Below are 55330 nucleotides of genomic sequence, written 5' to 3' on the forward strand. Positions count from 1 at the left end.
GCGGCGCAGCTCCCAAGGCGCAGGCAGACGACTGGGAGGAATTCTGACAACGAAGGGGATGGTCCGCGCCGCCCCGTCCCGGACGCCCAAGAACAAAGGCCGGCAGCACTTGCCGGCCTTTCCGTTTCCGCCACTTTGCCGCTTTCCACCGGCGATCCATTGCGGTTTCGCCCGAGCCCGGGAGGCGGCATGCGCGAACTGGCGGGAAGCGTCGCACTCGTCACCGGCGGCGGGTCCGGCATCGGTCGCGCCATCGCGCAGGCCCTCGCCCAGAGCGGCGCGCGTGTCGCGGTCTGCGACATCAACGGCGCGGCTGCGGCGGACACCGCCTCCGGCATCCGCGATGCCGGGGGCGAAGCGCTCGCGGTCCCGATGGACGTCGCCGACGAGACGGCAGTGAACGAAGGGGTCGACGAGACCGTCCGCCGCTTCGGCCGCCTCGACACGATCGTGTCCAATGCCGGCATCCAGATCGTCCATCCGATCGAGGATTTTCCGTACGACGAGTTCCGGCGGATGCTCGACATCCATCTCGGCGGCGCGTTCCTGCTGACCAAGGCGGCGGTCCGGCACATGTACCCGCAAGGGTCCGGCTCGCTGATCTACATGGGCTCGGTGCACAGCCACCGCGCCTCGCCGTTGAAGAGCGCCTATGTCGCCGCCAAGCACGGCATCCTCGGCCTCGCCCGCGTCATGGCGATCGAGGGGGCGAAGCACGGCGTGCGCTCCAACGTCATCTGCCCCGGCTTCGTCAGGACGCCCCTCGTCGACAAGCAGATTCCCGAGCAGGCGGCGACGCTCGGGATCAGCGAGGCGGACGTCGTCTCGAAGGTCATGCTGAAGGACACCGTGGACGGCGAGTTCACCACGCTGGACGACGTCGCCGAGACGGCCGTCTTCCTCGCCGGCTTCCGCTCCAACGCCTTCACCGGGCAATCCATCACCGTCAGCCACGGCTGGCACATGGCGTGAAAGGACACCATGGAAATCACCATCCAGCCGCTGGTCGCGCTCGTCGCGGGCATCCTGATCCTGATCGCGCCGCGCCTTCTGAACTACATCGTCGCGATCTACCTGATCGTGGTCGGCGTCGTCGGCCTGTTCGGCCGGCAGCTCGGCGTCTGAGCCGCCGCTCGCCGGCGGAGCTAGGCGAATGACGGACAGGCAGCGGGTGTTGATCCTCGGCGGCGGCTCCGGCGGGCTCGAACTCGCCTGCGGCCTCGCTTCCGGCGGCAGGCTGGACGTGACGCTGGTCGACCGGGTCGGCGCGCATGTCTGGAAGCCGCGCCTGCACGAATTCGCCGCAGGTACGGTCGACACCTCGCTGAGCGAGATCAGCTTCTACACGCTGGCGGCCCTGCGCGGCTTTCGCTTCGAGCAGGGCGACGTCGCCCGCATCGACCGCGCCGGCCGACGCGTGGTGCTCCGCGCCTTCTCGGACGTGAAGCACGAGGCGGTCGCGCCGGAGCGGGCCCTCCCCTTTGAGCGCTGCGTCGTCGCGCTCGGCGGCGTCACCGCCGATTTCGGCACGCCGGGCGTGAAGGAACACGCCTACAGCCTCGACGGCCGCGCCGACGCCGACGCCTTCCGCCAGAGCTTCGTCGCGATGATGCTGAAGGCGCGCGCCACGGGCGAGCCGGCGCGGATTGTGATCGTCGGCTCCGGCGCGACCGGCACCGAGCTCGCCGCGAACCTGCGGGAGGCCGAGCACGCCTTCTTCGAGCGCAAGGGCCACGACGACCGCGACCGGCTGCTGCGGATCACCATCCTCGAGGCCGCGCCGGAAATCATGCCGGGCGGGGACGCCAAGCTCCGGACGCAGGTGCTGCAGCGGCTCGACGCGCTCGGCATCGACGTCGTGACCAACGCCAAGGTCTCCGCCGTGGAGGCGGGCCTCGTCCGGACGGCGTCCGGCGCAACCTATCCGGCCGACGCCGTGATGTGGGCGGCGGGACTGACCGGCGCGCCGGTTCTGAAGGACCTCGCCGACTTCGAGATGGACAGGAAGGGCCGGATCGTGGTGGACGACCGGCTTCGCACCACCGTCGACCCGCTGGTCTACGCGATCGGCGACGCAGCGAGCCTGACGCCCGCCGATGCGAAGGCGCCGCTGCCGCCGACCGCTCAGATCGCCAGCCAGGAGGCGCGCTACCTCGCGAAGGCGCTGTCCGAAGCGGTGCATGGCGGCGAGCCGGCGGCCTTCGCCTACCGCAACAAGGGCCAGTTGATCTCGCTGGCCGGTGCCGGCACCGTCGGCATCCTCGGCAGCCGCGATTTCATCGTCAACGGCCGGTTCGCCAAGGCGGCCTATTCGGCGCTGGAGCGCGAGCACCAGTGGACCGTGCTCGGACCCGTCCGCGGCACTGTCGCGATCCTCGCCGATCTCGCGATGCCGACGCGCGGGCCCGCGCTGAAGCTGCACGGCTGAGAGGATGATCGGCCTTGCCGCCTCCCGCGCGCTCCGCGACCTCTTCTCGCCGCCCTTTCGCGCGGCGTTCTGGAAATCGCTCGGCTTGACGGCGCTGGTGCTGGTCGGCCTCTGGTTCGCGGTCGAAGCGCTGTTCGAGCGGGTCGCCGCGCCGTGGGCGGCGGGCTGGCTGCCCGCGCTGCCGGCCTGGGCGAGCGATGCCGAACGGGCCGCCGGCTGGCTCGCCGGGCTGCTGTTGGCCATCGCCCTCGCCTTCCTGATCGGACCGGTCAGCGCCGCGATCGCCGGCCTCTTCCTCGACGATGTCGCGGAAGTGGTGGAGCGCGAGTGCTACCCGGAGGCTCCGCCCGGCCGTGAACTGCCGCTTGCCGCTTCGCTCAGGCTTTCGGCGAAGTTCCTCGGCGTCATCGTCCTCGGCAACCTCCTCGCCTTCGCGCTGCTCCTCGTGCCGGTGGTGAACCTCGTCGCCTTCTTCGCGGTGAACAGCTACCTGCTCGGCCGCGAGTATTTCGAGTTCGCGGCGATGCGCTACCGCACCGAGCACGACGCGAAGGCGCTGCGCCGCCGCCACCGCGGCACCGTTCTCGCGGGCGGCGCGGTGGTCGCGTGTTTTCTCGCCGTGCCGGTCGTCAACCTCCTGACGCCGCTCGTCGCCGCCGCGCTGATGGTGAACCTCCACCAGCTCGTCTCCAGGCGCGAAGGCGGCCTTCCCGCGCCACCCGTCGAGCGGCGCATCGCGGCGGCCGGTCCACGCTCAGACTGAAGCTTCGGCCTCGCCGTCGGTCCTCGGCAGTTCGCCCTTCGCCTGCGGCGTTCCCTGCAGGCCGGGTGGGTGGTCGGGCAGCCGGATCAGCGGCGCCGGCTCGCTGTTCCACTTCTCGTCGGCCCGGCAGAGATCGGCGATGACGCAGGCCGGGCAGTCGGGTTTCCTCGCCTTGCAGACGTAGCGCCCGTGGAGAAGCAGCAGGTGATGGGCCGGCGCGAGGTACGGCTTCGGGATGATGGCGAGAAAATTGCGCTCCACCTCGTCCGGCGTCCTGCCCGGCGCGATCTTCAAGCGGTTGCCGATCCGGAAGATGTGCGTGTCGACACCGAGATATTTCTCGCCGAAGCAGGTGTTGAGCACGACGCGCGCCGTCTTCGGCCCGACGCCCGGCAGCGCGATCAGGGCTTCGATCGAGCGCGGCACCACGCCGCCGTGCTCCTCCACCAGCCGCCGCGACAGCTTCACGAGGTTGCCGGACTTGGTCCGGGCGAAGGAAACGTTCCCGATGAGCTCGAAGATCCGCTCCGGCTCCAGCGCCGCCATCGCCGCGGGCGTGTCGGCCAGCGGAAACAGCCGGCGCGTCGCGCGGTTGACGCCGACATCGGTCATCTGCGCCGACAGGACCACCGCGACGAGGAAGGTGAACGGGTCGTAGTGCTCGAGTTCGGAGGTCGGGTTCGGCCGCTGGACGTGGAGGCGGCGGAAGATCTCCTCGACGTCCGCCGGTGAATAGGGGATCGCGGGCGGCGCCTTCGCGGGCTTCGGGGCGCGGGACGATTTGCCGCCGGAGCTTTTCGCGCTGGAGGCACGCCCGGGGGCGGACTTTTCTGCCATGATCGGGCTATATCGAGAGCATCCGTCCGGTGCCAAGGCCGCCCTTGCGATGACGATGCCCGCTCCCGCCGATGCCGACGCGCCGATCTTCCAGGCGCTCCTGACCCCGTACCGCTCGCTGAACCGGCGCGGCTTCAACGCGCTGATGCTGGTGCTCGGGGGCATCAGCGTCCTCACCGGCATCGGCTTCGTCGCGAACGGCGCGTGGCCGGTGGTCGGCTTCTTCGGCCTCGACGTCCTGCTCGTCTGGGTCGCCTTCCGGGCGAGCTACCGTTCGGGCAAAGCGCGCGAGGAGGTCGCCCTGTCGCGCACCGACCTCTCGATCCGGCAGGTCTCGCCGGCGGGGGCCGTCAACGAGACGCACTACAACCCGTTCTGGGCGCGCTTCAACGTCGCCCGGCACGATGAGTTCGGCATCGTCGGCATGCGCGTCGTCGGCGAGGGCCGGCAGACCGAGATCGGCCGGTTACTCAACCCGGACGACCGCGAGAGTTTCGCGACCGCCTTCAACCGCGCCCTGCTGACCGCCCGGGGGCGCTGAAGGACCATCCGGAAATCGGGTGGTTCCACGCTGCGGACGGGTCTATCTCCCAAGCTCAGGACAAGGAGGTAGCCATGTCTCTCGCGCTCGACGAACGAACCATTTCCATGCCGGCACCCACGCCCGTCCGCTCCCGCGCGGATGCCGACGACTACGCCAGCGTGCGCGCCGCGATCGAGTTCATCTCGACCGACTACCGCGACCAGCCCTCGCTGGAGGAGGTCGCGGCGGCGGTCGGGCGCGAGCCCGCCGAACTGGAGGCGCTGTTCCGCCGCTGGGCGGGGCTGACGCCGAAGGCTTTCCTGCAGGCGGTGACGATCAACCATGCGCGCCGGCTGCTCGCCGAGGGCGCGCCGCTGCTCGACGCTTCCTTCGAGGTCGGGCTGTCCGGCCCGTCGCGGCTGCACGACCTTTTCGTCAAGCACGAGGCCATGTCACCGGGCCACTTCAAGGCGAAGGGGGAAGGGCTGGAGCTGACCTACGGCTACGCGCCCTCGCCCTTCGGCCGCGCGATTCTGGTCGCGACCGCGAAGGGCCTCGCCGGCATCGGCTTCTCGGACGGAACGGCGGACGGCGACGAGGCGGCGCTTGCCGACATGGTGCGGCGCTGGCCGCGCGCCCGCTTCGCCCGCGACGACGGGGCGGTCGCGCCGCTGGCCGCGCGGAGCTTCGAGCCGGCGGAATGGAGCGACAGCCGCCCGTTGCGCGTCGTGCTGATCGGCTCCGACTTCGAGGTGCGCGTCTGGCAGGCGCTCTTGGAAATCCCGGTCGGCAAGGCGACGACCTATTCCGGCATCGCCTCGCAGCTCGGCGTGCCGCAGGCGGCGCGCGCGGTCGGCGCGGCGGTCGGGCGCAACCCGATCTCCTTCGTCGTGCCCTGCCACCGCGTGCTCGGCAAGGGCGGCGCGCTCACCGGCTACCACTGGGGCCTGTCGCGCAAGCGCGCCATGCTCGGCTGGGAGGCCGGCGTCCTCGCGAGGGCCTGACGCCGCGACCGGCGGGCGGCCGATCGCCGCGCGCCGGAACCACCACACCTTCTCCCGCTTTGCCGGCTGTCGGAACGGCGGGAGCGCGGCATGGCGAAACACCAGCGGGGGCAGCGGTTGCTGCCCGAGAGCGAGGTCGAGGAGGCCTTCCGGCGGCTGAAAAGCCACATGCCGGGCCGCACCGCCACCGCTAAGGGTCCGAAGGACCAGCCGGACCCGTTCCGCTCGGTCGTCTCCTGCATCCTCTCCGCGCAGAGCCTCGACCGCAACACCGCCGCCGCGACGAACGCGCTTTTCGCGCTGGTCAAGACGCCGGACGAGTTGCTGGCGCTGCCGGACGAGGCGGTGGCGCAGGCGATCCGCCCCTGCGGCCTCTACAACATGAAGACGCGCAACCTCAAAGCGCTCTGCCGCACCCTGATCGACGAGCACGAACGCGTCGTGCCGCAGACGCGCGAAGAGCTGATGCGGCTGCCCGGCGTCGGGCGCAAGTGCGCCGACATCGTCATGAGCTTCACCTTCGACGCCGACGTGATCGCGGTGGACACGCACGTGAACCGCGTCGCGAACCGCATCGGCATCACCGACGAGGCCACCGCCGACCGGACCGCGCAGGCGCTGGAAACCCGCGCGCCGGCCTGGGCGCAGCGCGACGGGCATTTCTGGCTGATCCAGTTCGGCAAGGCGGTGTGCAAATCGCAGCGCCCGCGCTGCGAGACCTGCTTCCTGAACGATCTCTGCCTGTTCTTCTCGGCCTCGAAGGTCGTGGTCACCGAAGCGGTGTCATGACCCGCCCGGACGTCGCGCCGTGGGCCGTGCTTCCGCCGCCAGCTTCTCCAACATCCGCACCCAGGCCTTGAGGCCGGTGCGGAAGCTTGCGAGGCGGAAGAACTCGTTCGGGGCGTGGTAGTCCTCGTCGGCCGTCGAGAAGGAGAAGAACACCGCGTCCGTGCCGAGATGCCGCTTGAACACCGCACCGATCGGGATCGTCGCGCCCATCGCGACGCGGAGCGGCTTCGCGCCGAGCACGTCCGTCAGTACCTCTTCGGCGATCGCGAGGCCGCGCGAAGCCGGATCGAGCGCGAAGGCGACGCTTCCCGGCCCGTGCCGCTCTACTGCCAAGTGATAGCCAGGCGGCGTCGCGCCTTCCAGATGCCGGCGGATCGCGGCGAAGACGGCGTCCGGTTCCTGGCCCGCGACGAGCCGGCAGGTGATCTTGGCGGACGCTTCCGCCGGAATCACGGTCTTCGAGCCCGCGCCCGCATAGCCGCCGGACACGCCGTTGAACTCCAGCGTCGGATGCAGCCATTGCCGCTCGAGCAACGCCTCGCCGGTCGGAAGCGGCTCCGGCACCGGCGCGCCGATCTCGGCGAGATACGCGGCGGGATCGAAGCGCGCGGCCCGGATCGCCGCGAGGATCGCCGGATCGGGCGGCGTCGCCCCGTCGGCGAAGCCCTCGACCAGAACGTTGCCGTCCGCATCGTGGAGGCTCGCCAGCATCGCGACGAGGGCGCGGACGGGGTTCGGGGCGGAGCCGCCGTGCCGGCCGGAATGGAGATCCTTCGCCGCACCCGTGAGGCGCACGTCGAGCCCGAGGAGCCCCCGGCTCGCGACCGTGACTGAGGGCAGGTCCGCCCGCCACATCGCGCCGTCGGCGGACAGGACGAGGTCGGCGGCGAGGCGGTCCTTCAGCCGCGCGACGGTCGGCTCGAAGTTCGGGCTGCCGGACTCCTCCTCGCCCTCCACGAGGAATTTGAGGTTCACCGGCGGCCGTTCGCCGGTTTCCCGATAAGCCTTCGCGACGAGGATCGGGATCAGGAGCGGCCCCTTGTCGTCGGATACGCCCCGCGCATAGAGACGGTCGTCGCGGACGGTCGGCTCGAAGGGCGGCGAGGTCCAGGCCCCGAGCGGATCCGGCGGCTGCACGTCGTAGTGCCCGTAGACGAGGACGGTCGGTGCATCCGGAAGGCCGCCCCATTCCGCCAGAACTGCGGGCGAACCGCCCGTCTCCTCGATCGAGACCTCCGGAAAGCCGGCGTCGTAGAGGAGGCTCGCGACGAAGCCGGCCGCCTCCCGCACCGAAGCCGCATAGGCCGGATCGGCGCTGATGCTCGGGATGCGGCAGAAGCGCTTCAGGGTTTTGAGCGCCTGCGGCTCATGGCCTGTCAGCCAGGTCTCAGCCGCTCCGCTCATTTGCCGCCGTCCACGGACAGGACCTGACCGGTGATCCAGCCGGCCGCATCGGAAGCGAAGAACAGGACGGCGTTCGCGATATCGTCGACCGTTCCCAGCCGCCGCAGCGCGATCGAGCCGACGAGCCGTTCCTGGCCCGCTTCGCCCATCGCCTCCCATTGCCGCTCGGTGGTCGGGTTGGAGCGCACGAAGCCCGGCGCGACGTTGTTCACCGTGATGCCGAAGCGGCCGAGCTCGTGCGCGAGCTGGCGGGTCAGGCCGATCTGTCCGGCCTTGGCGCTGGCATAGGCCTGGATGCCGGTGAGGCTGACGCCGAGCCCGGCGCCGCTGGAGATGTTGACGATCCGACCGAACCCTTTGGCCTTCATCCCGGGCGCGAGGGCCTGCGCCAGGAAGAACGCGCCTGTCAGGTTGGCGTCGAAGATCGCCTGCCAGTCGGCGGCCGACACGTCCTCCAGCGGCCGGCCGACCTGGCCGCGCACCCCGCCGGCATTGTTGACGAGGATGTCGACGCCCGTCCCCTTGCCGCCCAGCCGCCGGGCGGCGGCCTGCACGGCTTCCCGGTCGCCGACGTCGAGCGGGAAGACGCTTACCCGGCCTTCGCCAAGCCGTTCGGTCTCGGCCAACCCTTCCGCATTCACGTCGCAGGCGTGGACGCGCGCACCCTCGGCGGCAAAGGCGAGCGCGATGGCACGGCCGAAGCCGTGCGCGGCGCCGGTGACGAGGACGCTCCGCCCTTCGAACCGGCTGCTCATGCCGCGCTCCGCTCCGTCGCGCCGCCGAGCTCCGCGAGGTTGGCGCGCGACAGCGGCCGGCGGCCGCTCTCGATCTCGCCGATCATGGCGACGAGGCGTTCCGTCAGCGGCGTCGCGACGCCGTGCCGGCGGCCGGTCGCGGCGATCGGCCCGAGCTGGTGCTCGGCCTCGGTCTTGCGCTTCCGGACGGCAAGATCGCGCCAGATGCCGGAATGGGTCTTCAGCGAGCGGCGGTTGTGCGCCACCATGTCGTCGAACGATTGCGCCGTCTCGTCGGGCGCGGCCTCGGCCGAGAAGGCGTCGGGCCGGAAGCCGTCGAAGGCCTCCATCCGGACGCCCTCGGCCGCCGCGACGCGCGCGACCTCCTGCCCGAGCGCCGTCAGGACGGGGCGGAACTGCCGATCGTCGAGCACGTCCGCGATCGAATCGTCGGTGAGGGCCGTGCCGAAGAGCAGCGCGCCGTAGACGAGCTTGCCCCAGAGGAAGCCCCAGATGTTGTCGGTCAACACCGCGGCCGGGTCGAAGCCGGCCATCAGCCGGTGGATCGCCTCGATCCGCTCCGTCCGTCTTCCGTCGATCTCGCCGACCACCACCGCGCCGCGACCGCTCAAATGCACGACGCCCGGCTCCAGATAGTCCGCGCCGAAGTTGACGAAGCAGCCGACCGTGCGCGCCGCGCCGACGACTTCGGCGATCGCGTGCTCGTTGAGGCCGTTCTGCGCGGAGACGACGAAGCCGTCCGCCGCCAGATGGGAGCTGAGCTGCCGGATCGCGGCTTCGGTATGGAGCGCCTTCACGCAAAGGAAGGCGCGGGAGAACGTGCCCTCCAGCTCGTCGGGCGAACAAGCGCGCGCGCCGACGGTCGCCTCGAAGATCGGCCCCTCGATCCGCAGGCCCTCGCGCTCGATCGCCGCGACGTGTTCTGCCGCCGCGTCGACGAACACGACCGTTTCGCCCTGCTGAATGAAGCTCGCCCCGAGCGAGCCGCCGATCGCGCCCGCGCCCCAGACGAGGATCGGCCCTTCATTGGCCGTGGCGGCGCTCACGCCCAGGGCCCTTCCATCAGCGCGCGGGTCTCGGCGACGGCGACCTCCCAGATCGCCAGCATGTCCGCGTCGGGGCGCTGGAACAGGCCGCCGAAATTGCCCTCGCCGAGATAGTCGCGCACCGCCTTCGGGCTCATCACCCGCATCCGATCGAAGTCGATCATGGCTTTCTGCGCGGCCGGCTGCTCGACGCCGGGGAGCCGCGTCCAGGGAAAGTTCTCCATCCAGGAGGCGTGCGAGGCGACCGGGTCGATCGCCTTCACCTTCTCGAACGTCTTCGGCGCGTTCCACCAGTTGTGGAACTTCACCGCCGTGCCCGGATGGTCGGCCATCCATTCGATCGCCAGCGAGCCGGCCGGCTGGTTGCCGCCGTGGCCGTTGACGAGGAGGATGCGCCTGAACCCTTGCGCATAAAGGCAGTCGAGCACGTCGCGCACGATCCGCACATAGGTCTCGACGCGGAGCGAGATCGAGCCCGGATAGGCGAGGAAGTAGGGCGTGACGCCGTAGGCGAGCACCGGGAAGACCGGGAGCCCGAGCGGTTCGGCGGCCTCCACGGCGACGCGTTCCGACAGGATCGAATCCACCGACAGGGACAGGCCGGCATGCTGCTCGGTGGAGCCGAGCGGCACCACGGCGCGGTCGTCGTGCGCCAGATACGCTTCCACTTGGGCCCAGTTCATCTCGGCGATCTTCATGAGGCTTTCCTGTCCGGCTGGAACTTGGCTTCGATGGCGCGGATGAGCGGCATCACCACGCGCTCGACGTCGGCTGGGTCCGGCGCATGGCGGTATTCGAGGCGCGCGACATGGCGTTCGACCGCCTCCGCCGCCGCTTCCGCCCCGGTGGAGAAGACGAGGACGTCCCTCTCCTTCAGCTTCTCGGCGAGTTCGGGATCGTCGAGGTGGAAGCCGGCGATCTGCGGCACGTGCGGCGCGAACCGGGCGACGCCCGCCTTCATGATCGGCAGGAAGTCCGGAAAGCGCGACACCGCGGCGACCCGGTCGCGCCCGTTCAGCGACACCAGCGCGCGCCGCGTCTCCTCGGACGGGATGAAGCTGAGCGACACGACCTTGGTGTTGGGGAGGAGGCTCGCCACCTCGCGCTGGCGGTTGGCGAAGGTGACGGCGAGATCGGCGGAGGCCGCCCGGGCGCGAAGGGCGGGATCGCGCTGCAGCGCCTCGATCGTCATCGGGTCGACGGTCGCGCTCCGCCCGACCTGGGCAGCGAGCGCCCGCGCGTAAGCCGCGGTCGCGGCCGGGAACAGGCCGATCATCGCGATGCCGACGCGCGGGCCGACGCTGTTGCGGTAGATGAGGCGGGCACTGATCAGCGCCGCGAGATCGCCCGAGCGCACCCCCATCGCGCCGGCCGCGTCGATCAGCCGGTCGATCTGGTCGTGCAGCGCGACGACGTCCGGCTGCCCGGCCATGCGGGCCCGAGTCGAATCGGCGACGAAGGTGCCGGAGCCGGTGCGCGTCTCGATCAGGCCGTCGGCCTTTAGCTCGGCATAGACCTGGCTGACGGTCATCGGCGCGACGCCGACCCGCTCGGCGAGATCGCGCACCGAAGGCAGCGCGTCGCCGGCCTTCAGCTCGCCGCAGGCGATGCCGTACTCGATCGTTCCCCGCAACTGCAGGCGGATCGGCACCGCGATGTCTCGATCGACGTTGAAGTCCATGCGGACGACCGGAACTGTCCCAATCAACTAGAACATTGCGGCCGGGGCGAACCGCGGCTGCCGCCATCATGCACGTCGGACGCCGTCATTCCAGCGAAAAAGATGCGTTGACAGCATCGGTCCGTCATGGAACGTTCTAACCACATAGAACGCTTTCGGGAAGGCACGACGATGAGGCTCTTCGTTCGCGCGGCGCTCGCCGCCTCTCTCCTTCTCGGCTCCACGGCGCTTTCCAGCGCAGTCGAGCGCGGCGGCGTCATGACCTACGGCCGCTACGCCGACAGCCTGTTCCTCGACCCGGTGCTGAACGACGCGAACGTCGACATCTGGATCCTGTCGAACCTCTACGACACGCTGCTGCTCCCGACCGACGACGGCAAGGGCGTGCAGCCCGGCCTCGCCTCCGAATGGAAGCTCTCGGACGACGGTATGTCGCTGGCGCTGACGCTGCGAGACGGCATCATGTTCTCGGACGGCTCGCCGATCACCCCGGCCGACGTCGTCTGGTCGCTGAAGCGCGCCGCGAACCCGAAGAACGGCATCTGGAATTCGCTCGTCTCCTCGATCGACGACGTCGTGGCGGACGGCGACAAAGGCGTGACGGTGAAGCTGAAGCACGCCGACCCGTCGATCCTCGCGGCGCTCACCGTGTTCAACACCGGCATCCTGCCCGAAAAGGCGTTCGAGGCGGCGAGCGGCGCGACGGACGCCGACAAGGCGAAGAGCTTCGCCGAGCATCCGGTCGGCTCCGGCCCCTTCGTGCTCCAGTCCTGGGAGCGCGGCTCGACGATGAAGCTCGTGCGCAACGAGCACTACTGGGCGAAGGGCGAGGACGGGAAGCCGCTGCCCTATCTCGACGGCGTCACCTTCCAGCTCCTGCCCGACGATGCGACGCGCATCTTGCGCCTCCAGTCGGGCGAGCTCGACGGCGCCGAGTTCATCCCCTACTCGCGGGTCGAGGAGCTGAAGGGCGTCGACGGCCTGAAGATGGAGCTCTATCCCTCGACGCGCGTCGAATACGCCACGATGAACGTCCGGCCGGAGCTCGACGGGCAGAAGAACCCACTCGCCGACCCGAAGGTGCGGCAGGCGATGAACTACGCCGTCAACAAGGACGCGATCATCCAGATCGTGACGCGCGGCGTCGGCACGCCGATGACCTCGTTCATGTCGGCCGCGACGCCGCTCCACACCGGCGACAAGCCGCTCTTCCCCTACGACATCGAGAAGGCGAAGAGCCTGATGCAGGAAGCCGGCTACGCCGACGGCTTCCCGGTGAAGATCCTGATCCTCGCCGGCAGCCAGGACGAGATCGGCATCGCGACGGCGCTGCAGCAGATGTGGAGCCAGATCGGCGTCAAGCTGGAACTGCAGCAGGTCGACAACGCCACCCGCACGCAGCAGTACCGCGACGGTACGTTCCAGATGCGGCTGGCCGGCTGGACCAACGACATCTCGGACCCGAGCCAGATCACCTCGTATTTCGCATATTCGAAGACCATCGACGCGCTCCACAGCGGCTGGAAGAACGAGGAGGTCGACAAGCTGTTCGAGGCCTCGCAGCGCGAGATCGATCCGGGCAAGCGCGCCGAGCAGTACGCGCGGATCCAGGCGGTCTACAACGAATCCGGCCCGATCGTGCCGATCTACGAGACGCCTTATCCGGTGGCGCTCTCTGCCAAGGTGAACGGCTTCATCCAGATCCCGCTCGGCAACAATATCTTCACCAAGACCTGGCTCGCCAAATGACGGTAGCCCTGGCCCGACCGCCCCTGAAGGCCTGACAAGTGCCGCTCGGAAGCTTCGTCGCTCGCCGCCTGCTGCAGGTGATCCCGACCTTCGCGTTCATCCTCGTCGTGGTGTTCGTGCTGGTGCGGCTGCTTCCGGGCGATCCGGCGAGCGCGATCCTCGGCGACCGGGCGCTCGACGCGGACGTCGCGCGGATCAACGCCGATCTCGGCCTCGACCGGTCGCTGCCCGTGCAGTTCCTGCGCTTCCTCGAGGCGACGGCGACCGGCGATCTCGGCCAGTCGATCCACCTCCACGTGCCGGTGCTGGACCTCGTCCTCCAGCGCCTGCCGGTGACGATCCTCCTCACCGTCATGGCCGCGCTCATCGCGCTCGCGATCGCGATTCCGCTCGCCTTCGTCTCGGCGCTCCGGCGCGGCGGGGCGGCGGACGCCGCGATCCGGGGCGTCTTCCAGGTCGGGCTGTCGACGCCGGTCTTCTATCTCGGCCTCGTGCTCCTCATCGTCTTCGCGGCGAAGCTCCGTTGGTTCCCGGTCGGCGGCTACGGCGAGACGTTCCTCGACCACGTCTACCACCTGTTCCTCCCAGCCCTGACGCTGGCGCTGAGCCTCGCCGCCGTCCTGATGCGGAACCTGCGCGCCGCGATCATCGGCGTCCTCGGCGCGGACTATGTCGAGTTCGCGCGGGCGAAGGGGCTGGCGACGCGCCTGGTGCTCGTCCGCCACGTGCTCCGAAACGCCCTGATCTCGACGGTCGCGCTGTTCGGCCTTTCCATCGGCACGCTGCTCGGCGGCGCGGTGATCACCGAGACGGTGTTCGCCATACCCGGCGCCGGCCGGCTGATGATCGATTCGATCTACGGCCGCGACTATCCGGTCGTGCAGGGCATGACGATGGCGCTTGCGATCCTCGTCTCGCTGACGTTCCTCGCGACCGACATCCTGCAGGCCTGGCTCGACCCGAGGATCGCGCGATGAGCGAGGTCCTCGCCACCGCCGCGACGCGCCCCGACGCACGCCCCGCCCCGCGCCGCAAATCCCGGCGGCTGCCCGGCACGCTCGTCGCCGGCGGCCTGATCGTCGCCGCAAGCTTCCTCGTCGCCGTCGCGCCCTCGCTCTTCGCGCCCTACGACCCGCTCGCCTTCGACTACATGGCGATCACGCAGGGGCCGACTCTCGCGCATCCGTTCGGCACCGACAATTTCGGCCGGGACGTCCTGTCGCGCGTCATCCACGCCTACCGGATTGACATGCAGATCGCGGTCTTCGCGACGCTCGGGCCCTTCGTCATCGGCACGCTGATCGGGGCGCTGGTCGGCTATGCCGGCGGGTTGACGGAAGCGCTGTTCGGCCGGCTGGTCGACGCCGCCGTGACCTTCCCGTTCCTCGTACTCGTCATCGCGATCGTCGCGGTGCTCGGCCCCGGGCTCGGCAACATGTATGTCGCGATCGGCGTCGTCGGCTGGGTGTTCTACGCCAAGCTGGTCGCGGCGGAGGTCAGCGTCCAGAAGCGCCTCGACTACGCCGATGCGGGCCGCGTCATGGGCTACACGCCGGCGCGGATCGTCTTCCGCCACCTCCTGCCGAACGCAATCACGCCGGCGGTGGTCTACTGGATGACGGACATGGCGCTGGCGATCCTGCTCGGCTCCTCGCTCGGCTATCTCGGGCTCGGCGCGCAGCCGCCCGCCGCCGAATGGGGCGTCCAGATCGCCGACGGCAAGAACTACCTGTCGACCGCCTGGTGGATCTCCGTGTTCCCCGGCTTCGCCATCGTCCTCACCGGGCTCGGCTTCAGCCTCGTCGGCGACGGCCTTGCCGAACTCCTGAGGGCGAAGCAATGAGTGGAAGCCGAGCGAATGCGCTGGAGGTCCGCGGGCTTTCCGTCGGCTTCGACACGCCGGCCGGACGGCTCACCGCGGTCGACGCGATCGACCTCGACGTCGCGGCCGGCGAGACGCTCGGCCTCGTCGGCGAGTCGGGCTCCGGCAAGAGCCTGACGCTGCGCGGCATCCTCCGCCTCATCCGCGCCCCGGGCCGGGTCGAGGGTTCGGTGCGCTGGAACGGCATCGATCTCGCGAGCCTTCCGGAGCGGCGGATGCGCGACGTGCGGGGCGGCGAGATCGCGATGATCTTCCAGGAGCCGATGACGGCGCTGAACCCGGTGCTGTCCGTCGGCATCCAGATCGACGAGGTGCTGAAGAGCCATTCGACGCTTCGCCGCGCCGAGCGGCGGGCACGGGCGGCGGAACTGCTCGCGCTCGTCGGCATCCCGGACGCGGAGCGCCGCCTCGGCGACTATCCGCACCAGTTCTCCGGCGGCCAACGGCAACGCGCGATGATCGCGATCGCGCTGGCCGGCGAGCCGAAGCTGCTTCTCGCCGACGAGCCGACGACGGCGCTCGACGTCACCATCCAGGACCAGATCCTCCGCCTCCTCGTCGACCTGAAGGAGCGGCTCGGCATGGGCGTCGTGCTGGTGACGCACGACCTCGGCGTCGTCGCCGCTTCCTGCGAGCGCGTCGCGGTGATGTATGCCGGCCGCATCGTCGAGGTCGGCCGGGTGGCAGATGTCTTCGCCGCCCCGCGCCACGCCTATACGCTCGGCCTCATCGGCTCGGTGCCGCAGGCCGGCGCCGAGCGCTCGGCCCTCGCCTCGATCGAGGGAACGCCGCCAGGGCTGGCCAGCATTCCGGACGGTTGCGCCTTCCATCCGCGCTGCCGCTTCGCTTCCACCCAGTGCCGCGCCGAGCGTCCCCGTCTGGCGGAGGCCGTTCCAAGTCATTCGGTCGCCTGCTTCCATCAGGACGAGGTGCTGGCCGCCCGGAGGCTCGCCGCGTGAGTGCCGTCACGCAACCTCTGATCGGCGTCGACGGCGTTGCCAAGCGCTTCCCGGTGCGCCACAGCCTTTTCGACCGGCTCGCCGGGCGGCCGCGACGCGCCGTCCACGCGCTGAACGGCGTTTCCCTGAGCGTCAGGCGCGGCGAGACGCTCGGCATCGTCGGCGAGTCCGGCTGCGGGAAGTCGACGCTGGCGCGCTGCCTCGTCCGTCTGCTCGAACCGGACGACGGCCGGGTCAGCTTCGACGCGCGCGACGTGGCGCAGCTCGCCGGGGCGGAGCGGCGGCGGTTCAACCGCCGCGTCCAGATGATCTTTCAGGACCCCTATTCGTCGCTGAACCCGCGCATGACGGTGCGCCAGACGCTCGCCGAGGCGCTCGCCGTCCACCGCATGCGGCCGAAAGCGGAGATTCCCGCGCGCATCGCCGAACTCCTCGACCTCGTGCGCCTTCCCGCCGATGCCGCCGACCGCTACCCGCACGAATTCTCCGGCGGCCAGCGCCAGCGCATCGGCATCGCCCGGGCGCTCAGCGTCGAGCCGGAGGTGATCGTCGCCGACGAGCTCGTGTCCGCGCTCGACGTTTCCGTGCAGGCGCAGGTGGTGAACCTGCTGCTGGCTCTGCAGGAAGAGCTGCATCTCACCGTCGTCTTCGTCGCGCACGACCTGCGCCTCGTCCGGCACATCTCGCACCGCGTCGCGGTGATGTATCTCGGCCGGATCATGGAGATCGCACCGGCCGCCGCCTTGTTCGAGCGGCCGCGCCATCCCTATACCCGCGCCCTCCTCGACGCCGCGCCGGAGATGGACCCCGCGCATCGCCGCCCTGAAGCGGCCGCCCGCGGCGAGATCCCGAGCCCGATCGATCCGCCGGCCGGCTGCCCCTACAACACCCGCTGCCCGCACGCCTTCGACCGCTGCTTCACCGAGCGGCCGGAGCCGACGGGGCGCGGCCCCGACCACGTCGCCGCCTGCCACCTCATGGAATTCGGCGCCGTCTAGCATCCGATTGGAGACCGCCACTTGTCGTTCGAAGCTTTCCGCGCCGAGATCGGCCGGCTCGCCGACGTGCTTTGCGCCGTCAACCTCCTGCAATGGGACACCCGCACGATGATGCCGCCGGGCGGCGTCGAGGGACGCGCTCACCAGCTCGCGACCCTGACCTCGCTCGCCCGCGAGATCGCGACGGGGCCGGCGCTGAAAAGCGCGATCGAGCGGGCCCGCGATACGCTGGCCGGCGGCGGTTCGGACGCGGAGCGCGACGAGGTCGAGTTCGCCGCCGGTGCGATCGCGACGCTGGAGCGTATCTCGTCCCGCCTCGTGTCCGAGGCGGCGGAGCTGAAGACGCGCGCCAACGCCGCATGGATCGAGGCCCGGCGCGAGGACGATTTCGCCGGCTTCGCGCCGTTCCTGCAGCGTACGGTGGAGTTGCAGCGCGACATCGCCGCCGCCATCGGCTCCGAGGGCCACCCCTACGACGCGCTCATCGGCACCTACGAGCCGTGCATGACGCTCTCCCGCCTGCGGCCCCTCCTCGACGAACTGCGCACCGAACTCGCGCCGCTTCTCGCGAAGGCGCGCGACCTGAACTCCGGCGTCGACCTCGCGATGAAGCGCTTCCCGGTCGAGCGGCAGAAGCTTTTCGCGAAGGAGCTGGCGGGCCGGCTCGGCTACGACTTCGCGCGCGGCCGGCTCGACGACACGGTGCATCCGTTCGAGATCTCGATGACGCGCGGCGACGTGCGCATCACCGGCCGCTTCCGCGAGGAGTGGCTGCCGGCCGGCATGTTCGGCGTCTGGCACGAGGTCGGCCATGGCCTCTACGAGCAGGGCATCGCGCCGGAACTGACCCGCTCGGCCTTCGCGATCGACTTCGTCAACCTCTACGCGGTCGGCGGCACCAGCTTCGGCATGCACGAATCGCAGTCGCGGCTGATCGAGAACCGCGTCGGGCGCTCGCGCCGCTTCTGGGAACTGCATTTCGGCCGCTTGCGCGACGCCTTCCCGGACGAGCTCGCTGGGGTCTCCGAGGCCGGCTTCTGGCGCGCCGTCAACGCCGCCCGCCCCGGCCCGATCCGCGTCGAGGCGGACGAACTGACCTACGACCTCCACATCATGCTGCGCGTCGAGATCGAGGCGGCGCTGATCGCGGGCGAGATCGAGGTGCGGGACCTGCCCGGCCTCTGGCGCGAGCGCATGCGCGACCTCCTCGGGATCGAGGTTTCCACCGACCGCGAGGGCGTGCTGCAGGACGTCCACTGGTCCTCGGGCATGATCGGCTCGTTCGCGACCTACACGCTCGGCAACGTCATGGGCGCGCAGCTCTTCGAGGCGGCGACGCGGGACCGCGCCGTTTCGGCCGGCATCGACGGCGGCGACTACGGGCCCCTGCGCGATTGGCTGGGACACCACATCCACCGGCACGGGCGGCGCTTCCCGGCGGAGGCGCTGCTCGAGCGGGCGACGGGCGAGGCGCTGTCGACGCGCAGCTACCTCGCGGCCTTGCGCGCGAAGGTCGACGGGCTCGCGGCCTGAGACCGCGCGAGCCGCGCCGGCTCATGCCACGCCGCTGAGCGTCCGGACGAAGCGGGCGGTGCGGGGATCCTTGGGCGCGCGGAAGATCGCGTCCGGGCCGCCTTCCTCGACGATGCCGCCGTCCTGGAGGAAGGCGACGTGATGCGCCATCCGGCTGGCGAGGCGCAGGTCGTGCGTCGCCATCAGCATCGTCGTCCCCTCGCCGGCGAGCGCTCCCAGCACCTCCACCACTTCCGCCGCGAGTTCGGGATCGAGCGCCGAAGTCGGCTCGTCGCAAAGGAGCAGCTTCGGCGAACCGGCGAGCGCCCGCGCGATCGCGACGCGCTGCTGCTGGCCGCCCGACAGGGTGGCGGGCCAGCTATCGGCTTTCGCTGCCATCCCGACCTTGGCCAAGAGCTCCATGGCGCGTGCCTTCGCCCGGTCCTGCGGCCAGCGCAGCACCGTCACCAGACCTTCGGTGACATTCTCGAGCGCGGTGCGGTGCGGGAAGAGCTGGAAGTTCTGGAACACCATGCCGGTGGCGCGGCGGACGGCCAGCACGTCCTTCGGGGCGGGGCGGCTGCGCGGGTCGAAGCGCAGCGACAATCCTTCGAGCTCGAGACTGCCGGCTTCCGGCATCTCCAGGAGGTTCGCGCAACGCAGCAAGGTCGACTTGCCGCTGCCGGACGGACCGATCAGCGCCGTGACGCGGCCCGGCGCGACGGTGAGGTCGACGCCCTTCAGGACGGTGTTGCCGCCGAAGCGCTTCTCGATGCCGGCGAGACGGATCACGCGCGCGCCTCCCCGTAGCCGCCATAGGTCGCCAGCCGCCGCTCCAGGCGGTTCTGCAGCGACGACAGGATGGACGAGAAGACGAGGTAGATCAGCGCCGCCTCGATATAGAGGATCAGCGGCTCGTAGGTGACGGCGACGATCCGCTGCGCCTCCTGGAAGAGTTCCGGCACCGTGATCGCGGCGGCGAGCGAGGTGTCCTTGACGAGCGAGATGAACGAGTTCGACAGCGGCGGCACCGCGACCCGAACCGCCTGCGGCACGACGGTGCGCCGAAGCGCCTGCGGCCGCGTCATGCCGATGGCGTAGGCCGCCTCCCACTGACCGTTCGGGATCGACAGAAGGGCGGCGCGGATGATCTCGGAGGCGTAGGCGCCGACGCTGAGCGAGAAGCCGATCAGCGCGGCCGGAAAGGCGTCGATCAGGATGCCGACGCTCGGCAGGCCGTAGAAGATCACGAAGAGCTGGACGAGGAGCGGCGTGCCGCGGATGAACCAGACGTAGAAGCGCGCCACCGCTGCGATCGGGGCCGGTGCGAAGAGCCGTGCCACGGCGACGAGGAAGCCGAGCGCGAGGCCGAAGGCGAAGGACAGGATCGCCAGCGGCACCGTGAAGGTCAGCCCCGCCCGCACGAGCGGCCAGAGCGAATCGAGCATCAGCTGCAAGAAAGGCGGCAAGGTCGTTCGATCCCTCCGGCGGGCGGCGCGGACCGATCGTCCTCGCCTGTCCCGCCCTTCGGCGCTGCTCGAAAACTAGGAGAATTCGCGCCTCAGCGCGATACGTCGGCGCCGAAGTACTTCTGCGAGATCGCGTCGTAGGTGCCGTCCGACTTGATCTCGGCCAGCGCCTTGTTGATCGCCGCGACGAGATCGGGATTATCCTTCTGGACGATGATGCCGGAAGCCGCCGCCTCGTCCTGTGTCGCCACGATCGCGACGGGAGCGTCCGGCTTGTGCTTGGCGAAGTCGAGGAAGGACAGGTTGTCGTTGATCGTGGCGTCGGCCCGGCCGGTCAGGACGAGCTGGATCGACTGATCGAAGCCATCGGTGCCGACCAGCGTCGCGCCGGCCCCTTCAGCGATCTTCCCGTAGTTCGAGGTCAGCGACTGCGCCGCGCGCTTGCCCTTCAGGTCGGCGAAGGACTTGATGTCCTCGTTGCCTTTCTTCACGATCAGCACCGCCTTGGAGACGATGTAGGGATCGGAGAAGTCGTAGCGGGCCTTGCGCTCCTCGGTGATGCCGACCTGATTGATGACGGCGTCGTAGCGGTCGGCCCCGAGACCGGCGATGAGGCCGTCCCACTTGCCCTCGACGAAACGTGGCTCGACGCCGAGACGCTTGGCGACCTCGCGGCCGATCTCGACGTCGAAGCCGACGAGCTGGCCGGACGCGTCGTGGAAGGTGAAGGGCGCGTAGGTCCCCTCCGTGCCGATCCGCAGCGTCTTGGCGGCCTGGATCTCCTTCAGGCTGCCGGCCGACGCGGCGTCGGCGAGGCAGGCGATGGCCGCGAGGGCGAGAGCGAAGCGTTTCATGTCGCAGAGAACCTTCCGGGAATCGAGCCGCGACCATCGGTTCGGCGGGCGGCGTTCTCAAGCAAGAAAATCGCGCTCCGGCTAAGGTTCGGGAACGATCCTTCTCATCGAAGCGGGTTCACGCCGTCGAGGCGCGGATCAGGACACGAGACGCCGCAGGCAGGACCGCAGCCAGCCGACGGGCCGGCGGCGGGCGGTCGCGGATCGTTCGCCGCTGCCAGCGAGGGCAAGGGCGGCGGCCTGCGCCGCCGTCCGGTCGAAGCAGGCCGCCAGCATGGAGGTCCCGCGCCCATCCGGTTCGTGGTCGTTCATGGCCGTCCCTTCATCATCGGCGCATGCTGACCGGCAAGTCCTATCGGATCGTTCGCATCGCGCAGACGTGAACGGTGCGTCGCCAGATCACGAACGGATCGAGGCGCGCCGCGGTCCGCATCTGTCTTCCGCACGCTCAATGGTGTCCCGTGCCAGTGCGGGACGTCCGAAGCGCCTGCAGGATATCGGCAAGGAGCGAACGTTCCTCGATCGAGCCGTTGTCGATGCGCTCCTGCAGGCGTTCCACGGCGCCGTCATAGCCGAATCGCCGTTCCAGCCGATACGCGCAGCAGCGCGTGAACTTGGTCGTCAGGTGCTTCATGCGCGAAGCTACGGAGGACGGGACGATTCGGCTTCCGCAATGCAATATGAATCCGCCGTCCGGCTCGCGCGCCGGATGGTGAGATAAATCGCCGCGGCCCATCCCGATCGAGAGATCTTGCGGGCGTCCGTTCGGTTAGGACGGTTTGTCGAGCGCCAGAAGCGAGGCGTCGAGAGCCGCCATCGATGCGTCCAGATCGTCGCGTTGCGCCTGGAGGACGCTGCGCTGGTGCTCGAAGACCGCGCGCAGACCTTGCGTGCGCTGGAGCTCGGAGCCGGTGCCGAGATAGGCGTTGACGATCTGGCGGATCTCGGTGAGCGAGAAGCTGAGAAGCTTGCAGAGCAGGATCAATCGCAGCCGCCTGCGGTCGTCCTGCGAATAGAGCCGCGTCGTGCCGCGGCGGGCAGGCTGCAGGAGGCCGCGCGCCTCGTAGAAGCGCAGGGAACGAAGCGAGATCCCGAACTCGTTCGCGAGATCGCCGATGCGGTACACGGCCTTCAGTTCGTTTGCCGCGTCCGTCATGCCGAGCAGGCGCTCGACGGAGAGTTCCTCGTCCTGACCGGCGGTCCCTGTGTCGTCGTCCGATGAATTGCGCATGCCTGGCATACCTGCTGCGGCTATTCGGAAACACCAACGGTTGTGCCGATGTTCCTGATACCGCCGTAGACGTCAATGATTTGCGCGGCTTCCAGCATGGTGAAGCCGAAGGTCTGCGAGAGGATGGCGAGCCGCAGCCGCCGCCGGTCGAAGCGTGAATAGAGACGCCGGATGCCCTGCCGGACCGGGCTGACGAAACCCTTCCTCTCGTAATCCCGCAGGGTGCAGTGCGTGACGCCGAATTCTCGCTTGAGCTCTCCGGCCCGGTAGAGGTCGCGCATGTCGGCTTTGCCGGCGTTCAATCCGAGGAGCGTTTCGACGCTCACGGCATCCTTCGAGGTCGAAACCGTCTCGCCCGGACTTTTCGAGGCCTGCATCCCGTTCGCTGCTTTCGTTAGAGGGCAGCCGTCCAGCGCCCTCACGAGTCATCTTGCAGTTAGCTAAGAAACAGATGTGCTCCGTGAAAGTCGAGCGTTCTTTTCAGCTCAGGGAATGCCGAGCCAGTTCTTCCAAAGCATCGAGAATATCCTGCAGCAAATGCTCGTCGTCGGCGTCGGCCTCGGCCAATCGCTCCGCGACGCGCTGTTGCGCGCCCTTGATGCCGTAGACTTTCGCCAGTTCCTCGGCTGCGCGGCGCGCGAAAAGCCGCGGCAGGGTATCCGTCCATGATATAGCCATGCCATAAGTTGACTGAGCAACTGAGGCGTGTCTATCGCCTTGTTAACAAACCGTTAATCGATATCGTTAACGGGTGCGGCGAGACTTGGGCACCCTCCGCGCCACGCTGGAGCGTCTTTCGGCGGAGGCTGTGGAAAACGATCCGGCTTCGCGACAAGGCGGGCTCCCGCCGCGGCGATTCGGGATTTCCCGTCCCGAATCGCCGCTATTCCTTCGCCGATCCTGTCGACGCGGCGACGATCGCAGACATATCGCCGGCGGATGGAGAACGATGGAGCGGGGCGCGGCGTGCTTCGGCTCCGTTGCGATCCGCCGATGCGGAGGAGAAGCGGATTTGACGAACACCGATTATCGCGAGATCGACCTCGCCGGCCCGTTCGCGCTGACGGCTCCTTCGCGCGGCATCGCGGCGACGATCCGGCTGCCGGGCGACGTGCACTCCGCGCTGCTCGAAGCCGACCTGATCCCCGATCCCTATTTCGGCGAGAACGAGACGGCCGTGATGTGGGTGAACCAGACGGAATGGAGCGTCGAGCGACGCTTCGCGGCGAGTGCCGACGACATCGATGGCCATCTGACGCTGACGCTCGCCGGGATCGACTGCGTCGCGACGGTGATCCTCAACGGCGAGCCGGTGGCTGCCGTCGACAACGCCTTCCTGCGCCACGATATCGACGTGACGGGCAAGGTCCGGGCAGGCGAGAACACGCTTCGCATCGACTTCGCCGTCGCCCGCGACGTGGCGCGGGCGCGCTACGAGGCGCACCCTTTCCATATCCCCTACTCCGCGACGAACCAGAAGGTCGGGCACCTCAACTTCATCCGCAAGGCCGCCTGCCATGCCGGCTGGGACTGGGGCATCTGCCTGCTGCCGGTCGGCGTCTACGGCCGCATGGCGCTGCGCCGCTCGCGCCTCGCGCGGCAGGACAGCGTCACGGTCGAGCAGGAGCACGGGCCGGACGGGGTGCGCCTCGCGATCGAAACCCGTTTCCACGCCTTCACCGAGGGCACCGCGACGCTGCGCCACGAGATCGACGGGCAGCGGATCGAGGAAGAGGTTCGCGTCCGCGCCGGCGAGAACCGCTTCAGCCACGCGGTGACGATCCGGAACCCTCGGCTCTGGTGGCCGAACGGCCAGGGCGAGCAGCCGCTCTACGAACTCGCCACCACGCTCGACGGCGAGCGGACGGTGCGGCGGATCGGGCTTCGCCGATTGGAATGGGTGGTCGAGCCGGACGCGGTCGACCATTGCTTCAAGGTGCGTATCAACGGCCGCGACGTCACGGCGATGGGCGCGAACTGGATTCCGAACGACGCCCTGCCGGCGCGGATCACGCCGGCGGCGGTGCGGGACGTCCTCGAAAGCGCCGCGGCCGCCAACATGAACATGATCCGCGTCTGGGGCGGCGGGCAGTACGAGCCGGACTTCTTCTACGAGAGCTGCGACGAGCTCGGCCTCCTCGTCTGGCACGACTTCATGTTCTCCTGCATGCCCTACCCGTCGGACCCGCCTTTCCTCGCCAGCGTCAGGGCGGAAATCACGCAGCAGGTCCGGCGGCTGCAGCACCACGCTTGCGTCGCGCTCTGGTGCGGCGACAACGAATGCATCGGCTCGATCGGCTGGTACCCGGAAACCCGCGCCAACCGCGACCGGTTCGTCGCCAACTACGACCGGCTGAACAACATGCTCGGCGAGATCGCCGCAGCCGAGGATCCGGGCCGCCGCTTCTGGCCGTCCTCGCCCTCGCTCGGCTATCTCGACTTCGCCGACGGCTGGCACGCCGATTCGCGCGGCGACATGCACTACTGGGACGTCTGGCACAGCGCCAAGCCCTTCGAGGCCTATCGCGAGCAGCACCCGCGCTTCGCCTCGGAGTTCGGCTTCCAGAGCTTTCCATCAATGCCGGTGATCGAGTCGTTCGCCACCCCGGCGGACCGCAACCCGTCCTCGCCGGTGATGGAGACGCACCAGCGCAATGACGGCGGCAACGCCCGCATCCTCGAGACGATGTGCCGGTACTTCCGTTTCCCGAAGGATTTCGACGAACTCGTCTTCCTCAGCCAGGTGCAGCAGGGCCTCGCGATCAAGACCGCCATCGAATACTGGCGCTCCACCAAGCCGCGTTGCATGGGCACGCTCTACTGGCAGATCAACGACACCTGGCCCGTGGCGAGTTGGTCGAGCCTCGACTACGGCGGCGGCTGGAAGCCGATGCACTATCTGGCGCGGCGCTTCTTCCTTCCCATCAACGTCGTGGCGGTGCCGGACGCGGGCACCGGCGACATCCTGCTTCGCGGCATCAACGACACGGGGGACCCGGCGCGCATCCGGCTTAGCGTCGAGGCGGTCGGGATGGACGGCAGGAGGCGCACCGTTCATTCCGGCGAGGCGGAACTCTCGCCGGATGCGGCGCAGGAATGCGGGCGCATCCCGGCGGCGAGCCTTGCCGCGGGCGAGTTCCTGTTTTTCGCCTGGACGGACGCGCGTGGGCGCACGATCGGCGAGAACGACTTCTTCCCGCGCGCCTACAAGACCTACGACCTGCCGCAAGCGAGCGTTACGGCCCGCTGGGACGGTGCGGACGGCGAGGTGCCGGCGCTGGTCCTGTCGACCGATCGGCCCGCCTTCTTCGTCACCGTCACCACGGAAACTGCCGGGCGGTTCTCCGACAACGTCCTGACGCTGCTGCCGGGCCGAGAAACACGCCTCGCTTTCCAGCCGAAAAGCGACGGAGCACCGGGTGACGCAGGGTCGCGACCGGAAGTCCGCGTGCGGCATCTACGGCAGACGTTCTGGTGAGCCCACGACCCTGGCCACCCGCCAACAAGGGCATGCGTGCCGAACAAATGGGCATGTTCAACGACGCATCATTTCGCTTGACCCGCCCGCCCGGCTGACGCAAGCTCGACGACGATACCGGCCCCGGATGCCGGACGGCAATCGAGCCCCGTTGGTCCCGCGCGAGCCTTTCCGGCCGCCCGGGACGGCGGGGCTTTTTCGTTGGGATCGAGCGTTTCCTTGAAGCGGCGGATCGAAATCGGCGTCCTGTTCTCGCGCTCCGGCAGCTACGAGCTGCTTGGCCGCGCCTGCCGGGACGGCGCGCTCGGCGGCGTCGCGGCCGTCAACGCCGATCCGCGCCGGGAAATCGAGTTCGTGCCGGTCGAGCGCGATCCGGGCGGGCGGATCGAGGCTTATGCGCCGCTCTCGGCCGAAATCCTCGGCACGACCGCGGCTCGCCACATCGTCGGCTGCATCACCTCCTGGAGCCGCAAGGACGTCATCCCGGCGTTGGAGAAGGGAGGCGGGCTTCTCTGGTATCCCGCGCCCTACGAGGGATTCGAGGCGAGCGACCACGTCGTCTATATGAATGCCGCGCCGAACCAGCATCTCGTGCCGCTGGTGTCGCACGTCGCGTCGCGCTACGGCCGCGACGCCTTCCTCCTCGGCTCCAACTACATCTGGGGCTGGGAGATGAACCGCATCGCCCGCGATCTCGTCGCGGATGCCGGCGGCGAGGTGCGGGGCGAGCGCTACCTGCCGCTCGGCGACACGGACGTTTCGCGGCTCGTCGAGGAAATCTGTGCGACCGCGCCGGACTTCGTCCTGAACAACCTGATCGGCCCCTCGTCCTACGCCTTCTTCGAGGCCTATGCCGCGCTCGGCGAACGGGACGAGCGCTTCCGGCCGGAGCGGCGACCGGTGGTCTCCTGCAACCTCACCGAAGCCGAACTGCCGTCGATCGCGCCGCACGGGGAGGGGCACCTCTCCTGCCTGCCCTTCGTCCACGATGATCGGGCAGGTCCGCGCTCGTCCTTCGAGGCGGCGGCGCATGCGGCGGTGACCGCGCTCGCCGACGCGATCGAGCTCGCCGGCACCGACGAGCCGGGCGCCGTGCGCCACGCGGCGGCGAGCCGGCCTTTCGACACCGTGCTCGGCCGCATCCGGATCGACGCGGCGACGCAACACGCGAGCCTGCCCTTTCGGATCGGGCGCATCCGAGGCGAGCGTTTCGAGGTGGTAGAGGCGAGCGCCGGCTCGATCGATCCCGACCCGTACCTCTCCCGCTACGACCCCGCGACGACGTTCCGCCCCGCCTTGAGGCTGGTGCGATGACCCGCCGCCCCCGTATCCCGAATCTCGGTGGCGCGACGGTGATGGTGCTGCACCGCCCGCATCCCGACGTCGAGGCACTCTGCCGCCAGCTCGCCGCCATCGGGCTGGAGGCCGCGACGAGCTGGCCAGACCTGCCCGCTTCCGCCGGCGGCGCCGACTTCCTGTTCTTCGACGTTGATCTCGGCTTCGACGAGCAGTTTCCGTGGAAGCCGGGCGAGGCGCCGATGCCGCTCGTCGCGCTGATCGGCTCGGAAGCGCCCGGCCGCATCGAATGGGCGCTGTCGCGGCAGGCGGACGCGCAGGTGGTGAAGCCGGTCGGCAATGCCGGCATCTATTCGGCGCTGCTGATCGCGCGCCGCGCCTTCGACGAGAGGAAGCGCCTCGCCGTCGAGATCGCCGCTTTGAAGGCGCGCGTCGCCGAGCGGCAGACGATCGTGCGCGCCGTGGTCGCGCTTTCCGCCGCTGCCACCGACGAGGCGCAGGCCTATGCGCAGTTGCGCACCCTCGCGATGAGCTGGCAGGTGACGGTGGAGGAAGCGGCGCGGCGCGTCGTGGAGCTCAAGAACACGGAGGCCGCGCGTGAGCGTTCTCGCCGGGCCTGACGCCGCGACCGTGCCGCCATCGGCTCCGGTCGGAAGCGAGGGCGTCGTGCGGCGGCTCCTGCGCCGCAGGCTGGCCGTCCTCGGCCTCCTCATCATCGCGCTCGTCGTGGTGTCGGCGGCGCTCGCGCCGCACGTCGCGCCCTACGATCCGAACGAGCAGTTCTTCGACGGCCTGACGCTCGAAGGCTCGCCGCTGCCCCCTTCCGGGAAATACTGGCTCGGCACCGACCTCCTCGGCCGCGATCTCCTGTCGCGCATCCTCTACGGCGCGCGGAACTCGCTGATCATCGGCGTCGTCGCCAACGGCGCGGCGCTCGTCATCGGGACGCTCGTCGGGGGCGTCGCCGGCTACTTCCGTGGGCTCGTCGGTACGGTACTGATGCGCTTCACCGACCTGATGATGGCCTTCCCCGCCCTCCTCCTCGCGATCTGCCTCGCGGCGGTGCTCCGCCCGAGCCTCTGGATCGTCGCGCTCGTGATCGCGCTGGTGAACTGGGTGCAGGTGGCGCGCGTCGTTTATTCCGAAACCCGTTCCTTGAGCGAACGCGAGTTCGTGGCCGCCGAGAAGACGCTCGGCGCGTCCTCGGCCCGCATCCTGTTCCGCCACGTCCTGCCGCACCTGACCTCGACCGTCATCGTCTACGGCACGCTCGGCATCTCGACGACGGTACTTCTGGAGGCGACGCTCTCCTTCCTCGGCGTCGGCGTGCAGCCGCCGGACGCCTCCTGGGGCAACATCATCTTCGAGAACCAGACCTACTTCCAGTCGGCGCCCTGGCTGGTGTTCTTTCCAGGCGCGGCGATCCTCCTCCTCGCGCTCGCCTTCAACCTCGTCGGCGACGCGCTCCGCGACGCGCTCGACCCGACCGAGGAGGGGCGCGGCTGATGCTGGTCTATCTCCTCCGCCGCCTCCTCCAGGCCGCCCTGATCCTTCTTGGCGTCAGCCTCGTCACCTTCGCCCTCCTCTACCTGCTACCGGCCGATCCCGCGCGGCAGATCGCCGGGCGCACCGCCTCGGCCCAACAGGTCGCGAACATCCGCGCGCAGCTCGGCCTCGACCAGCCCTTCTTCGTCCAGTACGGGCGATATCTTGGCGGTCTCCTGCAGGGCGATCTCGGGCGTTCCTACCTGCAGCGCTCGGAAGTCTCGGCGCTGATCGCCGCGCGCCTGCCGGCGAGCCTTCTCCTCATGGTCGCGGGGATCGCCTGCGAGCTCGCCCTCGGCCTCTCGCTGGGCGTCGCCGCGGCGGTCAGGCGCGGCCGGCCCGCCGACCATCTCGCCATGGTCGGCTCGTTCGTCACCGTCTCCGCCCCACAGTTCGTGGTGGGGCTGCTTCTCCTCTACGTCTTCGCGGTGAAGCTCGGCTGGTTCCCGATCGGCGGCTACGGCTCGTTCTCGCACCTCGTCCTGCCGGCGCTGACGCTCGGCGTCCTCGGGGCCGGCTGGTACTCGCGCATGATGCGCTCCTCGATGGTGGACGTGCTCAGGCAGGACTACATCCGTACCGCGCGGGCCAAGGGCCTCCGGCGCTGGACCATCCTCTGCCGCCACGCGCTGCCGAACGCGATTCTGCCGGTGATCGCGATGATCGGCATCGACATCGGCCTCTTCATGAGCGGCATCGTCGTGGTGGAGAGCGTCTTCGGCTGGCCCGGCATCGGTCAGCTCGCCTGGCAGGCGATCCAGCGCGTCGACCTGCCCGTCATCATGGGCGTGACTCTCGTCTCGGCGATCGCGATCGTCCTCGGCAATCTTCTCGCCGACATGGTCGCGCCCTTCGTCGACCCTCGCATCAAGCTCCAGTAGACCCAAGAAAGGACCGACCCATGACGTCTCTTCTGAAGCGCAGCCTCGCGGCGCTTGGCCTCGGCACCGCGATCCTGGCGACACCGACGATCGCCGCGGCGCAGTCCGGCGGCTCGATCACCGTCACCTACAAGGACGACATCGCGACGCTCGATCCGGCCATCGGCTACGACTGGCAGAACTTCTCGATGATCAAGGCGATCTTCGACGGGCTGATGGACTACGAGCCGGGCACCGCGAAGCTGCGGCCGGGTCTCGCCGAGAGCTACGAGATCTCAGCCGACGGCAAGGTCTTCACCTTCAAGCTCCGGGACGGCGTGAAATTCCACAACGGCCGCGCCATGACGGCCGACGACGTGAAATATTCCTTCGAGCGCACCACCAACCCGAAGACGCAGTCGCCGGGCGCGGGCTTCCTCGGCTCGATCGAGGGTTTCGACAAGATGCAGTCGGGCGAGGCGACGGAGCTTTCGGGCGTCAAGGTTCTCGATCCGAAGACGGTGCAGGTGACGCTGTCGCGGCCCGACGCGACATTCCTGTCCGTCATGGCGCTGAACTTCTCCTTCATCGTGCCGAAGGAGGAGGTCGAGAAGTCGGGCGCCGATTTCGGCCGCAACCCGGTCGGCACCGGCGCCTTCAAGCTCAGCCAGTGGACGCTCGGCCAGAAGCTCGTGCTGCAGAAGAACCCCGACTACTACCGCGAGGGCGCGCCGAAGCTCGACGAGATCAACTTCGAGATCGGCCAGGAGCCGGTGGTGTCGCTGCTCCGCGTCCAGAACGGCGAGGTCGACGTCCCCGGCGACGGCATCCCGCCGGCGAAGTTCCGCGAGGTGATGGGCAACGCGGCGGAAGCCTCGCACGTCGTCCAGGGCGTGCAGCTCCACACCGGCTACATCACCATGAACACGACCAAGGCGCCGTTCGACGATTTGAAGGTCCGGCAGGCGGTGAACATGGCGATCAACAAGGACCGCATCGTCCAGATCATCAACGGCCGCGCCACCCCGGCGAACCAGCCGCTGCCGCCGACGATGCCGGGCTACGTGAAGGGTTTCGCCGGCTACAAGTACGACGTCGAGGGCGCGAAGAAGCTCCTCGCCGAGGCCGGCCATCCGGACGGGTTCGAGACCGAGCTCTTCGTCGCCAACGTCGACCCGCAGCCGCGCATCGCGCAGGCGATCCAGCAGGACCTCGCCGCGGTCGGCATCAAGGCCTCGCTGCAAAGCCTCGCGCAGGCGAACGTCATCGCGGCGGGCGGCTCGGCCGACGGTGCGCCGATGATCTGGTCCGGCGGCATGGCCTGGATCGCCGACTTCCCCGATCCGTCGAACTTCTACGGTCCGATCCTCGGCTGCTCCGGCGCGGCGGAAGGCGGCTGGAATTGGGCGAAGTACTGCAACAAGGCGCTCGACGAGAAAGCCGCCGCCGCGGACGCCATGGTCGACCCGGCGAAGGCCGAGGAGCGCGCGAGCGCCTGGGGCGAGGTCTACAAGGGCGTGATGGCCGACGCGCCCTGGGTGCCGGTGTTCAACGAGAAGCGCTACACGATGCGCTCCGACAAGATGGGCGGCGACGATGCGCTCTATATCGACCCGGTCAACACGCCGATGAACTACAAGTACGTCGAGGCCAAATGATATGTGCAAGGCCTGCGACTACACGATCCACGGCCGGCAGCACCATTTCGGCTGGGACAACTCGCTCGAACCGGCGCTCCACGTGGCGCCGGGCTCGACGATCGAGTTCGAATGCCGGGACAGCTCGGCCGGGCAACTGACGCCGGACTCGACCGTCGAGAGCGTATCGAGCCTCGACTTCGGCAAGATCAACCCGGTCTCCGGGCCGATCTTCGTCGATGGCGCGGAGCCCGGCGACGCGCTGAAGGTGACGATCGAGGGCTTCAAGCCGTCCGGCTTCGGCTGGACGGCGAACATCCCGGGCTTCGGCCTCCTCGCCGACCAGTTCCTCGAACCGGCGCTGCAGATCTGGAAATACGATCCGGCGAGCCTGGAGCCCGCCGCCTTCGGCGCGCATGGCCGCGTGCCGCTGAAGCCCTTCGCGGGCACGATCGGCAACGCGCCGGCCGAGCCGGGCCTCCATTCGGTGGTGCCGCCGCGCCGCGTCGGCGGCAATCTCGACATCCGGGACCTGGCGGCCGGCACCACGCTCTACTTGCCGGTCGAGGTCGCGGGCGCCTTGTTCTCGGTCGGCGACACCCATGCGAGCCAGGGCGACGGCGAGGTCTGCGGCACGGCGATCGAAAGCCCGATGAACGCCGTGCTGACGCTCGATCTGGTCAAGGGCGCGAACCTCGCCATGCCGCGCTTCACGACGCCCGGGCCGGTGACGCGGCACCTGGACGTGAAGGGCTACGAGGTGACGACCGGCGTCGGCCCGGACCTGATGACGGGCGCGCGCCAGGCCGTCGCCGACATGGTGGAGCTCTTGGCGAGCCGCTACAACCTCGCGCCCGTCGACGCCTACATGCTAGTCTCGACCTGCGGGGACCTCCGCATCTCCGAGATCGTCGACATGCCGAACTGGGTCGTCTCCTTCTACTTCCCGCGGATGGTGTTCGAGTAGGCACACGACCTTCGACGGGTGCGCGCCCCGCCCTCTCCCAAGTCGGGAGAGGGTGTCCCTAAGGCGCGGGTGAGGGAGTCGTAGGGCGCGACCGCCGGCGCCCTGCTTTCCCTCATCCGCCTGCCGGCACCTTCTCCCGATTCGGCAGAAGGGCAGCGGCTTCGCTGCCGCGCTTTCATCTACGAGCCGCCATGACCGCTGATCCCATCCTCACCGTCGAGAACCTGACGATCACCGTCGACGAGGGCGCGCATCGCCGCGCTCTCGTGGAGGACCTCTCCTTCTCGCTGGCGAAGGCCGAGACGCTGTGCATCGCGGGCGAGTCCGGCTCCGGCAAGTCGCTGACCTCGCTGGCGATCATGGGTCTCCTGCCGAAGCCCGGCCCCGTCGTCGCCGGCGGCACGATCCGGCTCGGAAGCGACGACCTGACGGCGATGAGCGAGCGCGAGATGCGGCGCGTGCGCGGCGACCGGATCGCGATGATCTTCCAGGAGCCGATGACCTCGCTGAACCCGGTGCTGACGGTCGGCCGGCAGTTGACGGAAGCCATCGAGGCGCATCGCGAGGTCGGAGCCGGCGAGGCGCGCCGCCTCGCGCTGGAAGCCTTGGGCGCGGTGCGCATCCCCGAGGCCGAGCGGCGGATGCGGCAATATCCGCACGAACTCTCCGGCGGCATGCGCCAGCGCGTGATGATCGCGATGGCGCTGGCTCTCGAACCGGACGTCCTCATCGCCGACGAGCCGACGACGGCGCTGGACGTCACGATCCAGGCGCAGGTGCTCGGCCTTCTGAAGGAGATTCAGGGAGCCCGAGGCACGGCGCTGATCCTGATCACCCACGACATGGGCGTCGTCGCCGAAATGGCGGACCGCGTCGTCGTGCTGCGGAAGGGGCGGCAGGTCGAGGAAGGCGCGGTCGCGCCGCTCTTCGCCCGGCCGGCGCACGACTACACTAAGGCGCTGCTCGCCGCCGTGCCGCGCATGGGAACCGGCGGCAGCGACGCGCCGGACGCCGCGACGGCAACGCCCGTCGCGGAAATCCGCGACCTCACCGTCCGTTTTCCCTTGAAGGGCGGCTTGTTCGGCCGGGCGGTGGCGGAGGTGCATGCCGTCGCCGGCATCTCCTTCGACATCGCCGCGAACCGGACGCTCAGCCTCGTCGGCGAAAGCGGCTGCGGCAAGTCCACCACCGCGAAGGCCATCGCCGGGCTCGTGTCCTATGGCGGACATCTTTCGGTCGCGGGCCGCCCGGCCGAGGGGCTTTCCACCGCGGATCGCAAGGCGCTCCGCCGCGACGTGCAGATGATCTTCCAGGATCCCTTCGCCTCGCTCGATCCGCGCATGAGGGTCGGCGACCTCGTGGCGGAACCCCTCGCGATCCACGGCATCGGCTCGGCCACGGAGCGGCGGGAGCGCGTCGCGACGCTGTTCGAGCGCGTCGGGCTGGAAGCGGACGCGATGCGCCGCTACCCGCACCAGTTCTCCGGCGGCCAGCGCCAGCGCATCTGCATCGCGAGAGCCCTGGCGCTCCGGCCGAAGCTGATCATCGCCGACGAGAGCGTCTCGGCGCTCGACGTCTCGGTGCAGAAGCGCGTCCTCGACCTCCTGAAGGAGCTGCAGTCCGAGTTCGGCATCGCCTATCTCTTCATCAGCCACGACATGGCGGTGGTGGAGAACATCTCGGACCGCGTCGCGGTGATGTATCTCGGCCAGATCATCGAGACCGGCACGCGCGCCCAGGTCTTCGGCAACCCGCGCCATTCCTATACGCGGCGACTGATCGAGGCGGTGCCGGTACCCGATCCCGCACGCCGCCGGTCGAGCTTTCCCCGGCTCGTCGGCGAGATCCCGAGCGCGGTCAGGCAGCCGAACGATCCACCGCCGCGCCTCGCCCTCGTCGACGCCGGCGACGGCCACCTCGTGGCGGCGGAGTAGGCGTTCAGGTTATCGCGGCCTGGGCGGCGAGGAGGCGTTGCAGCGCGGTCTCGATCGCGGGCAGATCGAGGTCCGCCTCGTCCATCGCGAGCGCGAAGATCACCGTGCCGTCGCGGGTCATGCCGGCATGCAGGAAGCTGCGCCCGCCGGCATCCGGCCTGGCGAGGCCGAGGACGCGCCGCTCCGTCGCTTCGCCGGCGACGTCCGGACGGCGCGCGAGGCTGATCACCGCGCGGCCGTTCGCGCCGGCGGTGAAGGTGAGCTGGCCGGACCGGTCGAAGCGGAAGGAGTGGCTGCCGTCGGCGGCTTCCCGCGTCTCGACGCCGAGCTGCGCGGCAAAGCCCTCGATCGTGCGGCGGGCGGCGGGCGTGAAGCTCATCGACGTGCCTCGCCTTCCCCGCCGTCGCGCTCGACCCGCCGACGCTCCTCGTCCTCGTATTCCTCTTCCTCTTCCTCCACGAGCGCGTCGAGGAGGGCGACCAGCGCCTCGTTCTGCAGGAGTCGCGCCTGGATCGACGCCATCACGCCGTCGGGGAGTTCGAGATGGAGGCCGCGCAACCCGTTGGCGAAGGCGAGCTGCGTCGCGACCGAGCAGGCGGCGTAGCGCTGGAGGAGCGAGCGGGCGTCCGGCAGCGAGGCCGCCTCCCGGGCGGCGAAGCCGAGGAGCTGGCCGGCGACGTCGACATTAGAGCCCGTCGCCTTCTCGCCCGGCTGCATCTGGCGGTCGGTGAGGCGGACGAGGTCGCCGGCCATGTCGATGGCGCTCTGCATCTTCTTCAGCTTCGAGAGCTCGGTGACGAGGTTGTGCAGGAACACCGGATCGGTCGAGGGACCGGTGGAGGCGAGGTCGCGCCCGGCGGCCTCCATGAAGGTCGCGACGATCTCGTCCATGCTCTTCAGGACGTCGAACCGGCGGAAGGCGTCGAACAGCGCCCCCATGTCCTTCTGCTCCTTGAGGAGCTGCCGGTAGGTATCGCGCACCGTCGCGGGGTCGGTTTCGAGCGTCGCGCTGGCGCGGGCGGCGGCTTCCGCGCTCGCGAAGCCGGCCCGGACGTCGCGGCCGAGATCGCCACGCTGGAACTCGCCGTAGGCGGCGTCGAGGAGCGCCATGAACTCGTCGGACGCGCCTTGCGCCGCGAAGAAGTCGCGCGCGATCTCCAGCGCCGCGAACTGGTGCGTCGGGTCGCCATCGAAGCGCTGCAGGGCGCGAAGCACGTCTTCCGGCGTCGGGCCGCCCTCGCCGCCCCCGCCGCCGGCCATGAGCTGTTCCAGCATGGCCTGGAGGTCGTCGACGAGGCCGGCGAGCGCCGCCTCGCGCGGCATGTTCGGCAGCTTGTCGTAGTAGTCGGCGATGCGCGAGATCGCGTCGAGATTGGCGCCCTGCCCCTGGCGGACCTGCCGCTGGCCGAGCGTCTTGCGGTCGGCGCGGTGCGCGACCGCCATGCCGATCTCTTCCTTCGCCTCCTCGAGCTTGGAGTCCTCGGAGGACACCTGCACGGTTTCGCCGCGATAGCTGCCACGCGCCTCGCGCATCACCTCCGTCCCGACGGGCGAGGTGACGTTCAGCGCGGCGACGTTCTGGCGAAGGGTCTCGATGGAGGACAAGGACGGCGCGCTCCCGTTCGCCGAGGGCCGGACAAGTCGAAGCGAGGGACGGCGCCTCGGGAACGGGCGCCGGCCGGCATCGCGGCTGGAAGAGGGCTCGAAGGCCGGGAAGCGGGCGGCGGAACCGTCCGCCGCCGGCGGATCAGGCGACGTTGCGGGCGATCGACTTCAGCGTGTCGGCGACCGACTTCAGCATGTTGGTCCGCAGGTTGCTGATCGCCGACCAGGAGTTCATCGCCATCTGCATGGCGAACATCTTCTCGGTATCCGACAGGTTGGCGTTCTGCTCGATTTCGCGGATGTCCGTCTCGATCTTCTGCATCTGGTCGCCCAGCTGCTTCTGGCGCCAGATCAGGTCGAAGCCGTCGCGGTTGACGTACTTGCCGGTGCTTTCGCCGACCCAGGTCGTGTCCTTCGTGCCGCCGTTCCAGACCTGCTGGGTGCCCTTGCCCGAGAAGATGCTGGTGGCGTTGCCCGTATTGCTCATGATCCGTCCCCCTTTGGTCCGCAGACCGCTGCTACCCGTTACTTTCCGCCGGCCTGGAAACGGCGACGAGAACGCTTCTGGCGCTGCGTATACCTTCCCTTAACACTTCGATCGAGCGGAATCGATCCGGTGCTGTGCCGTTTGTCATCTCCAGCGTTAACTCCTCGGCAACCCTGTCGAGACGCGCCATCAGCTCGGCGGCGACAGTCGGCCCGTCGGGGCCGGCGAGCGCTTCGGAAAGGTCCGTCATCAGGGCGCGCCGCGTCCCCTCCTCGGGGTCGAGCTGCGGCGGCTGGTCGGGGCGGCCGATCATCGGCTAGAGTCCTTCTTCGAGCGACAGCGCTTCGAGCCGCTTGCGGTTGAGGATCAGGAGCGCACGCTCCTGGATGGCGATCAGCCCGTCGCGCTCCCAGGCCTTCAGCGCCCGGTTGACGTTGGAGCGCGCGCCCCGCGCCATGAGGCCGAGGTCGCTCTGCGTCACGAAGCCGCCGACCGCCGGTACCTCGCGGCCGAGATAGGTGGCGCGCGCGTCAAGATCGTCGGCGAGACGCAGCACCGCCTGCGACAGGCGGCCGTTCAGCGTCTTGAGGCCAAGGCTGCGCGTCAGCGCGATATAGGCGCGATAGCGGCGCGCGATGGTGCGGGCGAGCGCCAGCGTAAGTTCGGGATGCGCGGGCTCCAGCGCCCGGAACGCCGCCACCGGCACCCGGAAGATCGAGGCGTTGCCGACCGTCGTCGCCATGTCGTGGTAGCTGCCGCCCTCGAAGACGCCGAGTTCGCCGAAGCTGTCGCCCGGCGGCAGGATGCCGAAGAGCACCGGCGAGCCGTCTTCCAGGAGGTAGGACAGGCGGATATGGCCGGAGCGCACGAAGCAAAGATGGCTCGCCTCGTCGTCCTGCATGTAGATGAACTCGTTCGGGGCGAGAACGCGCACGCTGGCGCTGCGCATGAGCGCGGCCTGCGCCGCCGCCCCGAGCGAGGCGAAGGGCGAAGCCCCCCGAAACGGAATGCGCTCGGCGAAGGCCGCGACGTTCATCGCCGCCGTCCCACAACCGGAAGTCCCCCGATGCGCCGATCTCTCCCCAACGCGCCCTCCGCGACGCCGCCCGGCCCCTCGCCGCCGGTCGGCACCGAACACCCGATAACTAAAGCGAAAAAAGACTGTCGGGATGCTTGCCGATGACGTGCATAGTCCAGAAAAATCGACTATGGAAGCCTTCATGACGCTGCGGCCGGCGAGGCTCGCGCAAGGTGCGGCGTCCGCACGTCCAGGTCGCATCGCTCCAGAAGACGGCTCGCCGCTTTCCCCATCCGAGGGTCGGGCGCCGCGGCCACGGTTCATGAGGGAAGGCTCCCGTGTCCTCGCAGCGTGAAGGCATCGTCCTCAAGATCATGACTGGCGTCCAGTCGGGCGTCGACGTCCGTCTGGTGGACGGCGACTACACGCTCGGTTCCGGCCCCGACGACGACGTTCAGTTCTACGACGTCAGCCTGAAGCCCGGCCATGCGAAGCTCCGCGTCGCAGGCGGCAAGGTCGAGATCGCCGGGGCGAACGGCGAGTTGCGCACCGCCGCCGGCCTGCATCTCGCCGAGAACGGCGATTTCACCGCGCTGGAGCCGCTCGACGTCGTGTCCGCCGGCACCACCCGGTTCGCCACCGGGCCCGCCACCGCCAACTGGGCCTCGATCACCGACGACGCCGGCGTCGGCCCGGCCGAGGCGCGTCGGACGCCCGCCGCTCCCCGCGCGCAGAGCATCACGTCCCGCCGCCTGTCGCTCGGCCTTTCCGCCGCGGCCGCAGCCCTCGTGCTCGCCGCGGGCCTCTGGTTCCTCGTGCCGTCCGCCGGCTCCGGCCTCGTCGCCGCCGCGACCGACGCGCGCCGCCCGGTGGAGCGCGTCCGGGACGCCGTCGCGCAGTTCCCGTTCGGCAAGCGCCTCGCGGTGACGGAGGAAGTCGACGGCACGGTGTTCGTTGGCGGCTACGTGGGCGAGCCGGTGGAGCGTCGCGCCATCGTCGGCGCGGTGCGCGATGCCGACGAGGCGGCGCGCGTCCGGCTCGTGGTCCTGTCCTCGGCGCGCTCTGAGATCGCGAACCTCCTGTCCGAGCGCTTCAAGACACTGTCCTTCGCGCTCGACGACAAGGGCGCGGTGACGCTCAACGGCGTGCTCCTCGATCCGAAGCAGGCGGAAGCGGCGGTCGGTCTGGTGCGCGACGGCGTCGCGGGTCTTTCCTCCGTCGCTTCCGCGATCCGCACCGCCCCGACCCTCCTCGCCGACGTGCAGTCGCTGGCCGAGCGCTCGCGCATCCGCCCGCTCGTGATCTTCCGGCTGGACGGCAACCTGATCGAGGCGAGCGGCGTCCTGCCGGTGGAGAAGATCGATCCGTGGGTCGGTTTCCTCCAGGCCTATTCGACCCAGTTCGCCGACCTCATTCCGCTGCGCTCGCTGGTCAGCCTCCAGAACGCCGACGGCACGATCGGCAAGCCGGGCGAGGTACCGGGCGACCGCGCCCTCGTGATCGGCAAGGCCGGCGAGCGGCCGGGCGAAACGCCGGTCGACGTCGCGCGGCTCGCCAACGGCAGCTTCGATCTCGGCGACGTCTTCGTGAACCAGAAGGCCGATGCGGCGGCACACGCCGATCAGCGGAACGCCGCGGCGGAAACCGCCGAGGCAGGCACCACCTCGCCGGCGATCGACCTCGGGGGCATGGTGGAAAGGCTCATCGACGGCGGTTCCACCCCGGTGCTCGGCAGCGCGCTCGCCGTGCCGGCGGTCGCCTCGTCGCTCCGCCTCGTCGACGGCAAACCCGCCCCGCGCATCGTCGGCCACACGACCTGGACCCCGACGCCCACGGCAGAGACCGCCGCAGCCGCTCCGAAGCCGGACCCGGCCGGCGAGAACGCCCGGCGCGTCGGCGACCTGATCCGCCGCTGGACCGAGAACCGCCTGCCGGCGGACGCCGCCGGACGCGAGATCGGCAACGCCCTTGAAACCCTTTCGGCGGAAGGTCGGGGCCCCTTGGTCGAACGCTACGCGGCGCTCCAGGCGGACGGCGAGCGGCGGGGCGGCAACGACAACTGCTGGGCCGGCTCGCGCATCACGGTGGCGCAGCTTCGCAGCGTCGTGTTCTGGCTCGACGTCCTCAGCGTCAACGAGAACCTGACGCTCGCCAGCCTCGACGGCAAGATCCGCGGTCAGGTGCTCGAAGCGGCGCTGAACCCGGACCGGGTGGCGAGCTGCGCGGCGCGGACGAAGGGCGAGCCGCTGGATTCGCGCTACCTCGCCGAGGTCAAGCGCAATCCGGGCTTCGTGAACTTCATCACCCGCGACCTGAAGCCCTACGCGCTGGACATCGCCGGAGCCGACCTCACCGCGGATCGCTACGTGCAGACGCGGGCCGGCGACAAGCTGCGCGAAGGGGCCGCCCCCGACCGCAATAGCCGGATCGCCAGCGTCGGCGATCTCGGGCTCGCCATCGAGAACGACGGCAAGCTTTCGGCGGTGATCTTCGGCCCGAGCGTCAACTGGGTCATCCGCTAGGAAGCCGTCAGGGCTTCACCACCATCGACGCCTGCTGGATGCCGCTGTTGCCGACCAGCGACGACTGGATCTGCCGGGTGATCGCCTCGATCTCGTTGGTCTCGCGCGACACGCGCGGCGTGATCAGCACGACGAGCTCGGTGCGGCGAGCCTGCTTCGCCTTCTGCTTGAACAAGTTGCCGATCACCGGCGTGTCGCCGAGCCCCGGCACCTTGGAGGTCTGGCTGGCGAGGCGGTCCTGGATCATGCCGCCGAGTAGGATCGTGCGGCCCGATTGAACGAGAACCTGCGACTGGATGTCCCGCGTCGAGATCGTCGGCGTCAGGTCGTCGCCGGTGGTCGAGGCGACCGGCGAGGACACCGACTGGTTGATCTTCAGGTCGACCGAGTTGTCGGCGTGGATGTCGGGGGTGATCTCCATCACGACGCCGGTATCGAGGATCTCCACCTCGCGCGTCACCGTGACGTTGCCGAGATTGTTCGACGACTGCGAGGCGGTGGCGAAGGGAATCTGGTCGCCGATGACGAGCCGCGCCGGCTGGCCGTTCACCACCGTCAGGTAGGGCGAGGAGACGACCTTGACGCCGGTGACGTCCTGCAGGGCGCGCAGCACCGCCTGAACGGTGAAGTTGCCGACCGAGCCGGCGAAGCCGATGATGCCGCCGCTCTGCGCACCGATCGTGCCCGGCGAGCCGGAGCCGACCGCGAAGCCGTTGCTCTGGAGGAAGAAGGCGACGCCGGAGGATAGCTCGTCGTTCAGCTCGACCTCCAGCACCGTCGCCTCGATCACCACCTGGCTTTGCGGCACGTCGAGCGCCTTCACCACCTCCACCATGCGGGCATAGGTGCGGTAGGACGAGTAGACCAGGACGGAATTGTTGCGGGCGTCCGGGATGATGCGTACCTCCTCGGCCGCTGGCGAGGCGGCGCCCTGCCCTCCGCCGCCGCCGCGCGCGGAGGCCTGCTGGAATTCGGCGTCCCCGCCGTCGTTCTCGCCGCCCGCGCCCTCGCCGCCCCGGCGGGTGCCGCGCGCGTTCAGCGTCCCGGCGTCCGGCCGGGGACCCGCCACCGCGCCCGGCAGGAACACGCCGGCCGGCCCCGGCGCCTGGAGCGACGTGCCGTCCTCGTTGTCGACGTCGGGCGCCTGTTGCTGGAAGCGCGGGAACAGCCGCGAGCGGGAGGCGCGCTGCTCGATGCCGCGGCGCGGCTCCGGCGCGGCAGCCGCGATCGGCGCGGCAGTGCCGCCGAAGCTCTGCGCGAGCTGCGGCGCGATCTCCTCGGCGCGAAGGTGCGTCAGCGGGATCACGCGCAACGACGACACGTCGGCGACCGAGCGGTCGAGCTGCTCGACCAAAAGCCGGATGCTCGCCATGAGCTGCCGGTCGGGCGTGCCGACGAGGACGGCGCGCTGCGCTTCGAGCGGCACCACGGTGACGGGCGTCTCGTCGCCGCGCACGGTCGCCGCGTAGAATTCCGAGAGCTTCTGCGCGACGGCGGTCGGCTCGCTCTGCGCGAGCGGCAGGATCGCGACGGTCTTCTCGCCGGTCGCCATCTGCGACAGGCTGCGCAGCAGCCGTTCGGTGGATTCGGCCTCCGCCGCGTTCGCCTGCACGATTACGGTGTTCGGCGAGCTCGTGGTGACGAGCCCGACGCTGGGGGGAAGCATCTTCGAGGCGATCGCGATCACCTCCGCCGCGTTGCCCTTCCCGAGCTTGACGATGCGCCGGTCGTCCTCGCCGCGCGCGCCGGCCGAGGCGTTCTCCTGCATCGCCTCGATCACCTCGCGCGAGCCGACATGGTAGACGCCGTTGGCGTAGCGGATGAGCAGGTTGTTGCGGCCGAGGATGTCGCGCACGACGTCGAGGACGCGCAGCTTCGGGATCGGCTTCTCGGTGCGGAAGTCGACCTTGCCGCCGAGGTTGTCGGGGGCGATGTAGTTGACGCCGAGCGCGCCGCCGAGAAGCTGCTTCAGGACGAAGTCGAGCGTCGCCCCCTGGAAGTCGACCGTCACCTCCGCGGCCGGATCGAAGGTCTTCGCGCCGGCGGCCTGCAGGTCGCTGACGTCCTTGTTCAGGAGGGAGGTGTCCGGCACGTAGTCGATGCGCTGCGGGCCGACGAAGGCCGAGAAGCTCTTGGCGTTCGCGACGGCGCCGACCGAGTTCAGCCTGTCGATGCGCGGGTTCGAGGCGCGGCGCACCGGCTCGTTGTTCTGCAGGCGCGGCGTCGTACTGCCGGCGCCTTCGACAGTAAGGAGATCGTCTGCCCCGGCTACGCAGCCGCCGAGCGCCAGCGCGCAGGACAGGAGCGTCGGAACGAAGGCGGCGCGCACTGTCCGCCGGCCGGCACGCGGGGCGGCGTTCGTCGCGAAAACCCTGGTCGGCATGGAGGGATCGGTCATGGCGTGCCGGCGGGGCGACCGGCCGACGGCAGCGAGGGCATGCGTACACTGCACATCACGGCCTGTTTCCCCCACGCGGTCGCCTTGCGGTCCGGCGGCGCGGCAGCATCAGGAATGCCGGGCGCCATGAGGTTTAATCGGCCGTCAACTTTGCCCGAACCTAACGTCGCCGTTCAGATGTGTGGAACCTTTTCCGGTGACGGCAAAATGTTCCACACCAACGGGGCGAAAGCTTACTTGCGCCGTCAGTTCGGCAGGGAACGTCCGGGCGATCCGGGTCGCTGCGCCGCCGGCTCGCGATGGTCGCCGCCGTCCATGTCGACGACGCCGTGGGGAAGCGGCCCGGCATAGAGCCGGTCGCTGTGGCGCGCGACCCAGGCCAGCACCTCGGCCACCGCGTCGAACAGCTCGTCCGGGATCGGCTCGTAGAGTTCGGCATCGGCGAAGAGGGCGCGGGCGAGCGCGACGTTGCGGAACACCGGCACGCCGGCCTTCTCGGCTTCCGTGCGGATATGGTGCGCGTAGGCGTTCCGCCCCTTGGCGGTGACGACCGGCAGCGGCGTCTCGCCGGGCCGGTAGTCGATCACCACGGCGAAGTGCGTCGGGTTCACCACGACGGCGGAGCCCTTGCGGGCGGCGGTGCCCCCGTCGCCCATCGCCAGCTCGTGGGCGAGTTGCTTGCGCTTGCCCTTGATGTGCGGATCGCCCTCGCTTTCCTTGTATTCGCGCTTCACCTCGTCCTTCGTCATCATCAGGCTCTTGGTGTGGCTGTGCTTCTGCCAGGCGAAGTCGGCGAGCGCGACGACGATGAACGCCCCGGCCGAAAGCGACAGCGTCTTCAGGAGAATCGAGGTCGTCACCGCCGCCTGGCACGGCAGGCCGCAGTCGAGCGAGTTGACGTAGGGGCCGATCGCGTCGCGCACGACGAAGAACAGGAGCGCCGAGAGGAACACGATCTTCAGGACCGATTTCAGCAGTTCGACCAACTGCTTCAGGGAGAAGATGCGCTTGAAGCCGGCGGCCGGCGAGATCTTCTCGAGGCTCGGCGCGACGCTCTGGAGCGAGAACAAGGAGCCGATCTGGACGTAGTTCGCGGCGACCCCAGCGACGATCGCGACGGCCAGCACCGGCAGGAGCACCAGCGCCGCCTCGCGGAAGGCGTGGACGACGCCCTGCGGCCCGGCCGTGTCGAAGGGCTGCGTCGCGAGGGTCGCCATCCGGTCGAACAGGCCGACGCAGACCGCGGTGATCCTGCCCCAGGCGAGCCAGACATAGGAGACGATCGCGATCAGCGAGATCGTCGTGACGGCCTCGGTGGAGCGGGCGACCTGTCCCTTCTCGCGGGCGTCGCGCTGCTTCTTCGGGGTCGGGAGTTCGGTCTTCTCGCCGCCTTCGCTCATCGCGCCTCTCCCCTGCCCTCGTGGTCCGGCGCCGGCAGCGCGGGATGCGGGACCACCACCGGCGCGGCGCGTTCCGGAACCGGCGGCAGCGGCACCGGCCGGAGGCTCGGGGCCGCCGGCGCATCGGGGACGGCCGGCGGCGGCGCGCCGGGCGCGGGAGCCGGCTGGATCGCCGGCGGTGCGGCCGTGCCCGGCGGCGGGGCGGAGAACTGCATCACCGCGTAGAACTGGTCGATCGCCGGGCGGAAGGTCGCGAGTTGGTCGGTCGCATAGGGCAGGAGCCGCGAGAAGTAGAAGATCAGCATGAAGATCGCGAGGCCGCTCTTGATCGGCATGGCGAGGATGAAGACCTGCACCTGCGGCGCGAAGCGGCTGACGATCGCCAGCGCGAACTCGGCGAGAAACATCACCGCCGCGATCGGCGCCGCGACGATCAGCATGACGCGCAGCGCGTTGTCGGCGACCGCGAGCGCGAGCTTCGGGAACTCCGGCGACAGGATCGGCAGGCCGCGCGTCGCCGGCCAGAGCTCGAAGGACTGGTAGAGGAGGCCGAGGATGGGCAGCATCGCGCCGGTCACGTAGACGTAGGTGAGGAAGGCCTGGCTGAACAGGATACCGAGCGGCGAGGTCTCGTGGCCCTGCAAGGGGTCGATCGAGGCGGCGATCGCCGCGCCCCGCTGGTTGTCGATGAAGGCGCCGGCCGACTGCACCGCCCAGAAGATCCAGCCGACGATGTAGCCGAGCACGAAGCCGATCGCGTATTCCTTGAAGCCGTAGAAGGCGAAGGACACGACGCTGCGGTCGAAGGCGTCGACATGCGCCATGTTGATCGGCACCGCGATCAGCGAGAGCGACAGGATCGCCGCCGTCTTCGGCAGGCGCGGCACGGCGGTGTCGGCGAGGAGCTGGCTGACCTGCAGGAAGGCGTAGATGCGCGGCAGCGTCAGGAGAAGCGCGATGATCTCGCGGTCGAAGAAGCCGAAATAAAGCTTCGCGACGGCCGCGATCTCGCTCATGTCATGCTCGGGAAGGTGTCGAAGAGCTTGGTGGTGAAGTTCACCATCTCCGACCCGAGGAGGCCCGCCATCGCGGCGATGGTGATCGCGACGGCGATGAGCTTGATCGCGAAGGAGACGGTCTGCTCCTGCACCTGCGTCAGCGCCTGCAGGAGGCTGACGAGGATGCCGACGACGGACGCGACGATGATCGGCGGGAGCGACAGCACCATCACGAGAAGCATGGCTTCCTGGATCTGCTGCAGGGCGTCGGACGGCGACATGGCTAGGCCCTACACGTAGGTCTTCACGAGGCCGAGGATCAGCCGCGACCAGCCGTCGATCATGACGAACAGGAAGAGCTTGAACGGCAGCGAGATCGTCAGGGGGCTCACCATCATCATGCCCATGGCGAGGAGAATGTTCGAGACGATAAGATCGATCGCGATGAACGGCAGGTAGAGGAGGAAGCCGATCTCGAAGGCCTCGCGGAGCTGGCTGACGGTGAAGGCCGGCAGCACCACGGCGATCGAATCCTGCGAAAGCTGCGCCGCCATGTCGGCCGGCCAGAGGGTGCGGGCGGCTTCGAGGAAGAACATCTTCTCGCGCATCGCCGCGTGGCGGGTGAGGAAGTCGGTGAGCGGCCCCTTGCCGGCCTCGTAGGCCGCCTTCACGCCGCCGATCGTGTTGAGGTCGAAGCTCTGCGTCGAGAGGGCGTTGTAGGTCTCTACCACGACCGGCGCCATGATGTAGCCGGACAGGATGATGGCGAGCGCGTTCAGCGCCATGTTCGGCGGGATGTTCTGGACGCCGATGGCGTTGCGGACGAGCAGGAACACCACCGAGAGCTTGATGAAGCTCGTCGCCACCACCGCGATGAACGGGAACAGCGCGGCGCCGGCGACGAGCAGGATGAGATTGAGCGGATCGACCAAGGCGCGGGACCTTCGCGCTCAGAGCGGCAGGAGGCGCGTGATGCGCACGCCGACGCGGTCGTCGAGCCTTACCAGATCGCCCGCCCCGACCGCCTCGCCGTTGACGCGGATCGTCACCGCGACGCCGGGTTCGGTCGCGGGCGCGCCGAGCGCCACCACGGTTCCCGGCGTCCAGCTCGCGATGGTCGCGAACGGCACGTCGACCCGGCCGAGATCGAAGTCGACCGCCACTGCGATCTCGTCGAGGCTCCTCGCGGGCGCCTCGGCCTCTGGCGTGTCGGACATGGCAGCGGTCTCCGGTCGGAAGCGGACCGGGCGCGGCCGGTCGATAGGACGGGGGCCGGACGAGGCGTAGCCGCCCTCGACCGGCGAGAACTCGAAGGCGGTCTCGCCGACGCGGACCGTCAGTGAACCGGCGGCCCGCTCCGGCAGCACCGTGACGTCGCCCGGCTCCAGCGCCGCGAGTTCCGCTCGCGTCAGCGCGATCGAGCCGAGCGTGATGTCGGCAGGCAGGAGGACGCGCTCGGCGAGCGGCCCGGCCCGGCGGGACGCCGGGAGCGTATGGCGCGCCAGATAGTCGAGCAGCCATTGCCGCGAGAGGCCGACGAGCGCCGCGATCGGCTCGCGGCTCGCGCTCTCGATCGTCAGGCGCAGCCATTCGGAGCCGGCCGGGACGGCGCCGGCGCGCGCGAGGCCGGCGACGCGGGCATCGCCCAGGTCGCTGCCGGGCGGAACCAGGCTGGCGACGAGGGCGAGGACGCCTTCGAGCAGCGCCTCGGCGAAGTCCGGCGGCAGCGCCGCGAGGTCGCCGGGGCTGAGTTCCACCGGGGCGATCTCGGCGAAGGGAAAGCGCTCGAGCACCGCGAAGACCTCGCCGGCCGGCTCCGCCACGCTTACCCGGCAACCCAGCGTCGCGGTATCAGGGGCGGTCGCGAAGGAAACCGTGAACGTCCCCGTCGTCAGCGGCAGCGGCTCGCCGGCGAGGCTCGCGAAGGCGTTCCAGAGCTGGAGGCGCGCCGCCGTGCCCTCGCCGTTCTCGATGAAGAGCTGCGGCTCGTAGAGCATCACGCGCGCCTGCCTGCCAGCAGCGCGCCGATCTCGCCGAGCGCGTCCTCTGCTTCCGAGGCAGCGGGCGCGCCGGCCGCCTCGAACACCCGGACGACCCGGCTGCGGAAGCGCCCCTGCAGCCGCTCGGCAAGCGCGCCCGCCGCCTCCCGCAGGCCGGCGTCGAGCGTGGCCGTCGGCGGCACGGTAAGCACGACGTCGAGGCCGTCCGGAGCGATCGCGACCGTCAGGCCGGCGAGGTTCAGGCCGGGAATGCCGGAAAGGTCGATCCGCAGCGTCGCGCCGGCGCCGCTCCCTTCGCGCGGCAGGGTCGCCAGCGCCGCTTCGACGCGCTCGATCAAAGCCCCGACCTTCGGTGCGGCCTCCGGCGAGACGGCGACCGGCGCGGCCATGGCGGCGAAGGGCGAGGCCGCCCGCTCGGCGACGGCGAGGAGCCGCGCTTCGCCGGCCGCTTCGCGCTCCTTCTCGTCCGGCGCGCCGTCTCCCCCAAGCGCGTGGCGCATGCGTTCGCCGAAGGCGGCCTCGCGGCGGGCGGCGTCGCCGAGCCCGGCCTCGGTGCCGAGGTCGGCATGCGTTTCGCGCCCGCCCGTCCGCGCCCGCGACAGGGCGGCGTCGAGCCGGCCGTCGCGCCGCCCGGCGGCATCGGTCTGCGGGGACGCGGTCCCGGGACCGTGGGCGTCGATCCGCGTCATTCGGGCCTCCGGCCGGGTTTGGCGAACATTTCCTCGACCTCGGCCTCCTCGCGATAGGCCACCTCCTCGTCGCGCACGCGCACGAGGTCGTCGGTGAGGATGCCGTACTTGTCGCGCACCTTGGTCGCGGCGCGGTAGCGCTCGCCGGCGGCGTCGAGTTCCGTCCTGGTGCGGGCCTCGACGTGCCGGGCGCGGTCGCGCTCGTCCTCGAGGATGCCGTGTGTCTTGAGAAGATCGAGGGCGCGGCCCTTCGCGTCCTCGAGGTCATCGAGCTTGACGGTGCGGCCGAGGAGCGCGCCGAAGATCGCGTCCTCGCGGGAGGCGAGCGTCGCGAGGCTGGCGGCGACCTCGGCCTCGGCGGCGCGCGTCTCGGCCATCGCCGCTTCGTTCGCCTGCCGCTTCTTCTGCAATTCGCGGAAGGACTGCTCCTGCTTCAGGTGCTTGACGCGCAGCAGCGTCTGCATCTGCCCGATCATCGCGTTACCGCCGCCAGCTTGTCGATCACCGTCCCGAAGGCGTCGAACTCGTCGGTCCGCTGCTGCAGGAAGGCGTTGATCGGCTTGTATTTCGCGATGGCGAGGTCGGAATCGGCGTCCGAACCCTTCTTGTACTCGCCGACCTTCACCAGAAGCTCGACATCGGCATAGGCGGCGAGCCAACCGTTGACCTTCGCCGCCATGGCACGGTGCTCGCGGGTCGTCACCGCGTTCATCACGCGGCTTTTCGAGGCGAGGACGTCGATCGCCGGGAAGTGGTTGGCGGAAGCGAGCTTCCTCGACAGGATGATGTGGCCGTCGAGGATCGAACGCGTCTCGTCGGCCACCGGCTCGTTCATGTCGTCGCCCTCGACGAGCACGGTGTAGAGCGCGGTGATCGAGCCCTTGTCGTTCATGCCGACGCGCTCCATCAGCCGCGGCAGGTTGGCGAAGACGGAGGGCGGGAAGCCGCGCCGCGTCGGCGGCTCGCCGGCGGCAAGGCCGATCTCGCGCTGCGCCCGGGCGAAGCGCGTCACCGAGTCCATCAGGAACAGCACCTTCTGCCCCTGGTCGCGGAAATATTCGGCGATGGCGGTGGCGGTGAAGGCGGCCTTGGCGCGCTCCATCGAGGAGCGGTCGGAGGTCGCGACGACGATGATCGATTTCGCCAGACCCTCCGGCCCGAGGTCGTGCTCGATGAACTCGCGCACCTCGCGGCCGCGCTCGCCGATGAGCGCCAGCACGGTGACGTCGACCTCGGCGCCCTTCACCAGCATGGAGAGGAGCGTCGACTTGCCGCCGCCGGCCGCGGCGAAGATGCCCATGCGCTGCCCCTCGCCGCAGGTGAGGATGCCGTCGATGGCGCGAACGCCGAGCGGCAGCGGGCTGTCGATCACCCGCCGCTTCATCGGGTCCGGCGGGTCCTGATAGACCGGGTAGTAGGCGGCCGGCGCGAAGGGTTCGTCCTTGCCGTCGACGAAATTGCCGAGCCCGTCGAGGACGCGGCCCTTCAGCCCCGGCCCGACCCCCACCGCCTGGACGCGGCCGGTGCGGCGCACTTCGGTGCGCGGCGAAACGCCTTGCGTGTCGCCGATCGGGGAGAGCAGCGCCTCCTCGTCGAGAAAGCCGACGCATTCGGCGAAGAGCCGGACGCCGGACTGGCGATTGTGCAGCTCGACGATCTCGCCGATCTGGATCTCGGGAACGGCGGCGTGGATGATCGTTCCGACGACTTTCCGCACCCGGCCGGTGACGCCGAAGGCGGTGAAGCGCTCAACCTCGGTGGCGAGCCGGCCGGCGAAGCCGCCGAGCGCGGTGCCGATACGCTGGCGACGCTCGTCGGCAAGCTCGCGCGCGTCGGGGCCGGGAGGCGCGGCAGCCGTCACTGCGCCGCCTCGGGCACGATAGTCGCCGCGGCGCGCAGCGCCCGTTCGAGATCGGCAAGTCCGCGGCCCATGTCGCCCTCGACCCGGCCGACCGCGGTTTCCACCACGATCTGCGGCGGCGTCAGCGTCTCGTCCTCGACGACGTCGACGAGCTTGATCTCGGGAAAGTCCGCGACGATCGCGTCGACGGCCTCCTTCAGCGTGGCGAACTGCGGCGGTGAGACGCGAAGCTCGGCCTTCTTCTCGCGCCGCATCTGGCGGAGCGCCGTGCGCACCAGCGTTTCGGCCTTGGCGCGGTCGTCGAAGTCGTCGATGAGCCGGCGCACCGCTGCGACCACGATGTCGGACAGCGCGCCCTCCAGCCCGGCCAAAGTCCGATCCAGCGTCTCGCTCTCGCCGAGAAGGCGTTCCACCGCCTCCAGCCGCGCGGCGGCGAAGCCTTCGTCGTAGCCGCGGCGCTTCTCCGCCTCGAACGCGGTCTCCGCCGAGGCGACGATCTCGCTCGCGCGTGCTTCGGCGGCGACGACGAGCGCCTCGCCGGCTTCCACCGGCTCGAAGCTTCCGCGCTTCAGGACGTGCGCGCCGGAACCGAGCCGGAAGCCGAGATCGTTCAGCCGATAATAGCCGGCCATGACGGCACTCTCCGGCGCAGGAGCTTCAGAACGGCCGCGCGCTCGGCCTCGTCCAGGACGCAGTCACCCTCGACGGCGAAGCGGGAGCACGCGAGGTGGCCCAGTGCCGCGTCGACGCCGGCGGCGAAGCGGGCGAGGAGTTCCAGACCGAAATCGGCGAGGCGGCGCGCGGCGTGGGCGGTGTCGTCGCCAGACACGACGCGCCAGACGACGGGATCGCGCTCCAGCGCGGCGAGGCCGGCATGGAGGGTCGGCGCTTCCTGCGTCGCGATGCCGAACGCTTCCGCCCCGAGCACGGCGCGCAGGCGCTCGCGATCGGCCCGGAGGACGACCTGCAGGACGCGCTTGTGCAGGACGGCGGCGGCGAGGAGACGGCCCGCGCCTTCCACGACGGCGCGCGGTTCGCTGGCGACGAGCGCCGCCATGCGGCCTTCGGGCGCGGCGAAGAGCACCGCCATGCGTCCGGCGGACAGGCCCGGCCAGTTGCGCTCCCGCGCCAGCAGTGCGCCGAGCGGCCGGCGGAAGGCCGGATGGGCGGCGAGCGCGGCGACTTCGCCGGCGGCAAGCGTGCCCCGGCCGGCGGTGGCGGACAGACCGTCGCGCGACAGGCAGGCAGCCGCGAGGCGCGCCGCAAGCGCGAAGCCCTGCCCGTCCAGCCGCACGCCGTTCTCCCCCTGCCCCACCATGCTGCAGCGATCCGTCAGGAGGGTTCCATGAGGGCGGTGCCGGGCTCGGCGGTCCGCGCCTTGGCGCGCTTGCGCCCGCGCGTCACGGCCATCGCGACGGTGCCGGCGAGCGCCATCACCAGCACCGCGACGATGCCGGCCGCCGCATAGGCGATGTTCCAGAACCGCCCGACGTCGCCGCGCGCGACGGATAGTCCCGGCAGCACTTCCACCATGTCGGAGGCCGCGCCGGCGGCGGTCGGCACCTTGCTCGGCATCGCCTCGGTCAGCACCACGGTGACGGAGGCGTAGTCGAGTCCCTCGATCGAGCTCGACACCAGCCGGCGGATCTGCGGCACAAGGAATTCGAGATCGACGTTCGGCTCGTGCTTGATGAACACGGCGGCGGAGGACGGGCGCACCGGCTGGCCGAGCTGCGGCTCCTCCGGCAGGACGATATGGACGCGCGCCGTGACCACTCCGTCGATCTGCGAGATGGTCTGCGCCACCTCCTCGCCGAGGGCGTAGATGTAGCGGACGCGCTCCTCGAAGGGCGAGGAGATGATGCCCGACTTCTGGAAGACCTTGCCCATCGATTCCCGCGTGTTGCGGGGAAAGCCCTTCTCGTTCAGGAGTTCGATGGCGCGCTGCATGTCGTCCTTCTCGACCGACAACGTAAAGGCCTCGCCGACACCCTCCTTCTCGGCCGACAGCCCGTTGGCCATCAGGACGGCCAGCATCTGGTTGGCCTCGAACTCGGTGAGGTTGGTGTAAAGGTCGGACTTGCAGCCTGCGAGCAGCAGCGCCGCCGCGATCGCGAGGCCGCCGAGCGCGCGGCGCAGGGCCGGCACGGCGGGCACGGTCACTGCCCCTTCATCAGCGTGTCGAACACCGCCGTGGTCTTGCCGGTGAGCTTGGACGAGACGTCGACGAGAAGGGTGAAGTTCACCATCTCGACCTGCATCTCCATCATCGACGTGGCATCGACGCTGCCGCGCTTCATCAGATCGCCCACATGGGCTTCCCGCGCGTCGAACATGGTGCGGAGCTTCGACAGGCCGTTCAGGATCATGTCGCCGCCCTCGCCCGCGACGGGCGGCACCGCAGGCGCTACTGGTGCGGCCGGCCCGAGATCGAGGCCGATCCGGGCGCGATCCACCGGCGAAAGCTCCGCCGTCCGCCCGGCCTCCGCCACCCGCTCGGCACCGCCCGTCTGCGCGGCTTCGGCATGACGGGCAAGAGCGGATTCGAATCCCGCGACGCGCTCAGGCTGCGCGACGGGCGCAGCCGGGGCCGAAGGCGTGACGAGCGGCGCGGCTGCGGCGGCGGAACCAAAAACGGGCGCGACCATTCTATCCTCCGGCGCAGTCCCCTAGCCGCAGCCGAAGGGGATCGAACGAACCGCGACATCCGAAGCGTTGCGCCGACAGGTTCGTCGGCGGCCGCTGGCCGTCCCGGCAGATGAAAGTCTCGAACGGGAGATCGCTGGACTCCAAGAAGCGGTCGATGCCGCACCGCCGTGAACGGACGGTGGCCGCGATCCTCTTCCCTCCGGGAGGCTCCTGCAATTCCTTTCCAAGTCCTTAATCGCTCACAGGTCTTCTGGAAAGAGGGCAGTCGCCAAGAAGCCGGGTGATGGTAAAGGCGCAACAGCCTGCGCCGTCGGGCTTCGGGCTACCGACCTCGCTAAAGGCGGAACTCCTCGATCGCCGCCGCGGCGAGCGCCGCGAACGGTCCGTCGACGTCTCCGGCCGCCACGCGCCGCAGCGCCCGCGCCGCTTCGTCGCGGTCCCCCTGCCGAGCCCGGGCGAGGCCGAGATAGGTCAGCGCCGCATCGCTCGGCGGCAGGGCTCTGAGCCGCGCCACCGCCGCGTCGAGATCGCCTTCCGCCATGTCGGCCAGCGCGAGCCCGAGCGGCCCGGCCTCGCCCTCCGGTCGCGCCGCCTCGACGCCCTCGAAAATCTTCCGCGCGTGCCGGTTCAGCCCGGCCGACAGGGCGATGAAGCCGAGATCCACCAGGGCGCGCACGTCCTCCGTCCCGATCATCCGTTCCCTCCCCTTCGCGTCACGTCAGGATGCGCATCATCAGAAGCACCCGCTGGGCACCCCTGAGGTCGTCCGAGAAGTCCGGCTCGCCGCGCGCGATCCGCGCGGCCGCCGCGAGATAGCTCTGCGCCGCCGTCTCGTCGCCCCGCTCCAGCGCCGCCAGCCCGAGGATCGAGCAGGCGCGCGGATGGCGCGCGCCGAGTTCGACGCAGCGGCCGGCGAGCACCTCCGCTTCATTCAGCCTCCCGGCGCGCAGGGCCAGCACCGCGAGGCCAAGGCAGCCGTCGACCTTCCGCGACGCACTGTCGCCGACGAGCGCGTCGAGAAGCGCCGCGGCCTCGCCGGTACGGCCCGCCTCGTCCAGCGCGCGAGCCGCCGCGTAGTCGCCGTCATCGGCAGCAGAAGCAGCGGGCGCTCCGGTTGCTTCGCGCACGGTGCGCCGCGCCGCCGCCAGCGCTTCCGGCGAAACCGCCAGGCCGGACGCGGCACCGCCTCCCGCCGGCGGGTCGAGCAGCGACGCGGCGGCGACCGTCGGCAGGCCGGCGAAAAGCGCCCCGTATCGCTCCAGCGTCCGTCCGCTCACCCGTTCTCCCGCTTCCGCCGCATTTCCGCTCGGGCCCGTCCGTAGGGCTCGCGCGGTCGGCCCGGATTTTCCGACCGGCTCTTAACAGTATCGCAACGTTTCCGGCAGCGGCATTCGACAGGATTTGTTTCGTATGTCACATCGCGACGCGGCGGAATGGGCTTTGGTCGCCGCCGGTCGGGGGACGCGAAGCGGTGCAGGCGGACGGGAGCAGGCAGGACAGCAGCGGCGGGCCCCGGGACGCTTCAGCCGTCCTGGACGGGATCCGCACCACGCTGGAACGCCTCGCCGCCGTGCCGGCCGTGCGCGACGACCCGGTCTGTGCCGGGATCATGGCGCGGATGGCGACGCCGGAAGGTGCTGAGATCGAAGCGTTCCACGCGCTTGTCGAGGCGCTGGAAGTGCGGGTCGGCGAGCTTTCCTCCGGCCGGGCCGCGAAAGCGCCGCCTGCGCCCGCCGATCGCCAGCCGACGCGCCGGGCGCGCACGTTTCTGAAGCTCTAGAGGGAGGACCCGCGATGGCCAACATCCCGCCGGTCGTGCCGCCCGTGCCGCCGCTGATCCCGGCGGCGACGCCGACGACGAGCATCTTCCACACCGAGAACGGCAACGGCTGGGGCCAGAGCGCCACCGTCAACGCCGGCGCCTACGGGGCCGCGCAGGACCTGTCGAGTCTCGGCACCGCCGCCATGACGATCGATGTCTTCGTCAAGGCGTCGCGGCAGGAGCAGGTCGACTGGGTGGGGGAACGGCTCGGCCGCAAGCCGCCGCAGAAGGGCGACACGCTGGCCTTCGGCGATTTCGTCGCGACCGTCGAAGAAAGGACGGAGAAGTTCCAGCGAGCGGAATACTCGAAGAACGCCCAGGGGCAGCAGCTCTACGACGCCTCCGGCAAGGCACTGATCAAGTACGTGTGGGACCAGCGCCAGGTCCAGTTCGTTTCCATCCGGCAGAAGGACGGGCAGGACGGGCTGCAGAAGACGGCCGGCGAGCAGGAAGCGCTGATCCCCTACTTCAACCAGACCGGCTCGTCCGCCACCGGCGGGGCGGCCTACAACGCGGCGAACGCGGAGAACCTGTTCCCGACGATCGACGGCATCGACGTCAAGCTGCCCGAGAACGAGCGCCCGCCCGGCTTCGGAACGAAGCCGTCGAGCTTCGCCGCCATCCCCGATCTCAAAGCCGACGGAAGCAACAGGACGGAGCGCGACACGGCGATCGCCAAGGTCGCGGCGTTCCTCGCCGAGTTCAATACCTGGCATCCGGCCTACCAGGCCGAATGGATGAACCTGCAGGTGAAGAACGGCGAAAGCCTGTCGGCCGGCGTCGTGCAGATCCCCAAGACCGGCACGGCGGTGGCGACGCTCGTGGTTTCCGCCACCCGGCCGAAGGACGGTGCCGTCGACCCCGGACTTCTGCGCCAGTTCGCCGCCTATCCGCGCGTCTATACCGTGGAGCAGATCACCAAGAACGACTTCGCGACGATGCCGGCCAGCGACCAGTCGCGCATCTCGAACACCGACGCCTTCAAGGCCCGCGCGAAGGAGATCGGCCTGTCGGTCGACCGCGACGTCTATGTGGGCAGTCCGAACGGGCTGATCACGCTTCTGGAAGACGTCATCAACAAGAAGACCGGCACCTACAACACCGAGGTCGTGAACGGCAAGACGGTCGGCAAGTCCCTGCCGGCGGAAGCCAAGAGCGCCTTCATCGACCAGCTCGAGATCCTGCGCGGGAAGCTGAACGGGATGAGCGTCTTCTCGGACGCCGACATCCAGAAAGAGGTCAAGGATCTGCGCGACCGCTTCGAGCGACTCGTCGCCTTTTGGGACGTCCGGCCGGGCAGCTACGACCCGGCGAACGCCCGCAGCAGCGCCGGCGCGAACTACAGCGCCTGGATCCCCGTCTACACGTCGAACGACAAGGACGCCGCCAACAAGCCGGTGAGCGTGCCGAGGAACGTCATCAGCCTCGACGACAACCAGACGATCAACAACGGCTACAAGACGTTCCTGGTGCAGGAACAGCGCATCCGGGACATGGCGGCGACCCGCAACACCATGGCCAACGGCGACGGCACCTTGAACGGCAAGAAGCTCGACGTGCCGGGCCTGATCTACTACTTCCAGAACCAGTACAACCTCGAAGGCGAGGCCAAGGTCGTCGCCGACACCGAGGAGGTGAAGCAGCAGAACGCCTATCTCCAGACGATCTCCGAGATGCAACGGCTGGTGAACCAGGTGCTGACGCGCTTCGGCAAAGAGGATAAGAGCGTCAAGACGGTCGGCGATCTCGGCGAGAACTACTTCAAGGAGAAGACCGTCGAGGCGCAGAGCTCGGATCCCGCGACCCGGGCGGAAGCCCGGCGGAACCTCCAGATCATCGCGATGTTCAACAGCCGCTCGGGCCAGCAGCCGCACCCGCTGGAGAAGCTGCGCGGCTTCACTCGCCAGACCATCGATCTGACGCAACCCATCAATAACGACGACAAGACGGCAGGCTGGAAGCTGACCACCAAGGATTCCGGCCAGTGGGGCCAGTACGGCACGCAGCTTTCCGAGATGGTAACGATCGTCAACCAGAGCAGCCAGTTGCAGATGAACAACATCAATTCCGAGGACCGGCAGCGCAACCGCTACTACGATCTCGCCAACAGCGCGCTGCAGAAGCTCGGCGACATGGTGCAGAACATCGCCCATGCGACCTGACGCCGCGAACTGACGAGGGAAGCGCGCGATGCGCATCAAAGGCCTCGATATCGGCGTCGAATCGGTCAGCCGCTTGCAGGTGGAGGACGAGGTCCACCTGCCAGCGGAGGGCCGCCTC

General features: G+C 69.6%; 59 protein-coding genes (1 of these 59 cut by a window edge). 26 read left to right on the plus strand and 33 right to left on the minus strand.

Going from position 1 to position 55330, the window contains the following annotated elements; genetic code table 11:
- The first annotated feature begins 189 nt into the window (after positions 1 to 189).
- From F6X38_RS19720 to F6X38_RS19735, 4 genes are read left to right on the plus strand one after another with little or no spacing between them, the layout of a single operon-like run.
- Positions 190 to 972 carry a 3-hydroxybutyrate dehydrogenase gene (locus F6X38_RS19720; RefSeq protein WP_150972763.1) on the plus strand — a complete coding sequence of 261 codons (783 nt, stop codon included), beginning with the start codon at positions 190 to 192 and terminating at the stop codon, positions 970 to 972.
- Between the two features lie 9 nt (positions 973 to 981).
- Complete coding sequence (locus F6X38_RS19725) at positions 982 to 1125, plus strand: DUF3096 domain-containing protein (RefSeq protein ID WP_150972765.1); 144 nt, start codon at positions 982 to 984, stop codon at positions 1123 to 1125.
- Between the two features lie 28 nt (positions 1126 to 1153).
- Positions 1154 to 2428, plus strand: a complete 1275-nt coding sequence (locus F6X38_RS19730; protein ID WP_150972767.1) for an NAD(P)/FAD-dependent oxidoreductase — start codon at positions 1154 to 1156, stop codon at positions 2426 to 2428.
- A 4-nt stretch (positions 2429 to 2432) separates the two neighbouring features.
- Positions 2433 to 3191 (plus strand): sulfate transporter family protein, encoded by a 759-nt coding sequence (locus F6X38_RS19735; protein WP_150972769.1) that lies wholly within the window; start codon positions 2433 to 2435, stop codon positions 3189 to 3191.
- Here the strand turns inward: F6X38_RS19735 and nth are convergent.
- On the minus strand, positions 3183 to 4028 hold the full coding sequence (nth, locus tag F6X38_RS19740) for an endonuclease III (RefSeq protein ID WP_246191458.1): 846 nt from the start codon (positions 4026 to 4028) through the stop codon (positions 3183 to 3185). The genes F6X38_RS19735 and nth overlap by 9 nt on opposite strands.
- 55 nt (positions 4029 to 4083) lie before the next feature.
- On the opposite strand from nth, the gene F6X38_RS19745 reads away from it, so the two are divergent.
- The 3 genes from F6X38_RS19745 to F6X38_RS19755 all read left to right on the plus strand — a co-directional run bounded on the left by F6X38_RS19745 (position 4084) and on the right by F6X38_RS19755 (position 6344).
- Positions 4084 to 4569 (plus strand): DUF2244 domain-containing protein, encoded by a 486-nt coding sequence (locus F6X38_RS19745; RefSeq protein WP_161992838.1) that lies wholly within the window; start codon positions 4084 to 4086, stop codon positions 4567 to 4569.
- Positions 4570 to 4676: 107 nt separating this feature from the next.
- Positions 4677 to 5555, plus strand: coding sequence for a bifunctional helix-turn-helix domain-containing protein/methylated-DNA--[protein]-cysteine S-methyltransferase (locus F6X38_RS19750; RefSeq protein ID WP_150972776.1), 879 nt, complete (start codon positions 4677 to 4679; stop codon positions 5553 to 5555).
- A gap of 90 nt (positions 5556 to 5645) precedes the next feature.
- Positions 5646 to 6344 (plus strand): endonuclease III domain-containing protein, encoded by a 699-nt coding sequence (locus tag F6X38_RS19755; RefSeq protein ID WP_150972777.1) that lies wholly within the window; start codon positions 5646 to 5648, stop codon positions 6342 to 6344.
- Here F6X38_RS19755 and F6X38_RS19760 read toward each other — a convergent pair.
- From F6X38_RS19760 to F6X38_RS19780, 5 genes are read right to left on the minus strand one after another with little or no spacing between them, the layout of a single operon-like run.
- Positions 6339 to 7748, minus strand: coding sequence for a M20/M25/M40 family metallo-hydrolase (locus tag F6X38_RS19760; protein ID WP_150972779.1), 1410 nt, complete (start codon positions 7746 to 7748; stop codon positions 6339 to 6341). The genes F6X38_RS19755 and F6X38_RS19760 overlap by 6 nt on opposite strands.
- Positions 7745 to 8503 (minus strand): SDR family NAD(P)-dependent oxidoreductase, encoded by a 759-nt coding sequence (locus F6X38_RS19765; RefSeq protein WP_150972781.1) that lies wholly within the window; start codon positions 8501 to 8503, stop codon positions 7745 to 7747. Before F6X38_RS19765 ends, F6X38_RS19760 begins: the two co-directional genes overlap by 4 nt.
- The gene (locus F6X38_RS19770) at positions 8500 to 9549 is read right to left on the minus strand and encodes a ketopantoate reductase family protein (protein ID WP_150972783.1); all 1050 of its coding nucleotides are present in this window, start codon (positions 9547 to 9549) and stop codon (positions 8500 to 8502) included. The genes F6X38_RS19765 and F6X38_RS19770 overlap by 4 nt, the downstream gene beginning before the upstream one ends.
- Positions 9546 to 10247, minus strand: coding sequence for a creatininase family protein (locus tag F6X38_RS19775; protein ID WP_150972785.1), 702 nt, complete (start codon positions 10245 to 10247; stop codon positions 9546 to 9548). Before F6X38_RS19775 ends, F6X38_RS19770 begins: the two co-directional genes overlap by 4 nt.
- Positions 10244 to 11230, minus strand: coding sequence for a GntR family transcriptional regulator (locus tag F6X38_RS19780; RefSeq protein WP_150972787.1), 987 nt, complete (start codon positions 11228 to 11230; stop codon positions 10244 to 10246). Before F6X38_RS19780 ends, F6X38_RS19775 begins: the two co-directional genes overlap by 4 nt.
- A gap of 171 nt (positions 11231 to 11401) precedes the next feature.
- Here F6X38_RS19780 and F6X38_RS19785 point away from each other — a divergent pair, with 171 nt between their 5' ends.
- The 6 genes from F6X38_RS19785 to F6X38_RS19810 are packed head-to-tail and all read left to right on the plus strand — an operon-like array spanning position 11402 to position 18351.
- Positions 11402 to 12979, plus strand: a complete 1578-nt coding sequence (locus F6X38_RS19785; RefSeq protein ID WP_150972789.1) for an ABC transporter substrate-binding protein — start codon at positions 11402 to 11404, stop codon at positions 12977 to 12979.
- 38 nt (positions 12980 to 13017) lie between these two features.
- Complete coding sequence (locus F6X38_RS19790; protein WP_150972791.1) at positions 13018 to 13956, plus strand: ABC transporter permease; 939 nt, start codon at positions 13018 to 13020, stop codon at positions 13954 to 13956.
- Positions 13953 to 14822, plus strand: a complete 870-nt coding sequence (locus tag F6X38_RS19795; protein WP_150972793.1) for an ABC transporter permease — start codon at positions 13953 to 13955, stop codon at positions 14820 to 14822. The genes F6X38_RS19790 and F6X38_RS19795 overlap by 4 nt, the downstream gene beginning before the upstream one ends.
- Positions 14819 to 15820 carry an ABC transporter ATP-binding protein gene (locus F6X38_RS19800; RefSeq protein WP_150972795.1) on the plus strand — a complete coding sequence of 334 codons (1002 nt, stop codon included), beginning with the start codon at positions 14819 to 14821 and terminating at the stop codon, positions 15818 to 15820. Before F6X38_RS19795 ends, F6X38_RS19800 begins: the two co-directional genes overlap by 4 nt.
- Positions 15817 to 16818, plus strand: coding sequence for an ABC transporter ATP-binding protein (locus F6X38_RS19805; protein WP_202618038.1), 1002 nt, complete (start codon positions 15817 to 15819; stop codon positions 16816 to 16818). Before F6X38_RS19800 ends, F6X38_RS19805 begins: the two co-directional genes overlap by 4 nt.
- Before the next feature lie 21 nt (positions 16819 to 16839).
- Positions 16840 to 18351 (plus strand): carboxypeptidase M32, encoded by a 1512-nt coding sequence (locus F6X38_RS19810; protein WP_150972797.1) that lies wholly within the window; start codon positions 16840 to 16842, stop codon positions 18349 to 18351.
- Positions 18352 to 18372: 21 nt separating this feature from the next.
- Here the strand turns inward: F6X38_RS19810 and F6X38_RS19815 are convergent, their stop codons facing one another.
- From F6X38_RS19815 to F6X38_RS19840, 7 genes are all read right to left on the minus strand, one after another.
- Positions 18373 to 19122 (minus strand): amino acid ABC transporter ATP-binding protein, encoded by a 750-nt coding sequence (locus F6X38_RS19815; protein ID WP_150972799.1) that lies wholly within the window; start codon positions 19120 to 19122, stop codon positions 18373 to 18375.
- On the minus strand, positions 19119 to 19799 hold the full coding sequence (locus tag F6X38_RS19820) for an ABC transporter permease subunit (RefSeq protein WP_150972801.1): 681 nt from the start codon (positions 19797 to 19799) through the stop codon (positions 19119 to 19121). Before F6X38_RS19820 ends, F6X38_RS19815 begins: the two co-directional genes overlap by 4 nt.
- Positions 19800 to 19891: 92 nt before the next feature.
- Positions 19892 to 20653: an amino acid ABC transporter substrate-binding protein gene (locus F6X38_RS19825; protein WP_150972803.1), complete on the minus strand. Its 762-nt coding sequence runs from the start codon at positions 20651 to 20653 to the stop codon at positions 19892 to 19894.
- 138 nt (positions 20654 to 20791) lie between these two features.
- Positions 20792 to 20965 (minus strand): hypothetical protein, encoded by a 174-nt coding sequence (locus F6X38_RS23510; RefSeq protein WP_161992839.1) that lies wholly within the window; start codon positions 20963 to 20965, stop codon positions 20792 to 20794.
- A 136-nt stretch (positions 20966 to 21101) separates the two neighbouring features.
- On the minus strand, positions 21102 to 21389 hold the full coding sequence (locus F6X38_RS23515; RefSeq protein WP_161992840.1) for a hypothetical protein: 288 nt from the start codon (positions 21387 to 21389) through the stop codon (positions 21102 to 21104).
- A 33-nt stretch (positions 21390 to 21422) separates the two neighbouring features.
- A complete protein-coding gene (locus tag F6X38_RS19835) occupies positions 21423 to 21884 on the minus strand; it encodes a MerR family transcriptional regulator (RefSeq protein WP_161992841.1) in 462 nt (153 codons plus the stop codon).
- A 20-nt stretch (positions 21885 to 21904) separates the two neighbouring features.
- Positions 21905 to 22210, minus strand: coding sequence for a MerR family transcriptional regulator (locus F6X38_RS19840; protein WP_161992842.1), 306 nt, complete (start codon positions 22208 to 22210; stop codon positions 21905 to 21907).
- A gap of 166 nt (positions 22211 to 22376) precedes the next feature.
- Between F6X38_RS19840 and F6X38_RS19845 the strand changes: the two genes are divergently transcribed.
- From F6X38_RS19845 to F6X38_RS19885, 9 genes are all read left to right on the plus strand, one after another.
- Entirely contained in the window at positions 22377 to 22553 is a 177-nt protein-coding gene (locus tag F6X38_RS19845; RefSeq protein ID WP_161992843.1) for a hypothetical protein, read from the plus strand.
- 343 nt (positions 22554 to 22896) lie between these two features.
- A complete protein-coding gene (locus F6X38_RS19850) occupies positions 22897 to 25362 on the plus strand; it encodes a beta-mannosidase (protein ID WP_150972814.1) in 2466 nt (821 codons plus the stop codon).
- Positions 25363 to 25581: 219 nt separating this feature from the next.
- Positions 25582 to 26676, plus strand: coding sequence for a transporter substrate-binding protein (locus tag F6X38_RS19855; protein ID WP_150972816.1), 1095 nt, complete (start codon positions 25582 to 25584; stop codon positions 26674 to 26676).
- Positions 26673 to 27278 (plus strand): ANTAR domain-containing response regulator, encoded by a 606-nt coding sequence (locus F6X38_RS19860; RefSeq protein WP_150972818.1) that lies wholly within the window; start codon positions 26673 to 26675, stop codon positions 27276 to 27278. Before F6X38_RS19855 ends, F6X38_RS19860 begins: the two co-directional genes overlap by 4 nt.
- 10 nt (positions 27279 to 27288) lie before the next feature.
- Entirely contained in the window at positions 27289 to 28164 is an 876-nt protein-coding gene (locus F6X38_RS19865; RefSeq protein ID WP_161992853.1) for an ABC transporter permease, read from the plus strand.
- Positions 28164 to 29084 carry an ABC transporter permease gene (locus F6X38_RS19870; RefSeq protein WP_150972822.1) on the plus strand — a complete coding sequence of 307 codons (921 nt, stop codon included), beginning with the start codon at positions 28164 to 28166 and terminating at the stop codon, positions 29082 to 29084. The genes F6X38_RS19865 and F6X38_RS19870 overlap by 1 nt, the downstream gene beginning before the upstream one ends.
- 20 nt (positions 29085 to 29104) lie before the next feature.
- Positions 29105 to 30721 carry an ABC transporter substrate-binding protein gene (locus F6X38_RS19875; protein WP_150972824.1) on the plus strand — a complete coding sequence of 539 codons (1617 nt, stop codon included), beginning with the start codon at positions 29105 to 29107 and terminating at the stop codon, positions 30719 to 30721.
- A 1-nt stretch (position 30722) separates the two neighbouring features.
- Positions 30723 to 31667 (plus strand): acetamidase/formamidase family protein, encoded by a 945-nt coding sequence (locus tag F6X38_RS19880; RefSeq protein ID WP_150972826.1) that lies wholly within the window; start codon positions 30723 to 30725, stop codon positions 31665 to 31667.
- A gap of 191 nt (positions 31668 to 31858) precedes the next feature.
- On the plus strand, positions 31859 to 33601 hold the full coding sequence (locus tag F6X38_RS19885) for an ABC transporter ATP-binding protein (RefSeq protein WP_150972828.1): 1743 nt from the start codon (positions 31859 to 31861) through the stop codon (positions 33599 to 33601).
- Positions 33602 to 33605: 4 nt separating this feature from the next.
- Here F6X38_RS19885 and F6X38_RS19890 read toward each other — a convergent pair whose 3' ends face one another.
- The 5 genes from F6X38_RS19890 to F6X38_RS19910 all read right to left on the minus strand — a co-directional run bounded on the left by F6X38_RS19890 (position 33606) and on the right by F6X38_RS19910 (position 36729).
- On the minus strand, positions 33606 to 33980 hold the full coding sequence (locus F6X38_RS19890) for a type III secretion system chaperone family protein (protein WP_150972829.1): 375 nt from the start codon (positions 33978 to 33980) through the stop codon (positions 33606 to 33608).
- Positions 33977 to 35206, minus strand: a complete 1230-nt coding sequence (locus F6X38_RS19895; protein ID WP_150972832.1) for an HrpJ domain-containing protein — start codon at positions 35204 to 35206, stop codon at positions 33977 to 33979. Before F6X38_RS19895 ends, F6X38_RS19890 begins: the two co-directional genes overlap by 4 nt.
- 142 nt (positions 35207 to 35348) lie before the next feature.
- Positions 35349 to 35693 carry an EscF/YscF/HrpA family type III secretion system needle major subunit gene (locus tag F6X38_RS19900; protein ID WP_150972834.1) on the minus strand — a complete coding sequence of 115 codons (345 nt, stop codon included), beginning with the start codon at positions 35691 to 35693 and terminating at the stop codon, positions 35349 to 35351.
- Between the two features lie 31 nt (positions 35694 to 35724).
- Positions 35725 to 36006 carry an EscE/YscE/SsaE family type III secretion system needle protein co-chaperone gene (locus tag F6X38_RS19905; protein ID WP_150972836.1) on the minus strand — a complete coding sequence of 94 codons (282 nt, stop codon included), beginning with the start codon at positions 36004 to 36006 and terminating at the stop codon, positions 35725 to 35727.
- A gap of 3 nt (positions 36007 to 36009) precedes the next feature.
- Entirely contained in the window at positions 36010 to 36729 is a 720-nt protein-coding gene (locus tag F6X38_RS19910) for a Crp/Fnr family transcriptional regulator (RefSeq protein WP_161992844.1), read from the minus strand.
- A gap of 320 nt (positions 36730 to 37049) precedes the next feature.
- On the opposite strand from F6X38_RS19910, the gene F6X38_RS19915 reads away from it, so the two are divergent.
- On the plus strand, positions 37050 to 39233 hold the full coding sequence (locus F6X38_RS19915; RefSeq protein ID WP_150972840.1) for an FHA domain-containing protein: 2184 nt from the start codon (positions 37050 to 37052) through the stop codon (positions 39231 to 39233).
- 7 nt (positions 39234 to 39240) lie between these two features.
- Here F6X38_RS19915 and F6X38_RS19920 read toward each other — a convergent pair whose 3' ends face one another.
- From F6X38_RS19920 to F6X38_RS19990, 15 genes are all read right to left on the minus strand, one after another.
- The gene (locus tag F6X38_RS19920) at positions 39241 to 41616 is read right to left on the minus strand and encodes a secretin N-terminal domain-containing protein (protein WP_161992845.1); all 2376 of its coding nucleotides are present in this window, start codon (positions 41614 to 41616) and stop codon (positions 39241 to 39243) included.
- A 260-nt stretch (positions 41617 to 41876) separates the two neighbouring features.
- A complete protein-coding gene (sctU, locus tag F6X38_RS19925; RefSeq protein WP_150972844.1) occupies positions 41877 to 43031 on the minus strand; it encodes a type III secretion system export apparatus subunit SctU in 1155 nt (384 codons plus the stop codon).
- Positions 43028 to 44047, minus strand: a complete 1020-nt coding sequence (sctT, locus tag F6X38_RS19930) for a type III secretion system export apparatus subunit SctT (protein ID WP_150972846.1) — start codon at positions 44045 to 44047, stop codon at positions 43028 to 43030. The genes sctU and sctT overlap by 4 nt, the downstream gene beginning before the upstream one ends.
- Positions 44044 to 44310, minus strand: a complete 267-nt coding sequence (gene sctS / locus F6X38_RS19935; RefSeq protein WP_150972848.1) for a type III secretion system export apparatus subunit SctS — start codon at positions 44308 to 44310, stop codon at positions 44044 to 44046. The genes sctT and sctS overlap by 4 nt, the downstream gene beginning before the upstream one ends.
- A 9-nt stretch (positions 44311 to 44319) precedes the next feature.
- The gene (sctR, locus tag F6X38_RS19940) at positions 44320 to 44961 is read right to left on the minus strand and encodes a type III secretion system export apparatus subunit SctR (RefSeq protein ID WP_150972850.1); all 642 of its coding nucleotides are present in this window, start codon (positions 44959 to 44961) and stop codon (positions 44320 to 44322) included.
- Positions 44962 to 44979: 18 nt separating this feature from the next.
- Positions 44980 to 46026, minus strand: coding sequence for a FliM/FliN family flagellar motor switch protein (locus F6X38_RS19945; protein ID WP_150972852.1), 1047 nt, complete (start codon positions 46024 to 46026; stop codon positions 44980 to 44982).
- The gene (locus F6X38_RS19950) at positions 46026 to 46718 is read right to left on the minus strand and encodes a hypothetical protein (protein ID WP_150972854.1); all 693 of its coding nucleotides are present in this window, start codon (positions 46716 to 46718) and stop codon (positions 46026 to 46028) included. The genes F6X38_RS19945 and F6X38_RS19950 overlap by 1 nt, the downstream gene beginning before the upstream one ends.
- On the minus strand, positions 46715 to 47194 hold the full coding sequence (gene sctO, locus F6X38_RS19955; RefSeq protein ID WP_150972856.1) for a type III secretion system stalk subunit SctO: 480 nt from the start codon (positions 47192 to 47194) through the stop codon (positions 46715 to 46717). The genes F6X38_RS19950 and sctO overlap by 4 nt, the downstream gene beginning before the upstream one ends.
- A complete protein-coding gene (gene sctN / locus F6X38_RS19960) occupies positions 47191 to 48579 on the minus strand; it encodes a type III secretion system ATPase SctN (protein WP_281353087.1) in 1389 nt (462 codons plus the stop codon). The genes sctO and sctN overlap by 4 nt, the downstream gene beginning before the upstream one ends.
- Positions 48576 to 49211, minus strand: coding sequence for a type III secretion system stator protein SctL (sctL, locus tag F6X38_RS19965; protein WP_150972858.1), 636 nt, complete (start codon positions 49209 to 49211; stop codon positions 48576 to 48578). The genes sctN and sctL overlap by 4 nt, the downstream gene beginning before the upstream one ends.
- Entirely contained in the window at positions 49190 to 49897 is a 708-nt protein-coding gene (locus F6X38_RS19970) for a hypothetical protein (RefSeq protein WP_150972860.1), read from the minus strand. The genes sctL and F6X38_RS19970 overlap by 22 nt, the downstream gene beginning before the upstream one ends.
- 14 nt (positions 49898 to 49911) lie before the next feature.
- Entirely contained in the window at positions 49912 to 50736 is an 825-nt protein-coding gene (sctJ, locus tag F6X38_RS19975; RefSeq protein ID WP_161992846.1) for a type III secretion system inner membrane ring lipoprotein SctJ, read from the minus strand.
- Positions 50737 to 50738: 2 nt separating this feature from the next.
- Positions 50739 to 51227 (minus strand): EscI/YscI/HrpB family type III secretion system inner rod protein, encoded by a 489-nt coding sequence (locus tag F6X38_RS19980; RefSeq protein WP_150972864.1) that lies wholly within the window; start codon positions 51225 to 51227, stop codon positions 50739 to 50741.
- 335 nt (positions 51228 to 51562) lie between these two features.
- Complete coding sequence (locus F6X38_RS19985) at positions 51563 to 51922, minus strand: hypothetical protein (RefSeq protein WP_150972865.1); 360 nt, start codon at positions 51920 to 51922, stop codon at positions 51563 to 51565.
- A gap of 19 nt (positions 51923 to 51941) precedes the next feature.
- Positions 51942 to 52505, minus strand: a complete 564-nt coding sequence (locus F6X38_RS19990) for a hypothetical protein (RefSeq protein ID WP_150972867.1) — start codon at positions 52503 to 52505, stop codon at positions 51942 to 51944.
- Positions 52506 to 52699: 194 nt separating this feature from the next.
- On the opposite strand from F6X38_RS19990, the gene F6X38_RS19995 reads away from it, so the two are divergent.
- The 3 genes in view from F6X38_RS19995 to sctX are tightly spaced (at most 28 nt apart) and all read left to right on the plus strand, a layout consistent with a single transcriptional unit that may run on beyond the window.
- Entirely contained in the window at positions 52700 to 53008 is a 309-nt protein-coding gene (locus F6X38_RS19995) for a hypothetical protein (RefSeq protein ID WP_150972869.1), read from the plus strand.
- A gap of 14 nt (positions 53009 to 53022) precedes the next feature.
- Positions 53023 to 55212, plus strand: a complete 2190-nt coding sequence (locus tag F6X38_RS20000) for a hypothetical protein (protein WP_150972871.1) — start codon at positions 53023 to 53025, stop codon at positions 55210 to 55212.
- Between the two features lie 28 nt (positions 55213 to 55240).
- Positions 55241 to 55330, plus strand: the beginning of a protein-coding gene (gene sctX, locus F6X38_RS20005; protein WP_150972873.1) for a type III secretion apparatus assembly protein SctX. The gene runs 300 nt beyond the window's last position; 90 of the gene's 390 nt are visible here — the first part of the coding sequence; it begins with the start codon at positions 55241 to 55243; its stop codon lies off the right edge, out of view.

It is taken from the genome of Plantimonas leprariae, assembly GCF_008802405.1.
In the GTDB taxonomy this organism is placed as follows: domain Bacteria; phylum Pseudomonadota; class Alphaproteobacteria; order Rhizobiales; family Rhizobiaceae; genus Plantimonas; species Plantimonas leprariae.

Coding starts and splice junctions, on each gene's coding strand:
- F6X38_RS19720 (WP_150972763.1), top strand. CDS start 190: ATGCGCGAACTGGCGGGAAGCGTCGCACTCGTCACCGGCGGCGGGTCC.
- F6X38_RS19725 (WP_150972765.1), top strand. CDS start 982: ATGGAAATCACCATCCAGCCGCTGGTCGCGCTCGTCGCGGGCATCCTG.
- F6X38_RS19730 (WP_150972767.1), top strand. CDS start 1,154: ATGACGGACAGGCAGCGGGTGTTGATCCTCGGCGGCGGCTCCGGCGGG.
- F6X38_RS19735 (WP_150972769.1), top strand. CDS start 2,433: ATGATCGGCCTTGCCGCCTCCCGCGCGCTCCGCGACCTCTTCTCGCCG.
- nth (WP_246191458.1), bottom strand. CDS start 4,028: ATGGCAGAAAAGTCCGCCCCCGGGCGTGCCTCCAGCGCGAAAAGCTCC.
- F6X38_RS19745 (WP_161992838.1), top strand. CDS start 4,084: ATGCCCGCTCCCGCCGATGCCGACGCGCCGATCTTCCAGGCGCTCCTG.
- F6X38_RS19750 (WP_150972776.1), top strand. CDS start 4,677: ATGCCGGCACCCACGCCCGTCCGCTCCCGCGCGGATGCCGACGACTAC.
- F6X38_RS19755 (WP_150972777.1), top strand. CDS start 5,646: ATGGCGAAACACCAGCGGGGGCAGCGGTTGCTGCCCGAGAGCGAGGTC.
- F6X38_RS19760 (WP_150972779.1), bottom strand. CDS start 7,748: ATGAGCGGAGCGGCTGAGACCTGGCTGACAGGCCATGAGCCGCAGGCG.
- F6X38_RS19765 (WP_150972781.1), bottom strand. CDS start 8,503: ATGAGCAGCCGGTTCGAAGGGCGGAGCGTCCTCGTCACCGGCGCCGCG.
- F6X38_RS19775 (WP_150972785.1), bottom strand. CDS start 10,247: ATGAAGATCGCCGAGATGAACTGGGCCCAAGTGGAAGCGTATCTGGCG.
- F6X38_RS19780 (WP_150972787.1), bottom strand. CDS start 11,230: ATGGACTTCAACGTCGATCGAGACATCGCGGTGCCGATCCGCCTGCAG.
- F6X38_RS19785 (WP_150972789.1), top strand. CDS start 11,402: ATGAGGCTCTTCGTTCGCGCGGCGCTCGCCGCCTCTCTCCTTCTCGGC.
- F6X38_RS19795 (WP_150972793.1), top strand. CDS start 13,953: ATGAGCGAGGTCCTCGCCACCGCCGCGACGCGCCCCGACGCACGCCCC.
- F6X38_RS19800 (WP_150972795.1), top strand. CDS start 14,819: ATGAGTGGAAGCCGAGCGAATGCGCTGGAGGTCCGCGGGCTTTCCGTC.
- F6X38_RS19825 (WP_150972803.1), bottom strand. CDS start 20,653: ATGAAACGCTTCGCTCTCGCCCTCGCGGCCATCGCCTGCCTCGCCGAC.
- F6X38_RS23510 (WP_161992839.1), bottom strand. CDS start 20,965: ATGAACGACCACGAACCGGATGGGCGCGGGACCTCCATGCTGGCGGCC.
- F6X38_RS23515 (WP_161992840.1), bottom strand. CDS start 21,389: ATGGGCCGCGGCGATTTATCTCACCATCCGGCGCGCGAGCCGGACGGC.
- F6X38_RS19835 (WP_161992841.1), bottom strand. CDS start 21,884: ATGCGCAATTCATCGGACGACGACACAGGGACCGCCGGTCAGGACGAG.
- F6X38_RS19845 (WP_161992843.1), top strand. CDS start 22,377: ATGCCGAGCCAGTTCTTCCAAAGCATCGAGAATATCCTGCAGCAAATG.
- F6X38_RS19860 (WP_150972818.1), top strand. CDS start 26,673: ATGACCCGCCGCCCCCGTATCCCGAATCTCGGTGGCGCGACGGTGATG.
- F6X38_RS19870 (WP_150972822.1), top strand. CDS start 28,164: ATGCTGGTCTATCTCCTCCGCCGCCTCCTCCAGGCCGCCCTGATCCTT.
- F6X38_RS19875 (WP_150972824.1), top strand. CDS start 29,105: ATGACGTCTCTTCTGAAGCGCAGCCTCGCGGCGCTTGGCCTCGGCACC.
- F6X38_RS19880 (WP_150972826.1), top strand. CDS start 30,723: ATGTGCAAGGCCTGCGACTACACGATCCACGGCCGGCAGCACCATTTC.
- F6X38_RS19885 (WP_150972828.1), top strand. CDS start 31,859: ATGACCGCTGATCCCATCCTCACCGTCGAGAACCTGACGATCACCGTC.
- F6X38_RS19890 (WP_150972829.1), bottom strand. CDS start 33,980: ATGAGCTTCACGCCCGCCGCCCGCCGCACGATCGAGGGCTTTGCCGCG.
- F6X38_RS19900 (WP_150972834.1), bottom strand. CDS start 35,693: ATGAGCAATACGGGCAACGCCACCAGCATCTTCTCGGGCAAGGGCACC.
- F6X38_RS19905 (WP_150972836.1), bottom strand. CDS start 36,006: ATGATCGGCCGCCCCGACCAGCCGCCGCAGCTCGACCCCGAGGAGGGG.
- F6X38_RS19910 (WP_161992844.1), bottom strand. CDS start 36,729: ATGAACGTCGCGGCCTTCGCCGAGCGCATTCCGTTTCGGGGGGCTTCG.
- F6X38_RS19920 (WP_161992845.1), bottom strand. CDS start 41,616: ATGCCGACCAGGGTTTTCGCGACGAACGCCGCCCCGCGTGCCGGCCGG.
- sctU (WP_150972844.1), bottom strand. CDS start 43,031: ATGAGCGAAGGCGGCGAGAAGACCGAACTCCCGACCCCGAAGAAGCAG.
- sctT (WP_150972846.1), bottom strand. CDS start 44,047: ATGAGCGAGATCGCGGCCGTCGCGAAGCTTTATTTCGGCTTCTTCGAC.
- sctS (WP_150972848.1), bottom strand. CDS start 44,310: ATGTCGCCGTCCGACGCCCTGCAGCAGATCCAGGAAGCCATGCTTCTC.
- F6X38_RS19945 (WP_150972852.1), bottom strand. CDS start 46,026: ATGCTCTACGAGCCGCAGCTCTTCATCGAGAACGGCGAGGGCACGGCG.
- F6X38_RS19950 (WP_150972854.1), bottom strand. CDS start 46,718: ATGACGCGGATCGACGCCCACGGTCCCGGGACCGCGTCCCCGCAGACC.
- sctO (WP_150972856.1), bottom strand. CDS start 47,194: ATGATCGGGCAGATGCAGACGCTGCTGCGCGTCAAGCACCTGAAGCAG.
- sctL (WP_150972858.1), bottom strand. CDS start 49,211: ATGGCCGGCTATTATCGGCTGAACGATCTCGGCTTCCGGCTCGGTTCC.
- F6X38_RS19970 (WP_150972860.1), bottom strand. CDS start 49,897: ATGGTGGGGCAGGGGGAGAACGGCGTGCGGCTGGACGGGCAGGGCTTC.
- F6X38_RS19980 (WP_150972864.1), bottom strand. CDS start 51,227: ATGGTCGCGCCCGTTTTTGGTTCCGCCGCCGCAGCCGCGCCGCTCGTC.
- F6X38_RS19985 (WP_150972865.1), bottom strand. CDS start 51,922: ATGATCGGGACGGAGGACGTGCGCGCCCTGGTGGATCTCGGCTTCATC.
- F6X38_RS20000 (WP_150972871.1), top strand. CDS start 53,023: ATGGCCAACATCCCGCCGGTCGTGCCGCCCGTGCCGCCGCTGATCCCG.